This is a genomic window from Pseudomonas sp. LBUM1646 (assembly GCF_059716165.1).
Genome location: NZ_CP166810.1, coordinates 1658181 through 1715676 on the forward strand (window position 1 = coordinate 1658181; position 57496 = coordinate 1715676).

Sequence of the window (57496 nt, forward strand, 5' to 3'; positions counted from 1 at the left end):
CAGGCGCCCGACAAGAGCGGTGCCTTTGACATCGACCCTTTCGTGTTCCACACCGGCGACGTGGTCAGCGCCAGTGCGTCGGCGCCGGGCATCGAAACGGTCGAAATCAACCCGAACATCTCCCAACGCATGGGCGGCAAGGTCGCGCTGGTCTGCAGCGTCTACTCCGCAGTGGATAACGGCGCCGTTTCGGTGGCTTCGCTGAAACCGAAAATGCGCATGGAATACGGTGACCAGGTCGTCGAATGCGCCTTTGAGTTCAAGGACGGTTTTTTCAGCAGTGCGATCTACACCTACGTGATTGGCCTGATCGAGATCGATCTGGATCACATTGAACTGAGCCCGTCCGGCAAGACCTCCAAGAGCACCAGCGAAGCGACCCCCTGGCTGTCGCGCAAGGGTGACAAACTGGAGATCACCATGGATGGCCCCGCCGTGTTTAAAGGCCATCCGCCGGAAAACAGCGGCAACAAACGTTACGTCTAAGTCCCTGTGACGGGCGCGTGGCACTCGTTGAGTTGCCACGCGCCAACGTGACGCCGTGCCGGGCCTTTTCGGCAAGTCATTGCAATCTGTGTCCAGCGCTGGTTATAGTCGGCGCTCGGTGGTCTTGCGACGCACCGTTCTTCCCTTCAAAAAAGATCAGCTCATGCCTGCTTCCCTCATCAACGCGGTAGTCGATTCAGCGGTCAACGCTGACGTCGTGCCGTGCGGGATTCAGCAGCCTGCGCAGATCAGTCATTACCCCCCTCCTGTCAGTAGCACGCCGGTGTGCGCCGTCGTATCACCGCCAGGCGTTGGCATTTCGGGCTGATCAGCTGTTCCTGCTGTTTCCCGTTGCCCGTCTGAAAAAAACTACTGAACTTCAGCTTCGGCTGAGTTGGCTTTTTGCCTGATGACAGGTGGTATTCATGTTTGTCCTTTCGAAAAAAACCGCGCTCGCGGCGGCGTCCACGAGCCTGTTCGTCCTGCTGTGGAGCAGCGGGGCGATCTTCTCCAAATGGGGCCTGGCCCACGCGTCACCGTTTGCCTTTCTGTTGATTCGCTTCACCATCGCCCTGTGCGGGTTGCTGTTGTTGATGCCGCTGCTCAAGCTGAAATTGCCCAAGGGCGGCAAGCCGATGTTGTATGCGATGGCCACGGGCGTGGTGTTGCTGGGGGCTTATCAGATTTTCTATCTGCTGGCCCTGGACCTGAAGGTCACGCCCGGCGTCATGGCGACAATCATGGGCGTGCAGCCGATCCTCACCGTGGTGATCATGGAGCGTCAGCGCTCCGCCAGCCGCCTGTTTGGCCTGGCACTAGGGTTGGCCGGGTTGATCATGGTGGTTTACCAAGGCATCGGTCTGGCCGGGATGTCGCTGGCCGGGATGCTCTTTGGTCTGTTGGCGCTGGCGAGCATGACCTTTGGCTCGATCATGCAAAAACGCATCACCGACAATCCCCTCGGCACGCTGCCGGTGCAGTACTTGGCCGGGCTGTTGCTGTGCGGGATCTTCGTGCCGTTCCAGCCGTTTCATTTCGAGCACAGCACCGGGTTTATCGTGCCGGTGTTGTGGATGGGATTGGTGGTGTCGGTGCTGGCGACGTTGCTGCTGTATCGGCTGATCGCCCGGGGCAATCTGGTGAACGTCACCAGCCTGTTTTACCTGGTGCCGGCGGTGACGGCGGTGATGGATTACCTGATCTTCGGTAATCGGCTGGCGCTGTTGAGCGTGCTGGGGATGCTGCTGATTATTGTCGGGTTGGTGTTTGTGTTTCGTCAGACCCGTTAACGCAGCCTGGTGGTCCTACCGCGAACGTGTGCGCTGTCGCAGCAGCGCACAACTTTCCAAGACGTTTCCTACGACGTACCCTGTTGCCGCGTTTCGGCATCGACCTCTATAGTTTGGGCTCGCGGAAAACACCGCGACTGACCTTGGCCGGTCGGTAGGAACGCAACAGTGTCCATAACTCCCTTTCAAACGTTTATGTGTGAAAGGGAGTTTTTATGGCGGCTGTGCGTGGGACACCTTCGGGTGTACCGGTTCCTACCCGGTCGGCCAACCTGCGTACAGCTGCCACCTCTATCGTTTGGCCGCGAAGGGTGGAAGCTCCAACTAATATTTTGTAGGAACTCCACTAATGCACGACCAAATCATGCCGCGTTACCTTCCCATCGACACCTACGACGCCGACAACCCGGTGCTCTACATCAACACCCACCGAGAACTCAGCGACATCGCCGCCTGCGCGATGCACCGCTTCAGCGTGATCCGTGACCTGACCGACACCCTGACCAGCCTCAACCTCACCGGCATTTCCGATTGCGACCTGACCCGCGTCACCCGCGCGGTCCACCTGCTGGCACGCGAAGGGTGCGCCATGCTCAACGTGGTCCAGGCCCGGGCGCGGCAGCGCGAGGATGGGTACAAAGCGGCGGTGTAGCGACCCACCGCTGAACAACCCTGTAGGAGCTGCCGAAGGCTGCTCCTACAGGGGCAGGCTCTAGCGTGAAGCCACTTCCACCGGCTTCACCACCGCCGGTTTCAACACCAGCCACAACGCCGCCGCAATCAACACGCCGCCATAGATGTGCGCCATCGACAACGGCTCATCCAGCAGCAACGCGCCCCACAACACGCCGAACGGCGGGATCATGAAGGTCACGGTCATCGATTTCACCGGGCCGATCGAGCTGAGCAGGCGGAAGTAAACGATGTACGCAAACGCCGTGCAGACCAGGCCCAACCCCAGCAGCGACAACCAGACATTCCAGCCGCCCCAGCTTGCCGGTGGGTTGCTGATCACGCTGTAGCCGAACAGCGGCAACAGGAACAACGTTGCGCCGAGCATGCTGCCCAACGCCGATAAACGACTGTCGAGGCCACCGGCCTGATCCAGCCAGCGACGGGCCAGGAACCCTGCAAAACCGTAGCAAGTGGTGGCGAGCAGGCAGGCGAGGGCGCCCATCAGCAATTGCATATCGAACGCCACCGGACCGGCGCGGGTCAGCACACCGACGCCAAACAGCCCAAGGAACACCCCGCCAAGCTTGGCCGCCGTGAGTTTTTCATGGAAGAACAGACCGCCGATCAGCACACCCATCAACGGTGTGGTGGCATTGAAAATCGCCGAGTAACCGGCCGGCAGCACTTGCGCGGCCACCGAATACAGCGTCGCCGGGATCCCGGAGTTGATCACCCCGAGCAGCATCACGGTCTTGAGTTTGCCTTTGAAATCCCAGCTGATGCGCATCAGCCCGAGGATCACCAGCAAGCCGACCGCCGCAATCGACACCCGGAAAAACGCCGTGGGAATCGTGCCAATCACCGGAGCGATGATGCGCATAAACAGGAAACTCGCGCCCCAGATCGCCGCCAGCGACAGTAAACGGACAATATCGACAGGGCTCACGGTGCACTCCTTCCTTGATGGGGACGGAAGTGTTGCCGAGCGCCTGATCGATGGCAACCGAAAACCGCGCAATTAATTTCGGCTGAAAATTACGCTTCTCCTGTACCCGGTTCACTGGCTAAGCTCAGGGCTCCGAAATTCCCGCAGAGGTCTCACCATGCCGCAGCATTGGCCAGCCGCCGATATCGCCCGAAGGATCCTCGATGGCTTTGACGATTACCGCGAGCATTTCCGGCAGATCACCGACGGGGCCCGGGCGCGTTTCGAGCGGGCCCAGTGGCAGGAGACTCAATCGGCGTCGGCGGCGCGGATCAATCTGTATGAAGACAAAGTCGGCGAAACCGTCGAGCGGCTGCGCGATACCTTCGATAGCGAAACGCTGATGGACGTCAGCTGCTGGCCGCTGGTCAAAAGCGCCTACATCACCCTGATCGACCTGCGGTTCGACGATGAACTGTCCGAGACTTGGTACAACTCGATCTTCTGCGGGCTGTTCAGCCATGACCTGATCAGCGACGGCTGCATGTTCATCCACACCACCCGACCGAGCCTGCGCCGGGCCCGGGCGGCGCAAACGCGCACTTACAAGCCTCAAGGGCATTTGTCGGAAATGTTGGCGAGCATCTTTGCCGACTACCGCTTCAGCGAGGATTACGCCGACTTGGCCGGCGACTTGCGCCGCCTCGAAGCGCAATTGCGTGAAAACCTGCCGGACTGGGTCTGCAAGGACCCGGAATTGAGCGTCGAACTGTTCTCCTCGGTGCTTTACCGCAACAAAGGCGCGTACCTGGTGGGGCGCATCTACACCCAGGACGAGCAGTGGCCGCTGGTGATTCCGCTGCTGCACCGCGAAGGGCGCGGGATTCAGATCGATGCGCTGATTACCGATGAAGCCGATGTGTCGATCATCTTCTCGTTCACCCGCTCGTACTTCATGGTCGATGTGCCGGTGCCGGCGGAATTTATCGGTTTCCTCAAGCGCATCCTGCCGGGCAAGCACATTGCCGAGCTGTACACCTCGATCGGCTTCTACAAGCACGGCAAATCGGAGTTCTACCGGGCGCTGATCAACCACCTGGCCAACACCGACGACCAATTCATCATGGCCCCCGGCGTGCGCGGCATGGTGATGAGCGTGTTCACCCTGCCGGGTTTCAACACCGTATTCAAAATCATCAAGGACCGCTTCGCGCCGTCGAAAAACGTCGACCGTGCCACGGTGATCGAGAAGTATCGGCTGGTGAAAAGCGTCGATCGGGTCGGGCGCATGGCCGATACCCAGGAGTTCGCCGACTTCCGTTTCCCGCTGAGCAAGTTCGAACCGGCGTGCCTGGAAGAACTGCTCGATGTAGCGGCGTCCACGGTGTCAGTCGAAGGCGACACCGTACTGATCCGCCACTGCTGGACCGAACGACGGATGACGCCGCTCAACCTGTACCTGGAACACGCCAACGAGGCGCAGGTGCGCGAGGCGCTGGAAGATTACGGCCTGGCGATCAAGCAACTGGCGGCGGCGAACATCTTTCCCGGTGACATGTTGCTGAAGAACTTTGGCGTTACCCGGCACGGGCGCGTGGTGTTTTATGACTATGACGAAATTTGCTTCCTGACCGAGGCCAACTTCCGCCACATCCCGCAACCGCGTACGCCGGAAGATGAGATGGCGTCCGAGCCGTGGTATTCGATCGGGCCGCTGGATGTGTTTCCGGAGGAGTTTCCGCCGTTTCTGTTTGCTGATTCGGGGCAGCGCAAGTTGTTCGATGAACTGCATGGCGAGTTGTACAACGCCGATTACTGGAAAAGCCTGCAGGAGGCGATTCGGGCGGGGAAAGTGATTGATGTGTTCCCGTATCGGCGTAAAGGCCTGGATAACCAATAACCGTTCTGCACGACCCGTAGCAGCTGTCGAGCACCGCGAGGCAGCGTTCGGCTGCGAAGCAGTCGTAAACCCTGTGAATGCGGTCCACGTGTAGCGCTGAGGTGCCTGATTTCACGACTGCTTCGCAGCCGAACGCTGCCTCGCGCTGCTCGACAGCTGCTACAGGGCTGAACGCGGCGGTTACAAGGGATCTCGTTCGTCCTTTAAATCTGCGACAATCCGCACCCTGCGCCACTAGACGACTTATTGCGTACCTGATGACTGACGAATCGCCTTCCATCGACAAACTGCTGAAAAACCTCGATCACGCCATGCTCGCCGACCGCCACCGGCTGCGGCGGCAGTTGCTTGAGCTGCGCAAGAAGCCTGACGAGGCCAAGCTGGCCCAGTGGGTGACGCGCATGCAGGCGTCCTGTGATCAGGTGTTGGCGCGGCGCGCCAGCCTGCCGGTGATTCGTTACGACGACAGTTTGCCGATCGCCGCCAAGCGCGACGAAATCAAAGCCGCGCTGCTCAAGCATCAGGTGCTGATCATTGCCGGCGAAACCGGCTCGGGTAAAACCACCCAGTTGCCGAAAATCTGCCTGGAAATCGGTCGCGGCCAACATGGCCTGATCGGCCACACCCAGCCGCGCCGAATCGCTGCGCGCAGCGTTGCGAGCCGGGTCGCCGAAGAATTGGCCACGCCACTGGGCGCGCTGGTCGGCTATCAGGTGCGGTTCGAGGACCAGAGCGATTCCAACACCCTGATCAAACTGATGACCGACGGCATCCTGCTGGCGGAAACCCAGAACGACCGCTACCTCGAACGCTACGACACGATCATCGTCGACGAAGCCCACGAACGCAGCCTCAACATCGATTTCCTGCTCGGTTACCTGAAAACCCTGCTGCCGCGCCGCCCGGACCTGAAAGTCATCATCACCTCGGCGACCATCGACCTGGAGCGCTTCTCCAAGCATTTCGATGACGCACCGATTGTCGAAGTCTCGGGCCGGACCTTCCCGGTGGACACCTGGTATCGCCCGCTGACCCTGGAGCAGGACGAAGAGGGCAACCGCGTCGAGGACGACTTGACCGTGGATCAGGCGATCCTCGCCACCCTCGACGAAATCGCCGCGTTCGAACGCAGCGAGCGCAAGAGCCCCGGCGATGTGCTGGTGTTCCTGCCCGGCGAGCGCGAGATTCGCGACGCGGCGGACATGCTGCGCAAGGCCCAACTCAAGCACACAGAGATCCTGCCGCTGTACGCGCGCTTGTCGCCGGCCGAACAACAGCGGATTTTCCAGTCGCACCCAGGCCGCCGCGTGGTGCTGGCGACCAACGTCGCTGAGACTTCGCTGACGGTGCCGGGCATTCGCTACGTGATCGACAGCGGCACCGCGCGCATCAGCCGCTACAGCTACCGCGCCAAGGTCCAGCGCTTGCCCATCGAAGCGATTTCCCAGGCCAGCGCCAACCAGCGTAAAGGTCGTTGCGGGCGGGTCGAGCCGGGCATTTGTATTCGCCTCTATGGCGAAGAAGATTTCATCGGCCGGCCGGAGTTTACCGACCCGGAAATTCTGCGCACCAACCTCGCCGCCGTTATTTTGCAGATGCTGCACCTGCGCCTCGGCGAGATCACCGATTTCCCGTTTATCGAGCCGCCGGATGGCAAGGCGATCAGCGACGGTTTCAATCTGCTGCAAGAGTTGTCGGCAGTGGACCGCAACAGCCAACTGACCCCGCTCGGTCGCCAGTTGGCGCGGCTGCCGGTGGACCCGCGCATGGGTCGCATGCTGCTGGAAGCGGCGAAACTCGGCAGCTTGCAGGAAGTACTGATCGTCGCCAGCGCCATGTCGATCCAGGACCCGCGCGAACGTCCGCCGGAACGCCAACAAGCGGCGGATCAGGCCCACGCACAGTGGAAAGACGTGGATTCGGACTTCGCCGGGCTGGTCAATCTATGGCGTGGTTTTGAAGAACAGCGCCAGGCGTTGACCGCCAGTCCGCTGCGTAACTGGTGCCGCAAGAATTTCCTCAACTACTTGCGCCTGCGCGAGTGGCGCGACTCCCACCGCCAGTTGAGCCTGATTTGCCGCGACATGCAGTTGAGCCTCAATAAAGAACCGGCGGACTACCCGAAACTGCACAAAGCCGTGCTCTCGGGGCTGCTCAGCCAGATCGGTCAGAAAACCGATGAAGGCGATTACCTCGGCGCCCGTCAGCGGCGTTTCTGGATTCACCCGTCGTCGGGCCTGGGCAAGAAGCGTCCGCAATGGCTGATGGCCGCCGAGCTGGTGGAAACCACCAAGCTCTATGCGCGCATGGTGGCCAAGATTGACGCCGACTGGATCGAACCGTTGGCCGGGCACTTGATCAAGAAAAACCACTTCGAACCCCATTGGGAGAAGAAGCGCGGTCAGGTTGTGGCGTTCGAGCAGATCACTTTGTTCGGGTTGATCGTGGTCGGGCGCCGGCCGGTGCATTACGGGCCGATTGATCCGGTGGTGTCACGCGAGTTTTTCATTCGCGAAGGCCTGGTGCGTGGTGAAATTCAGTCCAAGGCCAAGTGCCTGACGGCCAATGCGCAGTTGCTGGAACAGCTCGACGAACTGGAGGCCAAGGCCCGTCGTCGCGATATTTTGGCCGATGAAGAAACCCTGTTCGCCTTCTACGACGCGCGACTGCCGGCGGAGATTCACCAGACTGCGACGTTCGACAGTTGGTACAAGGTCAACAGCCAGAAAGACCCGCAGCTGCTTATCATGCGCGAAGAAGACGTGCTGGCCCGCGAGGCCAGTGAAGTCACCGCGCTGCATTACCCGGACATCTTGCACATTGGTGATCTGGAGTTGGCGCTCAGTTATCACTTCGAACCCAATCACCCGCGTGACGGCGTGACCCTGCGCGTGCCGGCGCCGCTGTTGCCGATGCTGCCACCGGAACGCCTCGAATGGCTGGTGCCGGGCGTGATCGAGGCCAAGTGCATTGCGCTGGTCCGTAACCTGCCCAAAGCCCTGCGCAAGAACTTCGTGCCGGTGCCGGACTTTGTCAAAGCCGCGTTGCAGCGCATGACCTTTGCCGAGGGCTCGCTGCCTCAGGCACTGGGTCGCGAACTGTTGCGCATGACCGGTGCGCGGGTCAGCGATGAAGCGTGGACGGAGGCTTCGCAACAGGTCGACAGCCACCTGCGGATGAACCTGGAAATCGTCGACGGCCAGGGCAAGTTCCTTGGCGAAGGGCGTGATCTGGCGGAGTTGACCGCTCGATTTGCCGAAGCGAGCCAAGCCGCGTTGGCCGTGCCGCAAACCGCGAAAAACCAGCTACCGGTAGAACCGAAAGTCTTTGCTGCCGTGGCCGAGAAAACCCAGCAGAAGATCGCCGGGCTGTCGATGACGGTGTATCCGGCGTTGGTGGAAGAGAGCGGTACGGTCAAGGAAGGGCGTTTTTCGACCCCGGCTGAGGCCGAGTTCCAGCATCGTCGTGCCTTGCAGCGTTTGTTGATGCAGCAAATGGCCGAGCCGGCGAAATTCCTGCGCGGCAAGTTGCCGGGGCTGACCGAATTGGGCCTGATGTACCGCGAACTGGGGCGCATTGATGCCTTGGTCGAAGACATCCTGCTGGCCAGTCTCGACAGCTGCATTCTCGACGGCGAAGACCCGTTGCCCCGCGATGGCGCCGGGTTGGCCTCGCTGGCCGAGCGCAAGCGCGGCGGCTGGACCGAGCACGCCGAGCGCCTGGCGAAGCTGACGCTGGAGATTCTCAAGCTTTGGCACGGTCTGCAAAAACGCTTCAAGGGCAAGATCGACCTGGCGCAAGCCGTGGCGTTGAATGACATCAAGCAGCAGCTCAGTCATCTGGTGTATCCGGGCTTTGTCCGGGAAACCCCGATGCAGTGGCTCAAGGAGCTGCCGCGTTATCTGAAAGCGGTCGAGCAGCGTTTCGAGAAAATCGGTGCGCAAGTGCAGCGGGATCGGGTCTGGGCCGGCGAATTGTCTGGCCTGTGGACGCAATACCAGACCCGCGCCAACAAACACGCCCAGGAAGGCAAGCGCGATCCGCAGCTGGAACTGTATCGCTGGTGGCTGGAGGAATACCGGGTTTCGCTGTTCGCCCAGCAATTGGGGACCAAGGTGCCGATCTCCGATAAACGCCTGAACAAGCAATGGACCCAGGTCGAGCCATAACCTCTCGCTGATCGTTCCCATGCTCTGCGTGGGAATGCCTCTGGGGACGCTCCGCGTCCAGTAACGCAGAGCGTCACGGGCTGCATTCCCACGCAGGAGCGTGGGAACGATCATCAAAACCTTAACCTGTCGCTGATCGTTCCCATGCTCTGCGTGGGAATGCCTCTGGGGACGCTCCGCGTCCAGTGACGCAGAGCGTCACGGGCTACATTCCCACGCAGGAGCGTCACTAGTGTCCGGTAAACATGTTTCAAAGCTGAAGGTTGCCCTGGGCAGCCTTTAGTTTTTCTTGTTCCTGCCTTCGTCGGTCTTTGAATTCTTGGGTAGCGGGCCGTTCATGCAGGACATGTGCAATCCGCACCGTCAGCTCAAACAACGAGCCGGGAAACCCTGAGCGACGGTGAAAAAGGTGCAGTAACAAGTAGCTGATCAAAGCACTGTAAATCTGCAGGCGAACGGCATTTTCGGAGAAAGCATAGAACCGCTTGAGTTTCAGATGTTGCTTGATCCACTTGAAAAACAACTCGATCTTCCAGCGATTCTTGTACAAACCCGCGATTTCTTCAGCTGTTCTGGCAAAGTCGTTGGTCACCAGGATTAACGGTGTCACGTGCCCTTCGCGTTCAATCACGACACGTCTTACTGGTTCGTCTCGATAGTCATTCACACGTTTGCCACCCAGACGTTTTTTGCCGAACTGAACGACCTCATCACTCATGACCGGGCTTTGTTCGGCAACGGTTGAGTGCTCGTGCAGCACCTCGTAGTTGGCATTTTTCTTAAACCGAGTGACGAAATAAGCACCTTTGCTCTGCAACTGGTACCACCAGTTGTAATCGCAGTAACCTTTGTCAAAGACATAAGTCATGCCGGCCTGAATCGGCATATTCAGCGCATCGCTCATGTCGTTGACGTTGGCGGGGGTAATGTTCACGTACACCGGGGCCAACTGAGCCAGATCCAACCCTACGTGTACCTTGAGGCCTTGTGTGATGCGGGTTTTAGTTGCGGCAGTCCAGTCATCAAAGTGAGGTCCACGCAAGGTAATCGAAGTGGAATCAATCAGACTAACCATGGCGCCGACTTCCTTGCGCTGTTGACGGCCGACACCGCGCAACAGGTTCTCACAGAGGTCTTGGAACGGCCGGTAATCACGCTTGTTCAACGCATCTGACAGGGTCGAGCGGGCAATGGGGCCGGCTTGGAGATGGTAGCTATGCGCAGCCAGCGTTTCGGAGAAAGTCGCCAATGACCGCAGGCTTAAGGCTTGGGTTACATGGCCGCTGACCAGTGTTACCAGCAATTGCCAGGATGTGCAGCGTTTGACGTAGCGATCCGCCTGGTACTTTTCGGTGGATTGCTGGAAGGACGGGCGAGGGATCGCACTGAGCAGTTGGGCTAAACGGGTGCTGGAGAACATGAGTCAAAATCGAGTCTGAAAAATCCGATTATGACTGAAGTCCGCCAACAGCAAGGGGGAGCAAGCTCCCCCTTCAGTTTTTACCGGACACTAGTGACGCAGGAGCGTGGGAACGATCATCAAAACCTTAACCTGTCGCTGATCGTTCCCATGCTCTGCGTGGGAATGCCTCTGGGGACGCTCCGCGTCCAGTAACGCAGAGCGTCACGGGCTGCATTCCCACGCAGGAGCGTGGGAACGATCATCAAGCCCGCTCACACAGGTACGTCGTTGCTCTCGCAAAAGGGGCCAAACCCCAGCGTTTATGGCAAACTTCGCGCCTATAAACGCCGGCCCCGCGATTTTGAGCCTTCACAGGCCCGGGCGGATCGGAATAAAGCGATGCCAGGTTTGATTCCCCAGACGGGAAAAGACCCTTTGTGTGTTGGTACGTCGGTGCCAACGCTTTCTGCCTGAACAGATTAGAGAAACGACCATGCATAACGTCGTCATCAGCGGCACCGGCCTGTACACCCCGGCCAACAGCATCTCCAACGAAGAGCTGGTGCAGTCTTTCAACGCTTACGTCGCGCAATTCAACGCCGACAACGCCGACGCCATCGCGCGCGGCGAGATCGAAGCGTTGACCGAGTCCAGCGCGGCGTTTATTGAAAAAGCCTCCGGCATCAAAAGTCGCTTTGTCATGGACAAGGACGGCATCCTCGACCCGCAACGCATGGCGCCACGCCTGCCGGAGCGTTCCAACGACGAATGGTCGGTGCTGTGCCAGATGGCCATCGGCGCTGCCGAACAAGCCTTGCAGCGCGCCGGCAAGACCGCCGCAGACATCGACGGCGTGATCGTCGCTTGCTCCAACTTGCAACGCGCCTACCCGGCCATTGCCATCGAAGTCCAGGAAGCCCTGGGTATTCAAGGCTTCGGTTTCGACATGAACGTCGCCTGCTCTTCGGCGACCTTCGGTATCCAGGCCGCCACCAACAGCGTGCAACTGGGCCAGGCCCGGGCGATCCTGATGGTCAACCCGGAAGTCTGCACCGGTCACCTGAACTTCCGCGACCGCGACAGCCACTTCATCTTCGGCGATGCCGCCACTGCGGTGATCATCGAACGGGCCGACCTGGCGACTTCCCCGTACCAGTTCGACATTGTCAGCACCAAACTGCTGACCAAGTTCTCCAACAACATCCGCAACAACTTCGGCTTCCTCAACCGCGCGGCGGAAGAGGGCATTGGTGCCAAGGACAAACTGTTCGTGCAGGAAGGCCGCAAGGTGTTCCGCGACGTGTGTCCGATGGTCGCCGAGCTGATCGCCACGCACCTGGACGAAAACAAGCTCAACATCGGCGATGTGAAGCGCTTCTGGCTGCACCAGGCCAACCTCAGCATGAATCACTTGATCGTCAAGAAACTGCTGGGCCGCGAAGCTACTGAAGAAGAAGCACCGGTGATTCTTGATACCTACGCGAATACCAGCTCCGCCGGTTCGGTGATTGCGTTTCACAAAAATCAGGATGATCTGGCAAGCGGTTCGCTGGCGGTGCTCAGCTCGTTTGGCGCCGGGTATTCGATTGGTAGCGTGATTCTGCGCAAGCGCTGAGTTCGTCTTAAAAGATCGCAGCCTGCGGCAGCTCCTACGGGATCGGGTTTCAACTCAATATTGAGGTTGGACTTGATCGGCGTAGGAGCTGCTGCAGGCTGCGATCTTTTTTGCCCAAAAAAAAACTCGCGTTGGCGTATCGGACGGATGATGGGGACCGATACACCAATGCGAGTTTGTAAAAGCAGCCCGGGCTTCCTTGCCCGAGTCGTGTTGCGGTGAATCAGAACTTGGCTTCGGCATCCAGTTGCAGGGTGTTGATGTCCGAGTCGGTCTTCCTGATGCTGGCGTTGGTGTAGTCGGAGTTGGCCATGAAGTACGTCGCGCCAATGGCGAAGTTCTTGTCGATTTCATAGCTGGCTTTCAACTTGCTGCCGCGCGAACCGGTGAAGCCGTTGGCGAAGTCAGAGTCGGTGAAGGCGCCGACCACGGCGTTACGCTGCACGTCGCGGTAGTTGTAATCCACGGCGATCCCGTAGAACTTCGACTTCACACCCGCCAGCCAACCCGTGTCCTGGCCATTGCTGGCTTCGGTGTTGTTGACGTACTGGCCGTACAGCGACAGCGGTACCGGCAGGCCGCCAATATCGATCTGGCCAAAGCCTTCGTACAGTTTAAATTCTTCGTTCGCACTGTTGCCGTTGACGGCCAATGCGCATGGCGCGGTGACGGTGCCGGTGGTCGGGCAGGCGCTGTCCTTGTCGTTGTCGTAGCTGTAGATCGTGCCGCCCACGGTCATTTTCAGGTTGTCGGTGATGGCGAAACGCGCACCCAACTGGCCGGTGTACAGACGCAGGTCGTGCTTGAACTGCACGCCTTCGCCGTCGACGTTGTCCTTGAGGGTGTAATGGCCGGCGCTACCGAACAGCTCGGTGCTGCCGCTCAACGGCATTTTGTAAGTGACGGCCAGACCTTCAGGGTTAATGTCGCTATCCCAGATGATGTCGCCCATGCTCACCCATGGCTGGGCCATCTTGCCGCCGATCAGGTGCAGGTTCTTGATCGCGTCCGGGTGGTAGTCGACGTAGCCCTGGTCCAGCCAGATCTGCTTCTTGTCGAAGTAGTTGTTCAGGTCCTGGTTGGTGGAGCGCGCATCGTCGCTGCTGCCGGTGGCGATACGGATGCCGGTGTCGACTTGCGGGTTGATTTCGCTGTAGGCGCCCAAGCGGGCACGGATGCGCTGGCGATCCTGGTCTTTGCTGTTCGGCACGCCGTCGTTGTGCACGGTTTCTTCACGGAAACGCACGTCGCCCTTGAATTGAGTCTTGGCGGCCCACGCCAGTTTCTGGTCGAAGGTGCTCAGTTCATTGGTTTTCTTCGCGGTCGCGGCGATCTGCTCGTTGGTTTCTTGCTGAGCCTGTTGCGCGATTTGCTGGGTCTTCTGATCCTTCGCCAGTTCGGCCTGCAATTCGGCGTATTGCGCCTGGGAAATCGAGCCGTTTGCCTTGAGCATGTCGAGCAGTTTGGCGTCGACTGCGGCGCTGGCCGGAACGCTCATGGCCAGCATCAGGCCGCCACACAAGGCCGCCGCAGTTTTCGTGGAAGCAAGACGCATATCAATCTCCGAAGATGAAAGGGATGACTGAGCCATCCAGGACACAACCGACCGATGACGGACGGAAAACAGTGACCGGGTAGAACCCGGCGCTCTAAAAACAGGCGCCAGTATCGCGATGGTTTATGACAGTGCAGTGGCAAAGTGATGGCGTCTCGATGACGATACAAATCTTTCATGAACCTTCGTTCTAGAGCGCTGTCGCCGGATGACGGGGTGTGGAATGTGCGGCGATAAGCGATACTCGCCGGGCTGTCACGCGAAGAACTGTGAGAATGCCGATGCCGCTGCAACGTCTGGAAAGTCTGTCCGAAATCGCCCCGCAAACGTGGGACGCGCTGGTACCTGAAAATCAGCCGTTCCTGCGTCACGCCTTCCTCAGCACGTTGGAAGACAGCGGCAGCGTCGGTCCGCATTCCGGTTGGCAGCCCGAGCATTTGCTGCACATTGAAGGCGATCGTTTGATCGCGGCATTGCCCAGTTACCGCAAGTGGCATTCCTACGGCGAATACGTGTTCGATCACGCCTGGGCCGATGCTTGCGCCCGTTCTGGCATCGACTATTACCCCAAGTTGTTGACCGCTGTGCCGTTCAGCCCGGTCAGCGGGCCGCGATTGTTGGCGGTCAATGTCGAGGACGGATTTGAGCTGCTGAAAAGCCTGCCGGGTTATCTGGAGATCGAAGAACTTTCCAGCGCCCACATCAATTTTACCGACCCGTTCACCGACGCGGCGTTGGCCGAGCAACCGGGCTGGTTGCAGCGCATCGGTTGTCAATATCACTGGCAAAACCGCGATTACCGGGACTTCCAGGACTTCCTCGACGCCCTCAGTTCGCGCAAGCGCAAGCAGATGCGCAAAGAACGCGAGCAAGTGGCGGGGCAGGGCATCGAGTTCGAATGGCTTGAGGGCGCGCAACTGACCGAGGCACAGTGGGATTTCGTCTACGCGTGCTACGCCAATACCTACGCGGTACGTCGGCAAACGCCGTACCTGACGCGGGAATTCTTCAGCCTGCTGGCAGAGCGCATGCCGGAATCGATTCGCGTGGTGCTGGCCAAACAAGGCTCACGGCCGGTGGCCATGGCGTTCAGTCTGGTGGGCGGGGACAGTTTCTACGGTCGTTATTGGGGTTGCCTGGCGGAGTACGATCGCCTGCATTTCGAGACTTGCTTCTATCAAGGCATGGATTACGCGATCGCCAACGGCATCCAGCGTTTTGACGCCGGGGCACAGGGCGAGCACAAGTTGATTCGCGGGTTCGAGCCGGTGATCACCCATTCCTGGCATTACTTGCGACATCCGGGGTTGAAAGCGGCGGTTAAAGATTTTTTGCAGCAGGAGCGTGTTGGGGTGTTGGCGTATGCGGAAGAGGCGAGGACTGCATTGCCTTATCGACAGGCTTGATGATTCATTAATATTGCATTCGTTCGTTTCAGGTGCTGTTGGGGGTCAACGAAAAATATACCGGCCTCTATTGTTAGAGGCGCGGTGTTTTAGAAAATTTAATACATGCTAATGTCTTTAACTTGTTTAGGTGAGTTTGGATGTTTTATGGCTTGTGTAAAAGTTGTTTGCTGGAGGTGGTTGCGAGGTTGTTCCATCGAATGCATGTTTTTTGTACGTCACTCCAGTAGGTGCCGGGCCCACACCTCATAGCCATATGCCGAGGCATGGAGGGTTTAGCGAAGGGGCCATTATTCTCTGCTTGGGCTGCGCCCTGAAACAGCCCAATGTTCAGCAATACGCAAAGAGCCAAAATCTTTTTGATCATGAGTATGTCCTGTTATTTGTCTGAAATATTGAACCGGCGGTTCAAGGGGCGGGATATTAACAATGACTTTAAATAAGGGCTAAGAGATGTTTGCTTCTGTTTATGTGGTTTTTTTTCAAGTTGTGTTTGTTAATTGAGTATTGATGAATGAAGTAGCGCGTACTTGATAGTTCTGGTCGATTCACCTGAAACATGTCGAGAAAGCGAAGATTGCCACGGTTGGAAACATGACAATCCTCGCCCAAACCTCAGGTGCCTTCCTTACCCAACCAACGATAAGTCACGCCGCCAACCACCGCCCCCAGCAACGGCGCGACCCAGAACATCCACAACTGCGCGATGGCCCAGCCGCCGACTATCAACGCCGGGCCGGTGCTGCGCGCCGGGTTGACCGAGGTGTTGGTGACGGGAATCGAGATCAGGTGGATCAGCGTCAAGGACAGGCCGATGGCGATCGGTGCCAGCCCGGCCGGGGCGCGTTTGTCGGTAGCCCCGAGGATGATCAGCACAAACATTGCCGTCATCACCAGTTCACAGACAAAGCCTGCGGCCATCGAGTATTTGCCGGGGGAATGCTCGCCGTAGCCGTTGGAGGCCAGGCCCGCCGACAAATCGAAGCCTTCCTTGCCGCTGGCAATGTAGTAGAGCAAGGCCGCCGCGATAATCCCGCCGATCACCTGGGCGATGATGTAGGCCGGCAACTCCCTGGCAGGAAATCGACCGCCAACAAACAGCCCGACCGATACGGCGGGGTTGAGATGACATCCAGAAATATGGCCAATGGCGAACGCCATGGTCAGCACGGTAAGACCAAACGCCAGGGCCACCCCCAGCACCCCGATACCCAACGGCGAAGACGCGGCCAGCACCGCACTGCCGCACCCACCCAACACCAGCCAGAACGTACCTAACAACTCAGTGACTGAACGTTTGAACAGAGACATGAGAGCGTCCTTGATAGGCGACCTATCGAGACTGTATCGCGTGATGCTTCCTGCAGATTTACGACAGGTTCATCTCCAGAACCTTGGCTGAGTACAGCAGGGTTCTGGCGGAAATCCAGCAGCCACGAAAAAACCGCCAGAGCCCATGGTTAAAGGGCTGTGGCGGCTTATTTGTTGAATCAGTGACGTTTTTTATAGCAGCTGCCGAAGGCTGCGTTCGGCTGCGAAGCAGTCGCAAATCAGGCAGCGCAGTGTTTCAGACCGACCGATGACGACTGCTGCGCAGCCGAACGCAGGCTTCGCCAGCTGCTACAAGGGTTCCCACGGCCTAGTCGATCCCGACAAACCCACCCGTCTGGTGCGCCCACAACCGCGCATACAACCCGCCATGGGCCAGCAGTTCGGCGTGGGTACCGGTCTCGGCGATCTTGCCATTTTCCAGCACCACCAACCGGTCCATGCGGGCGATGGTCGAGAGCCGGTGGGCGATGGCGATCACGGTTTTGCCTTGCATGAGGGTTTCCAGGTTTTCCTGGATCGCCGCTTCGACTTCCGAGTCCAGCGCCGAGGTGGCCTCGTCCATGATCAGGATCGGCGCGTCCTTGAGCAGCACTCGGGCGATGGCGATCCGCTGACGCTGGCCGCCGGAGAGTTTCACCCCGCGCTCACCGACGTGCGCATCGAAACCGGTGCGACCTTCGGCGTCCGAGAGCAACGGGATGAACTCGTCGGCCCGGGCCTTGTGCACCGCTTCCCAGAGTTCGGCGTCGGTGGCGTCGGGTCTGCCATAAAGCAGGTTGTCGCGAATCGAGCGGTGCAGGAGCGAGGTGTCCTGGGTGATCATGCCAATGCGCTCGCGCAGGCTTTCCTGACCGACCTCGGCGATGTTCTGGCCGTCGATGAGGATGCGTCCGCCCTCGACGTCGTAGAGGCGCAGCAGCAGGTTGACCAGGGTCGATTTACCGGCGCCGGACGGGCCGATCAAGCCGATTTTCTCGCCGGGTTTGATGTTCAGGTTAAGGCCGCCGATGATGCCTTTCTTCTTGCCGTAGTGGAAATCCACGTGCTCGAAACGCACCTCGCCACGGGCCACGGCCAGCGGTTTGGCCTGGTCGCGGTCGGTGACGCTGACCGGTTGCGCGATGGTCCGCAAACCGTCCTGGACCATGCCGATGTTTTCGAAGATGCCGGTCACCACCCACATGATCCAGCCGGACATGTTGACGATGCGGATCACCAAACCCGTGGCCAGGGCAATCGCGCCCACCGAGATCAGCGACTGCGACCACAGCCACAGCGCCAGGCCGGTGGTGGTGACGATCAGCAAGCCGTTCATGCTGGTGATCGCCACGTCCATGCTGGTGACCACACGGCCAGCCATTTGCGCTTTCTCAGTTTGTTCCTTGATGGCTTCCTTGGCGTACTGCTGTTCGTAATTGGTGTGGGCGAACAGCTTCAACGTGGTGATGTTGGTGTAGCCATCGACGATCCGCCCCATGAGTTTGGAGCGCGCATCGGAGGACTGCACCGAGCGGTCTTTGACCCGTGGCACGAAGTAATAAAGCGCGCCGATGAAACCGGCGATCCAGGTGGTCAACGGGATCATCAGGCGCCAGTCGGCTTCGGCAAACAGCACCAGCGCGCTGATCGCGTAGATCAACACATGCCACAGCGCGTCCACGGCTTGTACGGCGGAGTCGCGCAGGGCGTTGCCGGTTTGCATGATGCGCTGGGCGATGCGCCCGGCGAAGTCGTTCTGGAAGAAATTCAGGCTCTGCTTGAGCACGTAGCGGTGGTTCTGCCACAGGATCAGGCTGGTCATGCCGGGGGTCAGGGTCTGGTGCACCAGCAGGTCATGCAGGCCGAAGAAAATCGGGCGCAGCACCAGGGTGACCACCACCATCCAGGTCAGTTCGAGGGCGTGGTCCTGGAAGAAATTCGGGTTCGGCGCGCCTTGCGCCAGGTCGATGATGCGGCTCAGGTAATTGAACAGCGCGACTTCGATCAGCGAGGCGAACAGCCCGACGACCAGCAGGGCGGCGAAACTCGGCCAGACCTGCTTCAGATAATAGGTATAGAAAGGGAGAACCCGATCCGGCGGAGCCGCCGTCGGTGCATCGCGGAAGATGTCGATCAGTTTTTCAAAACGGCGATAAAGCATTGGTTCTCCGCCCGCGCTGGGGCTCTCCTTTGAACAGTGTGAGCGGCACCGCAGGGCGGCAACCGCTCAAGACATCCTGTGAAGCTTAGTCGATGACTTTGGCCGACTTGATGAACACAGGATCGGCGGGTACGTCTTTCATGCCGCCGCGAGTAGTGGTTGGCGTGTTGACGATGATGTCCACCACGTCCATGCCTTTGACGACTTTGCCGAAGACTGCATAGCCATCGCCGCTGTCGAGGAAGTCGTTGTCTTTTACGTTGACGAAGAACTGGCTGGTGGCCGAATCCGGAGCGGATGTACGAGCCATGGACAGCGTGCCACGCACGTTATGCAGGCCACTTGTCTTGAACTCGTTCTTGATCGGCGCCTTGGTGTCTTTCTGCTGCATTTGTTGAGTAAAGCCGCCGCCCTGGACCATGAAGCCCGGGATCACGCGGTGAAAAATCGTGTTGTTGTAGAAGCCACTGTTGACGTAATCAAGGAAGTTTTTGGTACTGATCGGCGCCTTGACCGGGTCCAGTTCGATTTCGATCTGGCCATTGGTGGTGTCCAGCAGCACATGCGGCGCCTTGGCGGGCGTGGCGGCCATCAGGTTGGCGGCAAACAGTACGGAGCCGGCGACGAGGGCGATTTTTTTCAGCATGGGTCAGTGATCCTGAGTAGTGGTGTCGACTGCGGTGAGAAACTCGAGCAGGGTTTGGTTAAAGCGTTCGGGTTGATCCAGCGGGGTGGCGTGGCGCGAATCGGCGATCACCACCAGCCGCGCATCGGGCAGCAGTTTTACATAGGTTTCTTTCAGTGCGACCGGCGTGTAGTCACGGTCGGCGCTGACAATGAGGGTTGGACAGGCGACCCTGGAAAGTCGTTCCTGAACCCCCCAGCCAACGATGGCATCGAAGCTGGCGAGATAAGCATGTTTGTCGTTTTTTGCCCAGCGCTCGGTCATCTTTTGTCGCAAGTCTGCCTGCTCCGGTTTTGGGAACAGCTTGGCGCCCAGGGCCTTGCCGATGGCGCCGAGGCTGAGCGCGCGCATCAGGCTCCAGCGCTTGAACCACTGCCAGTAGTCGTCGCGGCTGCGCAACTTGACCTCGGGCGAACTGTTGACGATGCACAGGCTTTTAAGCAATTGCGGCTGGTCGGTGGCCAGTTGGAAACCGATCATGCCGCCCATGGACAGGCCCACGTAATGGGCCGGGCCGAGGTTCAGGTGTTCCATCAGCGCGATCAGGTCGGCGCTGAACCCGGCAATGCTGTAACGCTCGCGGGGCTTGTCCGAACGACCGTGGCCGCGCACGTCCGGGACGATCACCCGGTAATGGGCGGATAGCGCCGGGATCTGCATTTCCCAGTCCAGGGTGCTGGAACCCAGCCCGTGGACCAGCAGCAACGGAGCGCCGTGGCCATATTCCTCATAGTGCAGGTTGCAACCTTCATGTTCGAAATAGGCCATGCAAAAACTCCGTGTCAGGCTTGTTCAGGGGCGGCGAACGGTGCATCCAGCGGCGCGGTGTCGAAGGTGCGCAGCAGTTCGATGAGGATTTGCGTCGCCGGGCCCATGGGTTTGTCCTTGTTCGAGTACAGATAGAAACTCGGGTTACGGCTGCCACCCTGGTCCAACGGTAGCAGCTTGAGCGTACCTTCCTTCAATTCCCGTTCGATCATGTGCCGGGGCAGCCAGGCAAAACCCAGGCCGCTGCTGACAAAAGTCGCTGCAGTGGCCAGGCTGCCGACGGTCCAGCGCTGTTCGGCGCCGAGCCAGCCAACGTCCCGTGGCTGCTGGCGGCCGGAGTCGCGGATCACCACTTGCATCTGGGTTTCCAGGTCCTGGAAGTTGATTTCGCGGTTTAGGCGATGCAGCGGGTGTTCGGGGTGGGCGACGGCGACAAATTCGACGTCGCTCAATTCCGCACCCAGGTAACCGGGAATGCTCAGGCCGGTGATGGCCAGGTCGGCCACGCCTTCGAGCAGGACTTCTTCCACGCCCGACAATACTTCTTCGCGCAGCCGCACCCGGCAGCCACGGCTTTGCGGCATGAACGCGGTCAAGGCGCGTACGAGGCGGGCGCTCGGGTAAGCGGCATCGACCACCAGCCGCACTTCCGCTTCCCAGCCTTGCTCCATGTGGTGGGCCAGGTCTTCCAGTTGGCTGGCCTGTTTCACCAGTTGCCGCGAGCGGCGCAGCAACACGCCGCCGGCCTCGGTCAGCACGGCTTTGCGGCCGTCAATGCGCAGCAGTGGCACGCCGAGCTGGTCCTGCATGCGGGCCACGGTGTAGCTGACCGACGATTGCGAGCGGTGCAGCGCTTCGGCGGCCTGGGCGAAACCGCCGTGGTCGACCACGGCTTGCAACGTTCGCCATTGATCAAGGGTCACGCGGGGCGCTTTCATGATGAGCTCCTCTTGTCCTAAGCTGGCAGTCCTTATTGGAGACTGCCGAATGAAAAAATTCTGTTGTGTGGTGTTGGCGCTGATGCCGTTGACTGCGTTTGCCTATCCGATCGATGTTCAAAAACAGCTCAATGGCATGAGCATCGACTACAACGCCTACGACACGGACAACGACATCGCCTCTATCCAGGTCAACAACTACGGCAGTACGGATGCGGTGTGTAAGGTGGTGTTCAACAATGGCCCGGAAGCACCGCGCACCCGCACGATCGACGTGCCGGCCGGCAAACACAAAAATGCCACCGCCAAGTTCACCCGCACCATTATCAAGATGCGTATCAACCTGAGCTGCTCACCTAAATGAGATGAAACCCTGTAGGCGCGAGGCTTGCCCGCGAAGGCGGTGTCCCCGTCGACATCAACGTTGAATGACACGGCCCCTTCGCGAGCAAGCCCGCTTTCAAAGAGTACGCTCAGCTTATAAACGAATTTATCGATGCTTTATAGCAGTTATTTGCGCTTTTTCATCGATATAACTCTGTTTAACCTCCACTCCATCGACCTACAGCATTCTCAGATGGAGGCTACATCCCATGTCCCGCGTTCTGATCATCGAAAGCAGCGCCCGTCAGCAAGACTCGGTTTCCCGTCAGCTGACCCAGACCTTCATCAGCCAATGGAAAGCCGCGCACCCAGCGGACCAGATCACCGTCCGTGACCTGGCCGTCAACCCGGTGCCGCACCTGGACATCAACTTGCTCGGCGGCTGGATGAAACCTGCCGAACAACGCAACGACATCGAACAGGCTTCTCTCGACCGCTCCAACCAATTGACTGACGAACTGCTGGCTGCCGACGTGCTGGTCATGGCGGCGCCGATGTACAACTTCGCGATCCCGAGCACCCTTAAAGCCTGGCTCGACCATGTGCTGCGTGCTGGCGTGACTTTCAAGTACACCGACACTGGCCCACAAGGTCTGCTCAGCGGTAAACGTGCCTACGTGCTGACCGCTCGCGGCGGGATCTATGCCGGTGGCCCGGCGGATCACCAGGAACCGTACCTGCGTCAGGTCATGGCCTTCATCGGCATCCACGACGTGACCTTCATTCACGCCGAAGGCATGAACCTGGGCGGCGACTTCCAGGAGAAGGGCCTGAACCAGGCCAACGCCAAGCTTTCCCAAGTGGCTTGAGGCTTTAATCGCCAGATAATCCCTTGATGTTCAAGTGACCTGGCGCAACCCCTTCAAGGCTTTACGCGCATCGAACCTCCCTTTGCACTTGTTGCTCCTGAGTGCTGTAGCCCGATTGAACGCTTTAGCGAGATCGGGCTTTTTTTTGCCCGGGATTTGGTGAGTCGACACAAAACCACTGTGGCCTGATGATTCGCAGTGAAGAGTAAAACCCGCTATCGTCGCCGCCATTCGAAACGAGGCGAGCATGGGCTATCTACTTTTTGTCACGCTGATCCAGGCGTTTTCCTTCAGTTTGATCGGCGAGTACCTGGCCGGGCATGTCGATAGCTACTTCGCAGTGCTGGTGCGGGTGCTGCTGGCGGGGCTGGTGTTTATTCCGCTGACACGCTGGCGTTCGGTCGAGCCGGCGTTCATGCGCGGCATGTTGCTGATCGGCGCGTTGCAGTTCGGCGTGACCTATGTCTGCCTGTACCTGAGCTTTCGGGTGCTGACGGTGCCGGAAGTGTTGCTGTTCACCATCCTCACACCGCTGCACGTGACGCTGATCGAAGATGCGCTGAACCGACGCTTCAATCCCTGGGCCCTGGTCGCGGCACTGGTGGCGGTGGCAGGCGCTGCGGTGATTCGCTACGACCGGATCAACCCGGACTTTTTTATGGGTTTCCTGCTGCTGCAACTGGCCAACTTCACCTACGCCGCCGGGCAAGTGCTTTATAAACACCTGGTGGCCCGTCACCCGAGTGACCTGCCGCATTATCGGCGTTTCGGCTACTTCTACCTCGGCGCATTGGCGGTGGCGTTGCCGGCGTTCCTGCTGTTCGGCAAACAGAATTTCCTGCCCGAAGCACCGCTGCAATGGGGTGTGCTGGTATTCCTCGGCCTGGTCTCGACCGCGCTGGGGTTGTACTGGTGGAACAAGGGCGCCTGCCTGGTGAACGGCGGGACGCTGGCGGTGATGAACAACCTGCATGTGCCGGTGGGGTTGCTGATCAATCTGCTGATCTGGAACCAGCATGAGGAACTGGGGCGGTTGTTCCTTGGCGGATCGGTGATCTTGATGGCGGTATGGATCAGTCGGTTCGGCATACGTCGGGCGGCATTGGCGTCGTGATGCAAGTGCGCAAGAAGTTGCGCACTCATTTTCAAAAAACAGCTCGAAAAACCGCTGCAAGCCACGCCGTTAAAGGCTTACAGCCAAGTGCGCAAGAAGTTGCGCAGTACTGCGCAACTTCTTGCGCACTTTGACGGCTTTTCCTACGGTAAAAATCGAATAATTCCCCGCCTACGGGCTGCAAACCCTTGAAGCGTAATGGCCACATGATGGCTGGCACGACTTTTGATACCTCCTTCGCCAACTGGGCAGGCAATCACGCCGTCCGGTCCTGTCTTTTGAGCAAGGAGAGCATCCCATGGCAACACCTGCCTACATGTCCGTCACTGGCGAAAAACAAGGCCTGATCACTGCTGGCGCATTCACCGCTGACTCCGTTGGCAACACCTACCAGGAAGGTCACGAAGACCAGGTCATGGTTCAGGCGTTCAGCCACGACGTGATCATCCCGCGTGACCCGCAGTCCGGCCAACCAACCGGTCAGCGCGTTCACAAGCCAGTTGTAATCACCAAGGTCTACGACAAGGCTTCGCCACTGCTGCAAGCGGCGCTGACTTCCGGCGAGCGCATGAGCGAAATCGTTATCCAGTGGTACCGCACTTCGGCCCAAGGGACCCAAGAGCACTACTACACCACCAAACTGGAAGACGCGATCATCGTCGCCATCAACAACAAAATGCACAACTGCCAGGACCCGTCGAACTCGCACTTCACGCACCTGGAAGAAGTGCAGTTCACCTACCGCAAAATCACCTGGACCCACGAAGTCTCCGGTACTTCGGGTTCCGATGACTGGCGTCTGCCGGTCGCCTGATTCAGGTCGACTGTTGTACCGCCTCGGCCCCAGCGGCTGAGGCGGTTTGTTGTCCCTAAAGATTTTTTTGCAGTCGTCGATTGTGGACGCCTGCCGCAACATCGCATGAGGAACACGGAATGTTCGCACCGGCCAATCAGACTCACTTTGCCCTGACTATCGACGGGGCCGACAACTATTTTCAGGTGCTGTCGTTCACCGGCCGGGAAGCGCTCAACCAACCGTTCGAATTCGAACTGGAACTGGTCAGCGAAAAAGCCTCGCTGAACCTCGAAAGCCTCTTGCACAAACTGGCGTTTTTGCAGCTGACGCAAAACGGCACCGGCATTCACGGGCTGGTCTACAGCATTGCCCAGGGCGAGGCCGGCAAGCGCCTGACCCGCTACAAGATCTCGCTGCGCCCGCAGCTGGCGTACCTGGCGCATCGGGTCAATCAGCGCATCTTCCAGCAGATGACCGTGCCGCAGATCATTAGCCAGGTGCTGGAAGAGCACGGCATCCTCGCCAGCGAACACAAGTTCCAGCTCAGCGCGGTGTACCCGGAGCGGGTGTACTGCGTGCAGTACGACGAATCGGACCTGCAGTTCGTCCAGCGCCTGTGCGAGGAGGAGGGCATTCACTACCACTTCCAGCACAGCGCCAGCGGCCACTTGCTGATGTTCGGCGATGACCAAACGGTGTTCCCGAAACTCGCTCCCGTGGCCTATCAGCAAGACACCGGACTGGTCGCCGATCTACCGGTGATCAAGCGTTTCGGCCTGCGCGTGATCACCCGCACCAGCCGCACCACCCGCCGTGATTACGACTTCACCAAACCGAAAATCGAGCTGGAAAGCGCCGCCAAAAGCGCCGCCAAACCGGACCTCGAAGACTACGATTACCCCGGCCGTTTCGTGGATCGCGAACGCGGTAAACACCTGGCCAATCGCGCCCTCGAAAGACACCGCAGCGACTATCGCCTCGCCGAAGGCAGCAGCGATCAACCGCTGCTGGTGACCGGGCATTTCCTCGCCCTGACCGAGCACGCCAACCCTGCGTGGAACGACCTGTGGCTGCTCACCGAAATCTTCCACGAAGGCAAACAGCCGCAAGTGCTGGAAGAGGTGATCAGCAGCGACGTCACCGACTTGAAAGACGATTTCCACCAGGGTTATCGCAACCGTTTTTCCGCGACTCCGTGGAACGTACCGTACCGCCCGCCGTTCGATCACCCGAAACCGAAAGTCCTCGGCACCCAGAGCGCGGTGGTCACCGGCCCTGAAGGCGAAGAGATTTTCTGCGACCAGTACGGCCGGGTGAAGGTCCAGTTCTTCTGGGACCGCGAAGGCCAGCACGACGACAAAACCAGCTGCTGGATGCGCGTGGCCTCGAACTGGGCGGCGCAGACCTTTGGCTCGATCAACCTGCCACGGGTCGGCATGGAAGTCCTGATCACTTTCCTCGAAGGCGATCCTGACCAGCCGCTGATCACCGGGTGCCTGTACCACGGCGCCAACCTGCCGCCGTACAAACTGCCGGACTTCAAAACCCTGGCCACGGTCAAAAGCAAGGAATACAAGGGCAGCCGCACCAACGAACTGCGCATCGACGACACCACCAGCGAGATCAGCATCGCCCTGCGCAGCGACCATGGCGCCAGCGCGATCAACCTCGGCTACCTGACCCATCCACGACCGTCCGGCGGACAGCCGCGTGGCGAAGGCTTTGAGCTGCGCACCGACCGCCATGGCGCGGTGCGCGCGGCCGCCGGGTTGCTGATCACCACCGAACCCCGGCCCAACGAATCCAAACACCACAAGGACCTGCCGGAAACCGCCGAACGCCTGGCCACGGCCAGCGAGCAGCAAGACGGTTTTGCGATCCAGGCCAAGGAACTGCAAGCCCAGGATCCCGGCGATCAGGACGACGTGGCCAAAGCGCTGCACGCCCAGCACCAAGGCATTCTCGGTAGCGGCCCGGCGAACATGAGCGCCAACGAATTCCCCGAGTTCACTGAGCCGCATCTGGTCTTGGCGAGCCCGGCCGGCATCGCCCTAAGCACCCCGCGTTCCAGCCACATCGCCACCGGCGAACATTTGGCCCTGAGCAGCACCGGCCACACCAGCCTGTCGATCGGTAAACGCCTGCTCGCCAGTGCCAGTCAGGGCATGCGCCTGTTCGTGCAAAACCTCGGCTGGCGGCTGGTCGCGGCGTCCGGCGACATCGATGTGCGCGCCTTGAAGGACAGCATCAACCTGCTGGCCAAACTCAACATCACCGCCAACGCCGACCGCATCACCATCACTGCGAAAACCGAACTGGTGATCCAGGGCGGCGGCAGCGCGACGACCTACAACGCGGGCGGCATCACCCACGCGACCACCGGGCCATACACCGCACACGCGGCGAATTTCGCCTACACCGGGGCGAAAAGCCTGGCGGGTGTATTCCCCGAACCGCCGAAACCGGGCAAGGGCAATCTCGAGTTGTTCAACCAGTACGCCGGGTTGCAGGGGATCAAGGGCGGTGACTTTGAAGTGATCGACGCCTTGGGCAAGAGCCTCAAAGGCACGCTCGATGCCAAGGGGTTTGCCACGGTTTCCGGGGCAGCACCGGGGCCGGCGCGAGTGGTGTTTGGCAAGGACCCGGCGGACACCTGGAGCGATGGCAGCTACATCGGCAAACCGGAATGGCCGCTGCAACCGCCGAGCGCCGAGGACATTCCCGGCCCGGTGCAGTCGATGGTTGCGCAGGTCTTGCCGAGCAAGAACTGGGACGTGCTGGAGCAAGGCAAAAACCTGGCCCAGACCGGCATGAGCGCCGTGCAATCCGCCCAAGGCGCGATGCAGACCGCACAGCAAATCAAGGGTGCAGTGCAGGGCGGGGTTGCGGGTTTGCCGAAACTCGCCAGTGCCGCGATGCCAAGTGCCTCAAGCCTCCTCGGTGCCGCCCGCAAAAGCGGCAAGTTGCCGAGCCTGCCGGCCGTCACACCTCCCAAGACCTCCTTTAAAACCCCGGGCCTTCTGGCCGGTGAGATGCTGTCATGACCACTGAAATCGTAAAACGTGAACCGCAGGTTGCCATTGTTCCGCTGAGCGCTATCGACGTTCAGGACGTCGCCAGCAGCGCGGCAGTCTTCGACGCCTGGCTGCAATCCGCCAGCGGCGGCGTGGTCACCCTCGACCGGATCAAGAACGTCGCCGGGGCCTTGCCGGTGGTGGGCAACATCATGGCGCTGGTCGATGCGCTGGGTGACATCGTCACCCTGTCGAATGCACAGAAACGCGACCTGCTCGCCTGGGCCAGTCTGGGCATTAACCTGATCGGCGTACTGCCGTTACCGCCGGCCATGGCCGCTGCACGCATGACCCTGCGCCCGACCCTGTTTCTGGTGCGTCAGGAAATGAAGGCCACCACCAAAGCGCTGCTCAGTGCATCCGTGATCGAAATCCTGATCGGGCACTTGAACGCGTCCATCGTCGGCACCCTCGATGACTTCGTGGAGCAAGCTAAAGGCAAGCTGCCCGGCATCCTAGCGGACGCTGGCAAGCTTGGCGAAGATGTCATCAACGAAATCGCCAAAGGCCTCGAAAAAGTGGCCAACGGCAAGCTCGATGCCAAGGGTGATGCTCAGGCCGCCAGCCAAAAAATCAGCGCTGCGGGCGACCAACTGCTAAACGATCCCCTCGCGGCGATCGACAATATTTTCGGGGCCGCTGCCAGCGCGTATAAGGCCGCAGGCAAGGGCCTGGCCAATAGCGCGGCCGATCACCTGCTGCCCGATGACATCAAAGAACGAGTGGCCACTGAGACCAAGAAGCTGCGGGCGATGGGGCCTGAACTGCGCACCCAGTTGAGCAAGCTCGATGATGAGTCGGTGCAGAACTCCATCGGCTGGTTGCTGGTGATCCTGTCCGGCGCCGTCACCGTTTGGCGTAAGCGCAATGCTCATGGTCAGAGCGCCGGGGTCAAACCTGACAAGACCAGTCAGGCCAAGCGCACGGAGTCCGAAGGTGGTTTGGGGGCCAACAGTCATCAGGCTCCAGCAGCGAATGCCGCTAATGGTAAGAAAAACGCCACCTGTACCGGCACCTGCAACAGCATCAGTTTTGCCTTGGGTTCGGAAAGCCTCAGCCACACCGATTTCAGCCTGCCGGGGCCGTTCCCGGTCGAATGGTCACGCACCTACAATTCGCGTCTGAGCGCTTATGACCAGAGCGAACTCGGTGCACGCTGGATCACCGAGTTCACCACGCGTTTCGACTGCGTTAACGATGGCCTGAAGTTTCACGACGCTGACGGTCGCAGCCACAATTACCCGCTGCCCAAAGTCGGCCTGTTCCACTACGACGCCATCGAAAACATCACCCTGGTACGCGCCAGCGAAGACCAGCTCCTGCTGTGCCGTGGTTTCGAGCGCAAGGAAACCTACGTCCGCCATGGCCAGCGCTTTGTGCTGACCAATATTTCGCTGCGCAACGGCGCCGGGATCATGCTGCATTACGAGCATCGTCACGGCGAACTTTCGGTGCTGTCGGACCTGATCACCTACCTAGAAAACGACATCTGCAAAGTTCATCTGCACCTCGGCACGCTGATCGATGATCAAGGCCGACTGATCGGCCTCTGGCAAGTCGTTGACGGTGCTCCGCTGCGCCAACTCTGTGCTTACCAGTACGATGCGTATGGCGACCTGATTCAGGCCCAGGACGAGAACGGAGCCGCTTGGTCCTATCAGTACCAACATCACCTGATCACCCGTTACGCCGACCGCACTGGTCGCGGCATGAATCTGGAGTGGCAAGGTGTTGGCGCCGACGCCAAGGCCATCCGCGAATGGGCCGACGACGGCAGTTTCGACACCCGTCTGGAATGGGACGAAAACATCCGCCTGACCTACGTCACCGATGCCCATGGCAACGAGACCTGGCACTACTACGACATCCTTGGCTACACCTACCGTATTCGCCATCCGGATGAGCGCTCGGAATGGTTTTTCCGCGATGACGCCAAGAATGTGATTCGTCATGTCCGTACGGATGGCAGCACGGATCGCTACACCTACGACGAGCGTGGCAATCGCCTTCAACACATCCGCGCCGACCACACCGTGATGCATTACGCCTACGACGATCAGGACTTGCTGATCAAGATCAGCGATGCCGAGGGCGGCCAGTGGCAACGGGCCTACGATGATCAGGGCAACCTGGTCGAAACGGTCGATCCGCTGGGCAACAAAACCGAATACGCCTACAACAAATCCGGCCAACCCACCGCGATCAAGGACGCCAACGGCAACGAAAAAGCCCTGGCCTACAACGACGCCGGGCAGATGGTGGAATATGTCGATTGCTCGGGCAAAACCAGTGCTTGGGAATACAACGAACTCGGGCAGATGATCTGCTTCACCGCCCCGGCTGGGCAGAGTACCGAATACGAATACAAGGCTGGTCAACTGGTATTGATCAAACACCCGGACAAGACCGAAGAGCGCTTCGAGCGCGATGCCGAAGGTCGGTTGTTGGCGCATGTTGATGGTCTTGATCGCTGCACCACGTGGAGCTACAGCGCCGCCGGTTTAATTTCCGAGCGGGTCGATGCCGCCGAGCAAACCTTGCGCTACCGCTGGGACCGTCTTGGCCGGTTGCTGGCCCTGGAAAACGAAAACGAACAACGCGCGCACTTCCACTACGACCCGATCGGTCGCCTGTTGGAAGAAACCGGCTTCGACGGTCGTACCACGCGTTATCAGTACGACGCCGAGACCGGGCGCCTGGCCCACACCGTCAACGGCGAACGCGTGATCTCGGTCAACTTCGACCCCATGGGCCGTTTGACTGAACGTCGCGCCAACCTGGGTGACAAGTCGCAAAGCGAGATCTTCGCCTACGACGGCAACGGTAATCTGGTCATGGCCAGTAATGCTGATAGCCGTCTGCAATGGTTCCACGACCCGGCCGGCAACCTGCTGCGTGAACACCAGCATTACCTCGGCTTGGAACAACCCACGGTCGCGATCTGGCAGCACGAGTACGACGTGCTCAACCAGCGTGTTGCCACCGTGCGCCCGGACGGCCACCGCGTCAGCTGGCTGACCTACGGCAGCGGCCACCTGTTGGGCCTGCGTCTCGACGAACACGAACTGATCGGCTACGAACGCGACGACCTGCACCGCGAAGTCGCCCGCCATCAAGGCAATCACCTGCTGCAAACCCAAAAATGGGACCCGGCCGGCCGCTTGCAGGAACAACTGCTGGGGCGCAGCGACGACCCATCCACGCTGCTCAAGCGCGAGTACAAATACGACGCCGCCGGCCAACTGACCGACATCAACGACAGCCGCCGCGGCCCGCTCGCCTATCGCTACGACCCGGTCGGCCGCCTGCTCAGCGCTACCACCCGCCAAGGCGTGGAAACCTTCGCCTTCGACCCGGCCAGCAACCTGCTCGACGCCAAAACCGCCGAAATCCGCCGTCCACTGGACCAGACCCCGCCACGCAGCAAACTGGTCGACAACCTGCTGCGCGAATACGCCGGCACCCACTACGACTACGACGAACGCGGCAACCAGATCCAGCGCTGGCACAACGGCACCCGCAGCGACCTGCAATGGGACCTGTTCGATCGACTGGTGCGCTTCGAAGACCCACGCCTGGCCGTCGATTTCGCCTACGACGCGTTAGGACGGCGCCTGCATAAAAACTCCAGCGCCCACTACAAACAGCGCCCCGAAGCCGGCTCACAATGGAACCGCAGCGAACACGCGCGCAAACAACGGGAATACGGCTGCGGCTTCACCCTCTACGGCTGGGACGGCGACAACCTCGCGTGGGAAAGTAGTCCGGCGCAGACCGACGGCGCCCCCGGCCGCACTGTCCACTACATCTTCGAACCCGGCACCTTCGTCCCGGTCGCCCAAGCCGTGCGCCACGCACCGATCAATCTGCTCGGCCAACCGGATTACAGCGGCGAGTACAGCCTCGACGAAGATCCGCTGTGGAATCACAAGGCAACCGCCTCAGCGTTTGATGCGTTGGCGTGGTACCAGTGCGATCACTTGGGTACGCCGCAGGAATTGACTGACCCGCAGGGCAACATGGCTTGGACCGCGCAGTACAAGGCGTGGGGACAGGTCACGGAGCAGCGTTCGGAATGGGCGCGGCAGCACGGGGTGGTGAACCCGATACGGTTCCAGGGTCAGTACCACGATCATGAGACGGGCCTGCATTACAACCGGTATCGGTACTATGATCCGGGGGTTGGGCGGTTTGTTAGTCAGGACCCGATTAGTTTTGCCGGGGGGACGAATTTCTATCAATACGCGTCCAATCCTGTCATATGGATTGACCCGCTTGGGCTCGCTGCTGATGGGCAGTTAGGTACGTATGGTAGCCTCAATGGCGGTAGCAATGTCGGTGATCAGTTGGAGGTACATGAACTCGTCAGGCATGAGTCTCTCGTTCAAATGGGGTGTGCTAATAAAAGGCGCCGCAACAAGGCCAACCCATCTATTGCTATAGACCCGACAAGACATGACGCTATTCACTCGAACGAAAACGCTTTGGCGCGAACTCATCTAGGCTTGGGGGTTAATGAATTTGATTTTGACCCAGCAACGGGTAAACCGTCTAAGCGGCAAATGGACGTTTGGCAAGGGGCCATTCGTCAGTCGGGAATATCAGCTTCACAGGCCCGACGGCTTAGAAAGCGCTCGGGTCAATATGTAAATTCACTTAACTGCTGCTGCGATCAATAACTGAGTGGAGAGATGCGGATGTTTAACGAACTGATTTTTAGCCATGAACCGCCTACAATTCATGATGCCTATGCGGGCGGTGGTGTCTATCTTCCAAATCATATGGCTTGGCCTTGCTCGGCTGACGGAACCCCTCTCACACATCTAGCTTCTTTTCCTGGAAGTTGGTTTTCAGATGAGTTGATGGATAAATCGTATTGGGTTTCTGTGTTTGTACCTTACGTATCGGGTGAAGTTGGTCACTATCGAAAGCTCCGCGCAAGTAATGGAGGGTCTGAAGCGGTTGTTTTAGGATATATTCGTGCAAGTGACGAACGAAATGAAGCCTCTGATAAGATTTTAGATTGCGGAAAAATCCTGCTTTCGGAAAATTCCGACTCAGATGATGATGAGAATTTAGCGTCTAAGTTGGATGGCGTAGATGCTTGGTTGCAGGCGCCTATTTCGTCAAATATAGGGCGTAGAAGAGTCTCTATTTATGGTGGTGATCTTGATGTTGCGCTACCTCGTAACAAAGGCATACTTTCGGATGGTATGGGCTACCTTTTTTTGAGTGAGAACTTTTCAGAGAAGGCGATCGCCGAAAATGGCAGGTTCTTTCTGCAGTTAGGTTAGAGCAAGATACTTGAGCGCTCAGAGTACAAAGGGTTCAAATTCGAGTTGGGTTGAAGCTTCTAATGCACGCATGAGAGTGAGCAGCAGTTTGAAATATGCTATTCGTTTGGGCGATTGCGCTAGTACTGAAGAAATGGCCGTCGTGTGTTGAGCGTGGATGCTGTGGAACCACTTATGGAAGACAAGCAATCACCTGTACTGATTCAGGTATATATGGCTGACGACGATGGAGCTGTTCGTGAGGAGTTGCTCGCTCGTCAGATTGATCAGGACACTTACGAGTTGCTCTCCTCGCCTGGCCTGGCGCAAAATCTGGCGAGGGGGGACATTATTTCAATCAAGAATAAAAATGCACCGGCGGAGCTTTTGAAGCGGGGCGGTAATTTCTGTATTCAAATCTACGCCGATTACATTCCTCCGGAAGATATAACTGCGCTTGAAAACGACGTCATTCGTGAGTTTGATGGAACGTTAGATGGCGTATTTGAAGGCAATTTATCGCTAGCCGTCCCAGCAAAAAATGGAATGGAGAGAATCAATGAGTTTTTCTATAGGTTTCGCGAAAAAACCGGGATTCAATGGTATTACGCGAACGTCTATAAAAATCTCGATGACGACGATGATGAGACGCTTTTGTACTGGTGGTTGGACCGCTGATGACACACGTAGTGTCCAGCGGGCTACCAATCTCATGGCGATCACTTCTGATTAAGGATAAGCATAGTGAAAGACATCATTCGCTTGGGCGACTCCACCAGTCACGGAGGGGTGGTACTTGAGGCGTTCTCCCAGACCGACCTGAACGGCAAACCAATTGCCGGTGTCGGCCACAAAGTCAGTTGCCCACTGTGCAAAGGGGTTTTTCCGATTGCCGAGGGCAGCAGCACCTACACCGTCGGTGGCATTGCGGTGGCGCTGGACGGCATGAAAACCGCATGCGGTGCTGCGCTGATTGCCAGTGGTCCAAAGGGGGCTGTTCATGCAGTTCGTGGAGGAGGTTTTTCTCTTGGGGAGCGGCCAATGTGAAAAATAAAATAGATCTGTCCCCCTATATCCTCGGTTGAGAACAAGCACTATCGGTGCCTGGGACCAGACAGGTCAGACTTAGATAAACAGGAGTAGCTATGGAATATTACGTGCTTTCTCAAAAGGAAGAGTCTGGCTGTCCAGTTGGCTTCTTACGTGCGGATCTATACGATAAGTTTTATCCAAATACAAAGGGTGTTGAATTCGGCTTTTTTCCTTGGTATGCGGAGAAAATTAATTACAAGGTTCATGCCCCCTACCCAGAAGGTATGGTGCTGATATCGAAAGACAAGTTTTATGATTTCGATATTCGCAGTATTTCGCGTTTTTATATAGTCAGTGATGAGTTTTTGTCTATTTGCAAAGTTCTAGATGTTGAGGTCACTGATAATGTGTCGATTCAGGTGGTGTCGACAAATGGGGAGTGCATATCCTCCAGGCAGTATAATGCAGTTCTTTTTAAAGAGCTGGATGCTCGGTCGGATACAGACCTGGCTTCGACATTTATTGAGGAGGATGGATTGATTTTCAGATTTAAGAAGTTGATCCTGCCTGAGTCCTTTAAGTATGATCTGTTTAAGTTTAAAGGATTGATTTCTGGAAGTAATACGTTGATTTGTTCTAGCGCTTTTAAAGCGCGTGCGACAGGACTTAAAGGAGTAGAGTTTACTCCTTTGGAGAATGTGATTTGGTCGGCTGTCAAACCGATTTGAGGAGCGCGCAATATGTACAGTGGGTGCGGCAAGCTAAGAAAAACTCGAGCAGTCAGTGTCGCAGAGTTACGAAATTTAGTTTCGCTCGCAGGCGGTTTGGATTTATGAGCCATTATGTGCTTTCGCAATCGGAGGAGATCGGCTGTCCGGTAGGGATTTTGCACGCCGACCTATTTGACAAGTTTTATCCGAGCACAAAGGGTGTGGAGTTTGGCTTTTTTCCTTGGTATGCAGAACAAGGAAGGCCGGAGCCGCGCACACCATTTCCTGAAGGAATGGTTTTGATATCCAAGGATAAATTTTACGATTTCGATATTCATAGTGTCGGGCGTTTTTTCTATGTGGTCAGTGATGAGTTTCTGAAAGCCTGTCGTAGTGTCAATGTCAATATTGTGGACGGTGTAAAAATCCAAGTGCTTTCCGAGGCAGGCGAGCGAATTTCCGAAAAAAATTACAATGCTGTGTTTTTTGAAGAATTGGATATCCGGCAAAATTGCGATCCGGCATCTACATTTGTTGAAGAAAATGGCAGGCCCATTAGGTTCAAGAAATTGATTCTTTCAGATGGCTGGAAACTTGATGTGTTCAAATATAAACGGCTTATTTCCGGTAGTGACAGCCTGATCTGCTCTCAATCATTCAAGGACTTGGCGGCTAACTTCAAGGGTATTGAGTTTACGCCGTTGGAAGACGTGCTTTGGTCCGGAGTTAGACGAATCTGAGGCTACCCAGGTTTGGAAATTGATTTTCAAGGACTGATTGGATACAGGCGAAAAGTCGTTCAGGAGGTTGCCGTGAGCATAGGTGATTCGGTTTGCCCAAGTGCTATGCAGAAAATCATCGGTGAAAGGTACGGGCTACCCATGCTTGCTCCCGAGGATAAGGTTGCGCTTGCAATGACGACGCTCGGCCAATCGCCTATTTATGGCAGCAGAGTCGAGATGCCTGAGGGCGGTGACGTGAGTTGGTTTATTCATAGCGGCGAATACTCGCCCGCGGAGAGATTTTATCAGCCGATTCACGCCAACCATCTGGAGGAAGTTCTGCCGCAGGTGGTGAATTATCTGTGGCTGCCAACAGGTTCGAAATTCATCATTGATACCGAAGGCTATGAAGAAGTCTGGATGGCTGAGTAATGACAAAAGGGCGCGGCCCCTTGATTTCACAGATACCTGTTCGATTCAGTTTTGATGTTGAACCAACTGCCCAGTCAAAGGAGTGACAACATGAAAGACGCCATTCGCTTGGGCGATTCCACCACTCACGGTGGCAAAGTCCTTGAAGCATTCTCCCAGACCGATCTCAACGGCAAACCCATTGCCGGGGTGGGTCACAAAGTCAGTTGCCCACTGTGCAAAGGGATTTTTCCGATTGCCGAGGGCAGCAGCACCTACACCGTGGGCGGTATTGCGGTGGCGCTGGACGGGATGAAAACCGCGTGCGGTGCCGCGCTGATTGCCAGCGGGCCAAAGGGCGCGGTGATTAGTTGAGGATCGAACAGGGGATGCGGTGCTACATGACGTGTTTTTCCGGCTCGGGAATGTGGCTCGCGCCCAACACCGCCGGCAGTAGCCCGGATCGTAGATCCCCGCCACTCGGCTGTTGATACAGGCTCAAGCCGAACTCCGGCAGCACCGCGAGCAGATAGTCAAAAATATCCCCCTGGATCCGCTCGTAATCGGCCCACGCGGTGGTGCGGGTGAAGCAGTAGATTTCCAGCGGGATGCCTTGGGCGGTGGTCTGCATCTGGCGGACCATGCAGGTCATGTTCGGCTGGATCTCCGGGTGGCTTTTCAGGTACGCCAGCGCATAGGCGCGGAAAGTGCCGATGTTGGTCATGCGCCGGCGGTTGGCCGACATCGCCGCGACGTTGCCCTGGGCTTCGTTCCAGGCCTTGAGTTCCGCTTGTTTGCGGCCGATGTAGTCGGTCAGCAGGTGCACCTGGGACAGTTTCAATTCTTCATCATCGCGGATGAAGCGCACGCCGCTGGCATCGATGAACAGGCTGCGCTTGATCCGGCGTCCACCGGACTGTTGCATGCCGCGCCAGTTCTTGAACGACTCGGACATCAGGCGCCAGGTCGGAATCGATACGATGGTCTTGTCGAAATTCTGCACCTTGACCGTGTGCAACGTAATGTCCACCACGTCACCGTCGGCGCCGACTTGCGGCATTTCGATCCAGTCGCCAACCCGCAACATGTCATTGCTGGTCAACTGCACGCTGGCGACGAACGACAGCAGGGTGTCCTTGTAGACCAACAGAATCACCGCCGACATCGCACCCAGACCCGACAGCAGCAACAGCGGCGAACGGTCGATCAACGTGGCGACGATGATGATTGCACCGAGTACGTACAAGACCATTTTTGTCAGTTGCACGTAGCCTTTGATCGAGCGGGTGCGGGCGTGTTCGGTGCGGGCGTAGATGTCCAGCAGGGCGCTGAGCAGGGCACTTGCCGCCAGCAGCAGGAACAGGATGGTGAACGACAGCGCGACGTTGCCGAGGAAGATCCGACTGGTTTTGCTCAGTTCCGGTACCAGGTACAGACCGAACTGAATCACCAGCGACGGCGTCATTTGCGCCAGCCTATGGAAGACCTTGTTGTGCCGTAAATCGTTGACCCAATGCAGCGCTGGCTGGCGGCCGAGCATTTTGGTGGCGTGCAGAATGAGGTAGCGCGCCACTCGTCCGAGGACCAGCGCCACCACCAGTAGCAGGATCAGCGCCAGGCTGGAATGCAGGAGCGGGTGCTGGTCGAGGGCGCCCCAAAGGTCTTGGGCATTGAGCCAGAGCTGTTTGATATCCATGGGCGAAAACGATTCTTCTGTAGGTTGCGTCGGGGCGATTAGAGCATTTAAGACGCTGTGGATGACGTTTGGGGACAAATCAGGCAACAAAAAAGCTACTGTTTACTGTCGTTTGCATAAAGAAACTCGGCCTTAGCGCTCGAAACCGTTACCCTATGCAGCTGTTTTTTTGTATTTCTTCGAGGTAGCACCCGTGTTTTCCCAATTCGCCCTGCACGAACGCCTGCTCAAAGCCGTGGCCGAGCTTAAATTTGTCGAGCCAACGCCTGTGCAAGCAGCGGCTATTCCGCTGGCGCTCCAAGGGCGTGACCTGCGGGTGACAGCGCAAACCGGCAGCGGCAAAACCGCTGCTTTTGTTTTGCCGATCCTCAACCGTCTGATCGGCCCGGCGAAAGTCCGTGTCAGCATCAAGACCCTGATCCTGCTGCCGACCCGCGAGTTGGCCCAGCAGACGATCAAGGAAGTCGAGCGCTTCGCCCAATACACGTTCATCAAGTCCGGCCTGATCACCGGCGGTGAAGACTTCAAGGTCCAGGCCGCCATGCTGCGCAAGGTGCCGGACATCCTGATCGGTACGCCGGGCCGGATGATCGAGCAACTGAACGCCGGCAACCTCGACTTGAAAGAAGTTGAAGTGCTGGTGCTCGACGAAGCCGACCGCATGCTCGACATGGGCTTTGCCGAAGACGTGCAGCGTCTGGTGGCAGAGTGCACCAACCGTCAGCAAACCATGTTGTTCTCCGCCACCACCGGCGGTTCAGGTCTGCGCGACATGGTCGCCAAGGTCCTGAACAACCCTGAGCACTTGCAGCTCAACAACGTCAGCGACCTGAACGCGACCACTCGCCAGCAGATCATCACCGCTGACCACAACCAGCACAAAGAACAGATCGTGAACTGGCTGCTGGCCAACGAGACCTACCAGAAGGCCATCGTGTTCACCAACACCCGGGCCATGGCCGACCGTATCTACGGCCGCTTGGTGGCGCAGGAATACAAAGCGTTCGTGCTGCACGGTGACAAGGACCAGAAGGATCGAAAACTGGCGATCGACCGTCTGAAGCAGGGTGGCGTGAAAATCCTCGTGGCCACCGACGTTGCCGCTCGCGGCCTCGACGTGGAAGGCCTGGACCTGGTGATCAACTTCGACATGCCACGCAGCGGCGACGAATACGTTCACCGCATCGGTCGTACCGGGCGTGCCGGTAACGATGGCCTGGCCATTTCGCTGATCTGCCACGGCGACTGGAACCTGATGTCGAGCGTCGAGCGCTACCTCAAGCAGAGCTTCGAGCGCCGCACCATCAAGGAAGTCAAAGGCACCTACGGCGGACCGAAAAAGGTCAAGGCTTCGGGCAAAGCCGTTGGTGTGAAGAAGAAAAAAGTCGACGCCAAAGGCGAGAAGAAGAAAACCGGCGCCAAGGCCCCGACCAAGCGCAAGATCGCTAACCGTCCGAAGACCGACGCTCTGTCGCTGGTCAGCAAGGACGGCATGGCGCCGCTCAAGCGCCGCAAGCCGGAAGCACCAGCCGCTGAGTAAAGCGCTGGAGCGTTCCAATAAAAAACCCGGACAGTGTCCGGGTTTTTTTATGTCCAGCGTTTGTCAGCTCCCCAACAGACCACTGGTGTCCGCATCAAAGCGTTGTTTGGCCTGATCCGCCACCGGTTTGAGCAAAGCAAGCAGTGCAGCCTCGCTGTACAGCTGAGTGACCGCCAGTTCCTTGGGTGTCGGCTCAATCGGGATCAGCACGTCTTCACTGTCGGCATGCAGCCAGATCGCGACCAGGTGAATGGCCGAGACAAACAGCACCCGCAGTTCCACGGTTTTACCCTTCAGTTGCGGCGACTGTTCCGCCAATTTCAACGCGCCGACCGTGGCGGCCGCGATGGCTCCGTGGTTCAGCGAGGCGAACTCGACATGACCGCGGACATCGGCCAATTGCGCATCGGCAATCGTCACGCCATCGGAAAACACCAGGTAATGCCAATCGCCGACCTTGGCATCTTTCAGACCTTTGCCTTGGCTCAAGTCCTCCAGGCTGAGCGAGTAACCACGGTAGGCTTCACTGAGGCTGATCTTGCTGGCCGTGGCGCTGGCGAACTGCCGATTGACGCCGAAGCCTTGGGTTTGCAGCGCGGCTTGAAGTGCCGGACGCAATGTTTGCACGCCGTTGGAAGGCGCCTTTGGATAAGTCAGTTGCATGATGTCGCCCTCCTAGTTTTTCACGGTGAAGTAAGTGTTGGTCCAGTTGCCGCCGCCGTTGTACGAACCGGGGAACGAGTTCAGCGCGCGGGTCGAGTAACCGTAGATGGAATCCGCGATCAACACGTAGTTGCCGTTGGTGCCATAGATCGTCAGGAAGTGCGCACCACCGCCGTACCAGGCACAGCGCAAACCAATCGGTCGGCCCATGTTGATCTGATTCTGGATGGCCGACATCTGCAACGAGCCTTGATTCATGCCGTTGAAACTGCGGGTGATCCTCAAGGCTGAATCCAGGTAGCCATACACATTGCACGGACCCGGTTGATTACAGCAGTTACGGTCCAGCGCCGCGGTGGCCACGCCGCACTGAGTCCAGGACCCGGTGCCGTAATAGTTGCCGACCGAGGCGGAAACCGCCGCCCAGCACCAGTTAGTCTGGGTTTGTGGCTGCATCGTGAAGTTGAGGCTGGCAGCGGCCAGTGCAGTGGCTTGTGCGGCCGATTCGATCTCGACCAGGTGCGGGTTGAGCAGGTGACCGGTCAGGCACCTTGGCAATGTTTCGCCGGTGAATTGCGTTGCTTCAGTGGTTAACATTTTTCAATCCTCCATGAGTGAAAACTAGCGTCCAGCTAGTGGGGGTGTAGCGGTGTTGCTGAGCGATCGGCGTGTGCGGTTTGCCATGTTTGATGGCCGATCCGATCCGGACTCGAGGTAACCTTAGGTATGAATATGCGTTTGTGCAAATAATTAAATGCACTAATGCAAATTCCAGATCAAAAGATTGCAGCCTTCGGCGGTACCTACGGGGATCGCGTACGACCGACGTTTATCGGACGAACACAAATCCCGGAGCTGCCGAAGGCTGCGATCTTTTGATCTTGGTTTTAACCCTCGGCTTTCTTGTCCGCCGCATTCAGCTCCTTCAACCGCTGATCAATCAACTGGCACTTGTCCGGCAGATCCGCGCTAGCCGTCCCCAGATCCATCTTCTGCAACTCATCGTTGATCTCCTTGGCCTTCTTCGGATTTTGCTGGGTGAGCTTGGTCACTTCCTTGGCCAGTTGTTCGCGCTTGGCGGTGGCTTCCTCGGGTGTGCAGGCCCAAGCGGGCAGGGCGCAGGCGAGGGTGGCGGCGAGGGTTAGTTTCAGCAGGGTTTTCATTGGGCAGGCCTCAGTTCCGGTTAAGGCGGGTTACCCGGTTGAGGGTTGTTTCGTGAGAAAAGTTCAGCGCAGGTGCGAGAGCTGGGAGAGCTGGGAGAGCTGGGAGAGATTGGTGATGGGCTATTTACGGCTACCCACCACAAGGCCACTATATTGATGTCAGAATGGTCTGCCTGAGTCTGGGCAAAAACTGTTCAGGTGTTTTGTAAGGATACGTATGGAGCTGAAATTTTATTACGCTGACGTGGAGTTCACCCCGTTGCACAGCAAGCTTTTCATGCCGTAGCCGACGTTTTATATAAATATAATTAGTACTGGTGGTTTAAATGGCTAGTGATAGGTTGGATTGGGGAAGTCGTGGAAAGACCGTTGAAGGCTTAATTGAGGAGCTTAATTCATTTGAGGATAAGAGTATTAAGGTTGAGATTTCTTTTGACAGTGGAATTACAAGTGTGCCAATAAGTGTTGTGGGTAAAATAAATGGGAAGTGTTTGTTGGTTAATATTGATCCGGAAGGGTGATTTTTACATCTGTTAAAAAGAGGTGGGTTTATTTTATTTGATAAAACAAATCTGTCCAGTTCGTTGCCTTTATTTTGAATAGGAGAGAAAAGTGGGCGAATTTACTTGTTTGGAAGGGTAATAGAAATGAGTAATGAAGTTTTAACACCTGAACTCGCATATCTTTCAATGTATGAATTTCTTGTGGCGTTGTATCAGCGAACAAAGTTGGATGATTTGGGTTCACTGTTGGGCAGTATGAGTTATCTTGCAGATGGCGAGACTGCCGACCCCGCAGTTTGGAAGGATTGGATGCGCTGCGTGAGTAAAGTCTTGGCCGGGCAAGGCGATGCTCAACTGATATTGGAATGATTTGTTGTCGGGGCATTTCATAAAATAAATCCGATCCCTTTTTTACAACAGATAAAAGAATACGAAAAAATAGGTGTTAAGTTTGTAAGTAGTATTGAGCAGCTTTTTTCTTACGGCGCAAGTAAAGGAGGTTTGTAGTTATGGCAGATTCTGCAATGATTATTTCTTCAGCGCTATTGACGGCAGAAGAGTTTCAGGCGTTTATATGTAGCAGCGGAGGGTCAGTTAAATTTGGCGAATTCCCTCGAGGAACGATAAGTAAAGGCGAGTCAGATATATGGTTGGCAATGTTGCCAAAAGATGTTTATGAGAGTTTTTATGATGCTGAGGATATTCTTGAATGGGAGGGTATTTTAGGTGCAACTCCACTGACACTCATTGAAATGAGATTGGACCATACACAGAGGTCTAGATTAATGTATCTGAACGGTTTCTTGAGTTTTGGTAAGCGCTGGAATTGTATTTTGCAAGATGTCGATGATTCAATTTTGTCCTGTGGTTTGGTTTGGGATAAGTATGGAGATATATTACGTTAACCTTTGGGAGCTATGGTGCGGACTTACTTGTTTGGCCGAACAAAGAAAAGGGGACGGATTTATTTACTTGGCCATGCAGCGAAAAATAAATCCGTCCTCTTTTGGTCTTTTTGGTCGGTAAAAGATAAATAATTTTGTCTCTTTTTATTGATTTAAAAACGCGGGTTTGACAGGGCTCACCGCATCATCAACCCTCCATCCACCGCATACTGGCTGCCAGTCACATAAGCCGCATCATCTGAAAGCAGAAACAGTGCCACTGCCGCCGCTTCGCTCGCCGTTCCCATCCGCTTCAATGCCAATCGACTTACTACATCTTCTTCAAATACTCGGCGAATGGGCTCGGGCATAAAACTCCGAAATGAGCTTTCTATAGGCCCCGGCACTAACACATTGACCCTGATTCCATGCTCACCCAGCGCCGCCGCAAAACAGCGCGCCATGGATATCAATGCGCCTTTGCTGGCCGCGTAGACGCTCGCCATGGGCGCCGCTTCATAAGCAGAAGTTGATGACGTGAGGACAACCGAGGCGCCCGGTTTAAGCAGATTTGTCAGGCTGGCGATTTGCAGCATCGGCCCTCGGGCGTTGGCGTTCATCATGCGGTCGAAAAACTCGGCGCGGGTGTCCTCGATCCCTGCGACTCGCGCATAGCCGGCGTTCAGCCACAGTCCATCGAGTCCACCCAACGCTGCGACCCTGTTGACCAGCTCTTCAGCTGCCGTCGGTTGTGAAGCGTCGTTCTGGAACACCAGGGCCTCGGCAGGTAACTTCCGTCGGGCATCATCCAGATGCGCCTGGCTGAGCCCGGTCACCGCCACCGACCCACCTTCTTCTACGATACGGACAGCCCCCGCCAGCCCGATGCCGCTGGTGCCCCCGGTGATCAGAATGCGTTTTCCGGTAAACCTGCCCATCCGTCGTCTCCTTGCTGTTTTGAACACAGATCCAGTATTACGGCAGGGGATTGCTTTGATAATGCGTTAGTATCGGGACGACTTATTAAGGAACCCATACATAATGCGAGGCAGTGAATACGCCCAGCTTCGGGCCTTTGTCGCAGTGGTCGAGCACGGTAGTTTCGTGCGTGCGGCCGCTCATTTGGGAATGTCGGCGTCAGCCCTGAGCCAGACCATCCGCCAACTGGAAGAGCGTCTGGACGTGCGCCTGCTCAACCGCACCACCCGCAGTGTGTCGCCCAGCGATGCCGGGGCTCGGCTGTTGTTGCGTTTGCAACCGGCGCTCAATGAGGTGGACGCGGCTCTGGCTGGGGTCACGCAAACGCCGGGTACGCCCAGCGGCCGACTGCGCATCAATGCGCCACGGATCGCGGCCATTCATTACCTGGCGCCGCTGATTGGTCCGTTCCTCAATACGTATCCCGGCGTGAGCCTCGACATCGTTACCGACGAGCGTCTGGTGGACATGGTGGCTGGCGGTTTTGATGTGGGCATCCGGCTTGGCGAAAGCCTCGATCAGGACATGATCGCCGTTGAGCTGAGCGGGCACCTGGAAATGATGGTCGTGGCCTCACCGGCGTACATCGAGCAATTTGGCACGCCACACACGCCTCACGATTTAAGCGAGCATCAGTGCCTGTCCTATCGCTGGCCCACCGATGGCAGCCTTTATCGCTGGGAGTTCGAGCGAGCTGGCGAACGCCTCGCGATTTCGGTCAATGGTCCGCTGGTGGTCACCGAGCCGGAGATGCTCACCCGCGTGACGCTTGAAGGGGCGGGGATTGCGTACCTGTTCGAGCATCAGGTTCGCGAGCACATTACTTCTGGAAGGCTGGTTCATTTGCTGCCGGAGTGGACGCCGGCCTTTCCGGGTTTTTACCTTTACTACCCGAGCCAGCGGCAGATGGCGCCGGCGTTGCGGGCATTTCTGGATTTTGTGAAGAAGCCGTTGCGGCCGGATTCCTGATTCGATTGTGGAAGCGAGCTTGCTCGCGATGGCGGTGTATCAGTCGCCATCGATGTCTGAGGTTAGTCAGTCATCGCAAGCAAGCTCACTCCCACAGGAGGGCGCTATCCCCCATGGCAGCAGCTGGACGAAGCCTTGTCTTCGTATTTGTCGTGATGCTTCACCCATTCCATGATTTCTTCTTCATTACGGCCCTTAGGCGTCAGGTCGAGGTAGTTGTAGGCGCCGACCAGCATGTCCAGACCCCGTTCGTAGGTGGAGTAGGTGTGGAAGATGTCACCGGCTTCGTTGCGATAAAACACGCTGAGACCGGGTAGTTCTTCTTCGGTCCAGTCGGATTTTTCGTAGTTGTAGGTAGCCGTTCCAGCTGCGACGTCTTCGGCTCGGGCTGAAACGCCAAAGTCGTAGTTGAAATCGCAACCTTCCGACGACACCCAATCAAATTTCCAGCCCATGCGCCGCTTGAAAGCCTGGAACTCGGCGAGCGGTGCGTGGGAAACCGCCACCACCGCCACGTCATGGTGAGCCAGGTGCAGGTTGGCGCCGTCGATGTGGTCAGAGAGGAACGAGCAGCCGGAGCAGCCCTCGTCCCAGCCTTTGGCGAACATGAAGTGATAGACGACGAGTTGGCTGCGGCCGCCGAACAAGTCGGCCAGTTTCAATTCGCCATTCGGGCCTTGGAAGCGGTAGTCCTTGTCGATCTTCACCCAAGGCAGGGCGCGGCGCTCGACGCTGAGTTTGTCGCGTTCTTTGGTGAAGGCTTTTTCGTGGGCCAGGTGTTGCTTGCGGGCGGCGAGCCATTCTTCTCGCGATACGACGGGATGATTCTGAATGTTCATTGGGTTTTCTCCTGCAGGATGCTGGGAGTTGGCTTACACAACCTAGTCGTTCGGCCTGTGGGAATTTCGACATACCACCGGTCAGCGCCGTTCAAAACCCCGGCTGAACGGCTACCCAACCTGCCGGTCACAACCTATGAAGGCCATCACACACTCTGGCTTGGAGGTTGAACAGGATGACGACTTATAACTGGGATTTGATTGAACGCTTGCTGCACGAAGTGCAGCACGGTGAAGGCAGCTACACGCCTCGGGCCTATGCCGAGCAATACGCGGCGGAGAAAGCATCGGAAGGCGAGCAGACTGAAAACCTGGATCACCTCAAAGCGGTGGCCGGTGAGTACGAAAAACTGCTGTTGGAACGCGGCTATATCGAGCCCCGGCCGGAAGAGCAGGGTGGTAGTGGCTCGAATTACATTTTGACGCCGCGGGGCTCGAGTCTGTTGAGCTTGATCGACAGCAGCATTCCGGGGAATGACCATCCGCGGCAAGTGCTGGATGAACAGGCGGATGCGCTGGATGAAGTGACGTTTGATGAGGTGGCGTCGAAGGCGCAGATTGCCTGATTTTCTGTTAACAGCAAAAGATCGCAGCCTTTGGCAGCTCCTACAGGTGTACACAGAACTCTGTAGGAGCTGCCGAAGGCTGCGATCTTTTGATCTTGCTTTTTAACCCTGCTTCACCGCCTTCAAACATTTCAAATCACTGAAATCCTTCCTCACCCCATCAATCTTCTTCAACAACCGCTGCCGTTGAGCCGGCGTGCTCTCGGCCATCAAATCCAGCAGCAACTCCCGGGCCTGGTCCTCGGTATTGGCATAAGCCTGGCGGTAAGCCGGTGTCCATAAACTCTCGCGGTTGACCAGAAGCGTCTCGATCCGCTGTGGGAATTCTGGACTTTGGCGCTGCGCGACTGCCGCGCTGAACTGCTTCTGCCAATGCACGCGGTTAGCGATCCATTGTTGGTTTTGATCGCCCAGGGCGTTCGACCAGGCCATCACCCGTTGTTGCTGGGTGGGGCTGAGCGGGCCTAGCCAGTCATTCAGGCGTTTGTCCATGCGCGCGCCACGGTCCTTGATTTGCTGGTCGAGAGACGGCTTGAGGTAATCCTCCTGACGTTTGCGTTGGTCCTTGGCGAAGGCCTCGTTCATTTCCGCCACTTGCTGGTCATCCAACCCCTGCAACAACTCGATGGCCGACGGGGTGATTTCCCGGGCGGTCTGGGCGATGGCCTGTTTGGCTTCCTGGGTGCGGGCCTTTAGCGCATCGTCGGTGACCTGATTGGTTTCGACCATGGCTTGCAAGCGGTCCAGCCAATCCAGATAACCCGGCAGCTGCGTGGTGCAGTGCCAGCTCAGGTGTTCCTTGAGGCGCTCGTTGAACCAGCCTTTTTGCTCGCCGTTCATGTCCAGGTAGTCGCTGAGCGTCCACGGGATGATCACGTCGAGATTGCGGTAAGCCAGCCCCACGCGGCTGCACGCGCCGAGGGCCAGAGTGACGGTGATGAGGATGGCAATGCGTTTAAACCAGCGCGACATGGGCGAGTCCTTGCGAAGGCCTGGCTTCTTCAATGTGATTGTCTATGTGAACGCAAGATAAGCCCGGCAGTTCAAGCCAATCAATAGAAGGCGCGTTCGGCCTTCAGGGTGACCAGCCCGTCGCATTGGCTGTTGTGCCCGGAGTAAGCGGAGCAGTCGCTGCCGCTGAGGTTGGAGTCGCTGTAGATCAGGTCCAGGTCGACGCCCATGAACGCTCGGGACAGCTGCAGCGACCAGTCGGTAAAACTGCCGACCATGCCACCGTCAACGGAGACCGGCGAGTTGAGCTGGTGGGTGGTGTATTTCATGCTGATCCCGATCCCGAACGGCTGATTGCCGCCCAGGTCAGCGAACACGGTGCTGTTCTGTTTGTCCGGGTCGTTGCTGAAGGCGGCACCGAAACGGCTACCGAGAAAGGTCAAGCCACCGAACAGCTCCCGGCTGTCGAGGGTGTCCACTTTCGGATAGCTGTAATGGATCATGCCGACTTCGTAGCCGAGGGTACTGTCGAAAGGCTGTTTAAAGCCCATGTAGGAATCGATTTCCAGGTTACTGCCTGGGCTCAGCCCAGCGCTCGGTGACCACTGGCCAACGTAGAAGCCGCTGTCATGGCTCAAGTCGAGGCCGCCGTGGAACGAGCCGGTGCTGGCAGGCTTGACGAGCCCCTGGGCCATGCTGCGGCTGGAGGTGGTACCGAGTTTGAGGTCGAAGTCGCCCAATTCGCGCTGGAAGATTTGCGCATGGGCGATCGAGCACGACAGAAGTAGGCTGCCGAGCAACAAATAGGAGGGTTTGAGCATGCGTCACTCCATGAACAGCGAGGAGCAGGAATCGAAAACCTACTGAAACGCTTGATCTAGACGTGTGCAAGCATACCGGCGAATGCTCGGCATCGAAGTCCGTTCGTCGATTTATGAAATATTGATGGGTTTTGCGGGGTTTTGCGGGGGGGTTCCAGTCCAAGCGCTTCGAAGCTCAAAGCGCTTACGGACCAGTTAAAGCAGGGTGTTACTTCTTGCCGAGCGTGATTTGCTTCGACGGGCCGAATGTCTGGCCGCTGACGCCTTTGGCAATTTGCTGGATCTCGCCGCCGGACTTGAGGAACGCAGCAATCTGGTTGTTGATTGATTCGCTGGTTTCAACGGCTGGAGCTGGCTTTGCTTTGCTGTTGGATGCTTTTACACGCATGGCGGCCATTAACCTGTAGAAAATTAACTTGGCCAGGCATCGTACAGGAAATACTTGACAATTGCTTGGCAAATATCCCCCTGAAATAACCGAGGCCATCACTCGATTATTCCCAAGTCATTGTTTGAAATACCCGGCTAAGCTGCTGTTTTAAATAAGAAGATACGCCAGGAAAAAGCCCGTTGTGCTCGGCGGAAGCTGGCCAGGGGCTCCGGATCCGTCTGACGAGCGGCCGGGCGCCTGCTGCGAAAACCCAGGAAAATTAAGGCCTTCGAAGGATTTTCTCGCGCCACCGGGCTGGCTGGCGAACGCGGCCGGCAAAACCGGGTAGAATGCCGCCCACGCAATGAGGGTATTGGAAATGGCTTTAGTCGGGCGCTACAACAGTTTGCAAGTGGTTAAACACACTAACTTCGGTTTATATCTGGACGGTGGCGCGGACGGTGAAATCCTTCTGCCCAATCGTTATATCCCTAAAGATATTCCCAGCGAAGATGAAGATTGGCTCAACGTTTTTGTTTATCTGGACAGCGATGACAAACTCATCGCAACTACCGAAACACCGAAAGTTCAGGTCGGTGAATTCGCCAGTTTGAAAGTCGTTGAAGTCAACAGCATCGGCGTGTTCCTGGATTGGGGTCTGCCGAAGGATCTGTTGCTGCCGTACTCCGAAGAAAAACGCCAGATGACCGCCGGTGAGTATGTGGTGGTGCACGTCTACCTCGACAAGCACACCCGCCGCATAACCGCGACGGCGCGCCTGGACCGCTACCTGGACAAGACACCGGCTAACTACACACCGGGCCAGGAAGTTGACCTGCTGGTAGCGGAAGCGACCGACATGGGTTTCAAGGCGATCATCAACAACAAGCATTGGGGCTTGATCCACAAGAACGAAATCTTCAAGTTCATGCGCGCCGGTAAGGAAGAGAAGGGCTTTATCAAGGAAGTCCGCACCGACGGCAAGATCAGCCTGAGCCTGCAACCGGTCGGCGAAGAAGCCGCCACCAGCCTGAACTCGAAGATCCTTGCCAAGTTGCGCGACAACAACGGCACCCTGCCGATCAGCGACAAAAGCGATCCGACCCTGATCAGCAGCATGTTCGGCGTCAGCAAAGGCAACTTCAAGAAAGCCATCGGCGCGTTGTACAAGAACGGCCAGATCGTCATTCATGCTGATCGCATTGAACTAAGCTGACCGCTCGCCGGCCCCATGTAGATCGATTACATGGGGTTGGAGTGCGATGAAAAAGGCTTGCTTTGCTTACGTCGGCACCTTGCTGGCGTTTCTCCTGCTCGACGGCCTCTGGCTCGGCGTGCTGATGGCGCCGACCTACCGCGCGCTGCTCGGACCGCTGATGCTCGCCCAACCGCTGCTGGCCCCGGCAGCGCTGTTCTATCTCCTTTATGTCTTCGGTTGTGTGGTGTTCGTGGTGTTGCCGGCGCTGAGCTGGCAACGGGCCGCGCGCTTGGGCGCGTTGTTGGGGTTGGTGGCTTATGGGACTTACGACTTGAGCAACTGGGCGACGTTGAATGGGTGGTCGGCGCGGTTGGCGGTGATGGATATGGCGTGGGGTACTTTTGCGACGTGTGTGGCCTGCTCTGTTGGTTATTTTGTGGCGAACAGGATGGCGGGGAGCAAGCGATAATTTTCGATGTTTGGACGAATGCTTTCGCGAGCAGGCTCGCTTCCACAATAGATCTTCATTTGTCCTGAATTCCTTTTTCAACACAAATCCACTGTGGGAACGAGCCTGCTCGCGATTGACTGCGCAGCAGTCACCCATCCATGTTGTATACAGAAAATCCTGCACTGTTTGCAGGCGCGACTGCCCTGTTCATGGGCAATATCCCTTTTGGTATGACTGCATTGCTGGGCTCTGATCGGGGCTGAAAGCTGGATTTGTCACGCCTTTAAACTGCATGGCACGCATTCTGCGTAGCAACTCGTATACAAACGATGCCGGCTCCCGTACGCAGTGTGATGGGCCGGTACTGACGAGGAGCCCCGCGATGACCGAGCAATTGCCCAACGGCTACAGCCCACGCCTGTATAACCAGGACCTGGGGCCGCTGCCGCAGAAATGGAATTGGTACAACATCTTCGCCTTCTGGATGAGCGATGTGCACAGCGTCGGCGGTTATGTGTTCGCGGCCAGCCTGTTCGCCCTCGGGCTCGCTAGTTGGCAGGTGTTGATCGCGTTGCTCGGCGGGATCTGCATCGTGCAATTGATCGCTAACCTGGTCGCCAAGCCGAGCCAGCAAGCGGCGGTGCCGTACCCGGTGATCTGCCGACTCGCCTTCGGGGTGTTCGGGGCGAATATTCCTGCAGTCATTCGTGGCCTTATCGCCGTCGCCTGGTACGGGATTCAGACGTACCTGGCGTCCAGTGCCTTGATCATCGTCGTGCTTCGGTTTTTTCCTGCGATGGCGGCGTATGCCGAACCGCATTTTGCCGGTTTGTCCTACCTCGGCTGGTTCGGTTTCCTCAGCCTGTGGTTCGTTCAGGCGCTGGTATTCTGGACCGGCATGGAATCGATCCGACGCTTTATCGATTGGGCCGGCCCCGTGGTGTATTGCGTGATGTTCATGCTCGCGGGCTGGATCGTCTGGCAGGCGGGCTGGAGCAACATCAGCTTCACCCTCGCGGAAAAATCTCTGTCTGGTTGGGAAGCTTTCGGACAGGTGATCGTCGCAACGGCGTTGGTGGTGTCGTACTTTTCCGGCCCGACCCTGAACTTCGGCGATTTCAGTCGCTACTGCCGCAGCATGAAGGATGTGCGCCGTGGCAATTTCTGGGGCTTACCGGTTAATTTTCTGGCGTTCTCGATGGTGACGGTAGTGATCGTCTCCGGCACCTTGCCGGTGTTCGGGGAAATGCTCCACGACCCGATCGCCACGGTAGCGCGCATCGACAACAGCGTGGCGGTGCTGCTCGGTGCATTTGCCTTCGTGACCGCCACCATCGGTATCAACATCGTTGCCAACTTCGTGTCCCCGGCGTTCGACTTCGCCAACGTCGCCCCGAGTAAAATCAGCTGGCGTGCCGGCGGCATGATCGCTGCCGTGGCGTCGATCTTCATCACCCCGTGGAACCTGTTCAACAATCCCGACGTGATCCATTACACCCTCGACGTACTCGCGGCGTTTATCGGGCCGTTGTTCGGGATTCTGTTAGTGGATTACTACCTGATCAAAAAACAGCAGATCGATGTGGATGCGCTGTTTAATGACGGGCCGAGCGGGAGGTATTACTACAGCGGCGGGGTCAACTGGACGGCGGTCAAGGCGCTAATTCCTGCAACGTTGTTGGGCGTGGCAATTACCTTCACCCCGGTCCTGCAACCGATGGCCAACTTTGCCTGGTTTACCGGCTGCTTCCTGGGTGGCGCGATTTACTTTGTGTTGGCGTGGCGTGAACAAACCCAGCAAACAGGTGCAGTGGTCACCGCCGGATGACGCAACCGGGAATTTAAAGGTCTCTGGCAGGCGGCATTTTCTGGCCATCTGGTTAATAATCGACAGCATGATTTTTCGCCCCTGACCTTGAGTCGGGGGCTTTGTTTTTGACTGTCGAGTCACTGCCATGGATTGTGTTGTCGAGGTGTTCCGGTGAGCGTCACCCGGCGTAGCGCCGATGGGTTTGCCCTGCAAGTGATGCTCGGGCTGTGCCTGATCTGGGGCGTGCAGCAAGTGATGATCAAGTGGGCGGCGCCCGACATCGCGCCGGTCATGCAGGCCGCCGGGCGTTCGGGTATTTCTGCGTTGCTTGTAGGACTGATCATCTGCTGGAAGGGTGGTTGGGATCAGGTCAGCCACACCTGGCGCGGCGGACTACTGGCCGGTGCGCTGTTTGGCCTGGAATTCTTTTTCATTTCCGAAGGCTTGCAACTGACCACCGCGGCGCACATGTCGGTATTTCTCTACACCGCGCCAATCTTCACTGCATTGGGCGTTCATTGGCTCTTGCCCAGCGAGCGTTTAAGACCGGTGCAATGGCTGGGGATTTTCCTCGCGTTTGTCGGGATCGCCATTGCGTTTGCGGGTGGCGTTTCGTGGGACAACCTCGATCACCGCATGCTGATGGGGGATGCCTTGGGCGTACTGGCTGGCGCCTCGTGGGGGGCGACGACCGTGGTGGTGCGTGCCTCGCGTCTGTCGGAAGCTCCGGTGACCCTGACCCTGTTCTATCAACTGATCGTTGGTTTTGTCGGCCTGCTGCTGATCGCGGTCCTCAGCGGCCAGGTTACCCACGTCAGCCTGACCACCGTGGCGGTGGCCAGCGTGCTGTTCCAGGGTTTGGTGGTGTCGTTCTTCAGTTACCTGACCTGGTTCTGGCTGTTGCGCCGCTATCTGGCAGCGAACCTGGCGGTGTTCTCGTTCATGACGCCGCTGTTCGGCGTCACCTTTGGCGTGGTGCTGCTGGGTGAGGACCTGAGCCTCAACTTCGTGATCGGCGCGGTGCTGGTGCTGCTCGGCATCACCTTTGTCAGCGCTGAGCAGTGGGTGCGCCGTCGTTTGCGCAAAGCCCTCGGTCAGCAGTGAGTGGGCTCAGCAGCAAACCGCCGGCGATCAGCAAACCACTGCCGGCGACTATCAGCGCAGGTTGCAAACCACCGCTGAAATGGCTGCTTAACGCGGCCAGCAATGGTCCGGCAAGTTGACCGACCGCGAAGCAAGCGGTCAGCAGCCCGGCGTTGCGCTGGGTGGCGTGGGGCGCCAGTTCCCGGGAGCGTTGCATCACCAATTGCATGCAGGCCAGGAACGGCGTGCCACAGAGGATCACGCCCAGCGCCAGGCCCGGGCCGCTGCCCAGCAAGCAGGCGAAGACCCCGGCGGCTTGCAGCCATAGTGTCGCCATCAGCCAATGGCAGGTGGCGTTCGGGTTGTGTCGACGCAAACTCACCAATACCACGCCGATAGCAGCTGCCAGGCCGAAGCAGGGCCAAAACAAATCTGCCATCCATTGACCGTGGAACTGCGCGTTGGCCATTTGCGAAAGGAACGTGGCCGGGATGATGTAGCCCAATCCATACAAGGCGTAGATCACGCCTAAACGGCCGATGCCTTGGTTACCTGATGCACTGGCAGTCGGTGTTGTTACTGCGGCAGTCGATTGTGGCAGGAACGGCAGGATGGCCAGCAGCATCACCAGCGCGACGGCGGCATACACCAGCCACAAAGTCGCGGAAGTTTGCCCCAGCAGGTGCGAGCCCAAAGCCAGTAACCCCGTCAGAAAAATCCCCAGCCCCGGTCCGGCAAATACCAGCGCACCGAGCCGTGGACGACCCGCGGCGGCTGCCAGTGGCTGGCTCAGCGCAGTGATCATCACCAACACCCAGGCGCTGGCCACGCCGGTGCCGAAACGCAGCAGCAGATGGGACCAGAAGCCGTTGGCCCAGAACGATGCGAGGGTCAGCAGCACGCACAGCCACAATCCACCGAGTAAACGCAGGCGAACGTGGTGATGGCGGCGGGCAAACATCGCGTCCACCGCACCAACGAAGTAGCCGAGGTAGTTGGCCGCCGCAATCAGACCGGCGGCAGTCAGGTCGATCTGACCTTCGCTGAGCAGGTGCGGCAGTTGCGGCGTCAGGGCAAAACGCCCAATGCCCATGGCCATCATCAGGGCAATGAAACTGGCGGTTAGGCGAATCAGCGGGGACATGGTCTGAACTCCGACAGAGGATCAATGACCGTCAGGCTAAGACTGATTGACTTTCTTTAAAAATGAATAATAGTGAGTAACTTGTTCTGATTTGGAGAAGGTTGTGGAATTCAGCCAATTGCGGATTTTCCAGGCCGTCGCGCAGGAAGGTTCCATCACTCGCGCGGCCGAACGCCTGCACCGGGTGCCGTCGAACCTGTCGACCCGGCTTAAACAGCTGGAAGAGCAACTCGGCGTCGAACTGTTCCTGCGTGAACGTCAGCGTTTGCAGTTATCGCCTGCGGGAAAAGTCCTGCTGGACTACACCGCCAAGTTGTTTGCCCTGCATGACGAAGCCAGTGCGGCAGTGCAGGGCGGGCAACCGGCCGGGGACTTCGTGCTTGGTACCATGTACAGCACGGCGGCTATCCACCTTCCGGGCCTGTTGGCGCGCTATCACCGCACGTACCCGGCGGTGAACCTGCAAGTGCAGTCCGGTCCCAGCGGTGAATTGCTTGAAGGCCTGCTCACCGGGCGCCTCGATGCCGCGTTGGTGGACGGTCCGCTGCAACTGGCGGGGCTCGATGGCGTGCCGCTGTGCGACGAACGGTTGGTGCTGATCAGCGAGGCCGATCACCCGCCGATCCTCAGCGCGATGGATGTGCAGGGGCGCTCGGTGTTCACGTTTCGTCAGGGGTGTTCCTACCGAATGCGCCTGGAAGCCTGGTTCGCCCATTACCACGCGGCGATGGGCCGGGCGATGGAGATCGAGTCTTATCCGGGGATGCTGGCCTGCGTGATCGCCGGCTCAGGTGTGGCGCTGATGTCGGAGTCGATGCTCGCCAGCCTGCCGGGCCGCGAAAGCGTGACGGTGCACCCGTTGGCCGAGCCGTTTGCCAGCGCCACCACGTGGCTGATGTGGCGCAAAGGCATGTTCGGGGCGAATTTGAACGCGTGGTTGGAGCAGCAACAATTGGTCTATCCGACGGCGCCGAGTCAGGCCCGGGCGCTGGCTTGAACTATCGGTCAGCTATTTTGATCCATTCAGTAACAGATCATTGCGATCTTGGGCGAGCATTGCGTAGGACTTCGGACTATTATCAGTGCGAAGTGGCTACAGAATTCCGGCCACTCGGCACTACCCTGAAGGGGGCACCATGAAAGAGAAAATCCAAAACTGGCTGCACGACCTGGGTGTCGCACTCGGTTTGATCGAACCGCCTCTGCAACCTGTGCCTATTCGCACTGACGACGAACAGCGTCGACGCCAGCCGCGTCGCCGGTAACGAAGTGGCCGTAGCCGCCGCCGAGCAGTGCGTGTAGCAGCTGTCGAGCACCGCGAGGCAGCGTTCGGCTGCGAAGCAGTCGTAAACCCTGCGTGCATAATTTTCCTGACACACCGAGCCGGTTGGTTTCACGACGACTTCGTCGCCGAACGCAGCCTCGCAGGCTCGGCAGCTGCTACAAGGGCTGCGCTAATTCAATGCCGCCCAATCTTCACTAAAAACCGACTCAAGTCATTCGCCGTCCTGGCGTTCTTGAGCATCCGGTCTTCCTCCGCCGTAAACGCCGTCAACCCCAGCTCATCTTCCAGATGAAAGATCAGTTCCTCGATATCCTCTTTGTCCAATCCCAACTGCGCCAGGCTGGTGTTGTCGTCGAAGTCATCCCGTCCTTCCAGCAGGCGGCTGATAAAGCGGTGCACGGCAGCACGAACGGCGGCTCTGGTCATGGTCGTTCTTCGAGGGCGTTATTGTTGTTGTCCCAGGGCTGAGTACAGCAGGCTTCAGCCGTGGGAGCGCTGCCACTCGTCAATCATCCCGCGTAAGTGCTCCCCGGAAAAACTGCCGAAATGCCCGCCGTGCACGGTGCGGATCGGCAGCGCGCGCAAGCGTTGCAAGCTGCGGGCGTAGTCGTCGAGGTTGGAGTGGTAGGCGTCTTCGATCAGCGGCCCGTCGTAAATGATGTCGCCGCTGAAGAGGGTTTCGGTTGCCGCCTCATAAAGGCTGATACCGCCCGGCGAATGCCCCGGCGTGTGCAGCACTTGCAGGACGCGATCACCCAGATCCAGCACGTCACCTTCTTCGATCAAACCTGTGGCTGGTGCGGCTTTGACCCGGTATTCGGCGTAGCACAATGGGCAGTCGGGGTGAGCCTCGAACATGTCGTCGCCGACAAAGGCTTTGCTCAAATCGTTGTCGCCGTCCGGTGCGGCGAGGATGTCCGCCTCAGCCGGATGCACCAGCCGTTCGGGGAATTCGTGATGACCGGCGATGTGGTCGAAATGGCAATGACTGGCCACGGCTACCAGCGGCCGTTCGGTGATCCACGGCAGTTGCTCGCGCAGGCTCACCAGCCCGGAACCGCTGTCCAGCAGCAGATCCTTGTCGCGGCCCTGAATGTGCCAGAGGTTGCAGCGATAGAAGGGGCGGATGTAAGTCTCGTGAATCAGGCGAATGCCGTCACTGAGCTGTTTGACTTCAAACCACTGATCGCGAGAAACAATCTTCATCAAAGGTTTTCTCCAGACGAAAAAAAACGGGTGTGGCAACCGACGCCACACCCGTCGAAGAAAGCATCAAGTCGTTATGTTCAGCTTAGGCGGCGCTGGCCACCACTGCAGGGCGAGGGGACAGCAAGCTGACCACCACGAAACTCACCAGACCTACGCCGAGGCTGTAGTAGATCGGGGTGTTGGCATCCAGACCGTCTTTGAACATGAACAGCAACGCTGTGGCGAAGCCCATGCCCATGCTGGCGATAGCGCCGGCGGTGTTTGCGCGTTTCCAGAAAATCGCACCGATCAGCGGGATCAGCATGCCGCCCACCAGCAGGTTGTACGCCAGTGTCAGGGCGCTGATCACGTCATTCACGACCAGTGCGATGCCGAGCACCACCAGGCCGGTCAGCAGGGTGAACAGACGGTTCATGCCCAGGGTCGACTGTTTACCGCCACGCAGTTTCGGCAGCAGGTCTTCGGTCAGGGTGGTGGCAGCGGCGAGCAGGCCGGCGCTGGCAGTGGACATCATCGCAGCCAGCGCCGCCGCGATCACCAGGCCACGGATACCGTCCGGCAGGGACAGCTTAACGATAGCGGCGAAGGCGTTGTTGACGTTGTCCAGGTCCGGGATCAGCACGTGAGCGGCCATGCCGATCAGGGCGCAGGCCAGTCCATAAAGGATGCAGTAGAAGCCTGCGAATGTGCCGGCGACCTGAGCCACTTTGGCGCTCTTGACGGTGAACACCCGTTGCCAGATGTCCTGGCCAATCAGGATGCCGAAGAAGTAGATCATGAAGTAGGTGATGATCGTGTCCCAGCCGATGGTGGTGAAGCTGAAGGCGCTCGCCGGCAGTTTCAGCACCAACTGATCCCAACCGCCAACGCGGTACAGGCAGATTGGCAACAGGATGAACATCAGGCCTACGGTCTTGATCACGAACTGGACGATGTCTGTCAGGGTCAGCGACCACATGCCGCCGATGGCCGAGTAGATCACCACCACGCCACCGCCGAGCAACACCGAAATCCAGAATGGCAGCCCGAACAGCACTTGCAGCACGGTGCCAATGGCCAGGATCGAGACCACGCCGATCATCAGCGCATACGCCAGCATGATTACCGCGCTCGCGGAGCGGGCCATCGGGTTGTAGCGTTTTTCCAGCACCTGGGTAACGGTGTAGATCTTCAGTTTCAGCAGCGGTTTGGCGAGGAACAGGTTCAGCGCGACGATCCCGCAACCCAGTGCGGCGCACAGCCAGAAACCGGAGATGCCATGGACGTAGCCCAAACGCACAGTGCCGACGGTGGATGCGCCGCCCAGCACGGTGGCGGCCATGGTGCCCATGTACAGGCTCGGGCCGAGGTTGCGGCCGGCGACCAAAAAGTCTTCGTTGGTCTTGGCTTTGCGCATGCCGTAATAGCCGAGTATCAGCATCGCGGCGGCGTAGATGAGTACGACGAATAAATCCAATGCCATGATGGCGTGTCTCCGATTGTCTTTTTTATGGTGAGGCGAACATCAATTCCCTTGTGGGAGCGGGCTTGCTCGCGAGAGCGGTTTGTCAGTCACATTGATGTTGAATGTGCCGCCGTCTTCGCGAGCAAGCCCGCTCCCACAGGGGTAATGCGTTGAGTCAGGCGGCTTGGCGCATCGCCGGTTTACCGAGCGAATCCGTGCCTTTGCTACGAGCATCCTGCGGGCCAAACACTTCCCGCGGTTCCGGGAACAGGCTCAGCAACGCGAAGTACACCAGCGACGCCAGGCCCAAGGTCACAGG

At 57.9% G+C, this 57496-nt stretch carries 54 protein-coding genes (2 of these 54 only partly in view); 32 read left to right on the forward strand and 22 right to left on the reverse strand.

Annotation, left to right across the window (positions count from 1 at the left end; genetic code table 11):
• The 3 genes from ACA071_RS07390 to ACA071_RS07400 form a co-directional block, all read left to right on the forward strand.
• Positions 1 to 486, forward strand: the end of a protein-coding gene (locus tag ACA071_RS07390) for a TerD family protein (protein WP_497643764.1). It extends 762 nt beyond the left edge of the window; the window shows 486 of its 1248 coding nt (coding positions 763–1248); its start codon lies beyond the left edge, outside the window; its stop codon occupies positions 484 to 486.
• Between the two features lie 425 nt (positions 487 to 911).
• Complete coding sequence (locus tag ACA071_RS07395; protein ID WP_497643765.1) at positions 912 to 1775, forward strand: DMT family transporter; 864 nt, start codon at positions 912 to 914, stop codon at positions 1773 to 1775.
• A 349-nt stretch (positions 1776 to 2124) separates the two neighbouring features.
• Positions 2125 to 2427: a hypothetical protein gene (locus ACA071_RS07400; protein WP_497643766.1), complete on the forward strand. Its 303-nt coding sequence runs from the start codon at positions 2125 to 2127 to the stop codon at positions 2425 to 2427.
• A gap of 60 nt (positions 2428 to 2487) precedes the next feature.
• On the opposite strand, the gene ACA071_RS07405 is transcribed toward ACA071_RS07400, so the two are convergent.
• Positions 2488 to 3396, reverse strand: coding sequence for a DMT family transporter (locus ACA071_RS07405; protein ID WP_497643767.1), 909 nt, complete (start codon positions 3394 to 3396; stop codon positions 2488 to 2490).
• A 157-nt stretch (positions 3397 to 3553) separates the two neighbouring features.
• Between ACA071_RS07405 and aceK the strand changes: the two genes are divergently transcribed.
• Together aceK and hrpA are read left to right on the forward strand one after the other, a co-directional pair.
• A complete protein-coding gene (gene aceK, locus ACA071_RS07410; protein ID WP_497643768.1) occupies positions 3554 to 5275 on the forward strand; it encodes a bifunctional isocitrate dehydrogenase kinase/phosphatase in 1722 nt (573 codons plus the stop codon).
• Between the two features lie 257 nt (positions 5276 to 5532).
• Entirely contained in the window at positions 5533 to 9444 is a 3912-nt protein-coding gene (gene hrpA / locus ACA071_RS07415; protein ID WP_497643769.1) for an ATP-dependent RNA helicase HrpA, read from the forward strand.
• Between the two features lie 250 nt (positions 9445 to 9694).
• Here hrpA and ACA071_RS07420 read toward each other — a convergent pair whose 3' ends face one another.
• Entirely contained in the window at positions 9695 to 10864 is a 1170-nt protein-coding gene (locus ACA071_RS07420) for an IS4 family transposase (RefSeq protein WP_497641581.1), read from the reverse strand.
• Positions 10865 to 11339: 475 nt separating this feature from the next.
• Here ACA071_RS07420 and ACA071_RS07425 point away from each other — a divergent pair, with 475 nt between their 5' ends.
• Positions 11340 to 12461 carry a beta-ketoacyl-ACP synthase III gene (locus ACA071_RS07425; RefSeq protein ID WP_497643770.1) on the forward strand — a complete coding sequence of 374 codons (1122 nt, stop codon included), beginning with the start codon at positions 11340 to 11342 and terminating at the stop codon, positions 12459 to 12461.
• Positions 12462 to 12684: 223 nt separating this feature from the next.
• Here the strand turns inward: ACA071_RS07425 and ACA071_RS07430 are convergent, their stop codons facing one another.
• Positions 12685 to 14016: a putative porin gene (locus ACA071_RS07430; RefSeq protein WP_497643771.1), complete on the reverse strand. Its 1332-nt coding sequence runs from the start codon at positions 14014 to 14016 to the stop codon at positions 12685 to 12687.
• Positions 14017 to 14297: 281 nt separating this feature from the next.
• Here ACA071_RS07430 and ACA071_RS07435 point away from each other — a divergent pair, with 281 nt between their 5' ends.
• Positions 14298 to 15422 carry a GNAT family N-acetyltransferase gene (locus ACA071_RS07435; RefSeq protein ID WP_497645280.1) on the forward strand — a complete coding sequence of 375 codons (1125 nt, stop codon included), beginning with the start codon at positions 14298 to 14300 and terminating at the stop codon, positions 15420 to 15422.
• A gap of 615 nt (positions 15423 to 16037) precedes the next feature.
• On the opposite strand, the gene aqpZ is transcribed toward ACA071_RS07435, so the two are convergent.
• The 5 genes from aqpZ to ACA071_RS07460 all read right to left on the reverse strand — a co-directional run bounded on the left by aqpZ (position 16038) and on the right by ACA071_RS07460 (position 21285).
• Positions 16038 to 16733, reverse strand: coding sequence for an aquaporin Z (aqpZ, locus tag ACA071_RS07440; protein ID WP_497643772.1), 696 nt, complete (start codon positions 16731 to 16733; stop codon positions 16038 to 16040).
• 328 nt (positions 16734 to 17061) lie between these two features.
• On the reverse strand, positions 17062 to 18894 hold the full coding sequence (locus ACA071_RS07445; RefSeq protein WP_497643773.1) for an ABC transporter ATP-binding protein: 1833 nt from the start codon (positions 18892 to 18894) through the stop codon (positions 17062 to 17064).
• Positions 18895 to 18979: 85 nt separating this feature from the next.
• Positions 18980 to 19540, reverse strand: a complete 561-nt coding sequence (locus ACA071_RS07450) for a peptidylprolyl isomerase (RefSeq protein WP_497643774.1) — start codon at positions 19538 to 19540, stop codon at positions 18980 to 18982.
• Between the two features lie 3 nt (positions 19541 to 19543).
• Positions 19544 to 20347, reverse strand: a complete 804-nt coding sequence (locus ACA071_RS07455; RefSeq protein WP_497643775.1) for an alpha/beta fold hydrolase — start codon at positions 20345 to 20347, stop codon at positions 19544 to 19546.
• A 14-nt stretch (positions 20348 to 20361) separates the two neighbouring features.
• Positions 20362 to 21285 (reverse strand): PA3225 family LysR-type transcriptional regulator, encoded by a 924-nt coding sequence (locus tag ACA071_RS07460; RefSeq protein WP_427627303.1) that lies wholly within the window; start codon positions 21283 to 21285, stop codon positions 20362 to 20364.
• A 49-nt stretch (positions 21286 to 21334) separates the two neighbouring features.
• Between ACA071_RS07460 and ACA071_RS07465 the strand changes: the two genes are divergently transcribed.
• The 13 genes from ACA071_RS07465 (at position 21335) to ACA071_RS07525 (ending at position 35985) form a co-directional block, all read left to right on the forward strand.
• Complete coding sequence (locus ACA071_RS07465; protein WP_497643776.1) at positions 21335 to 21649, forward strand: 3-phosphoglycerate kinase; 315 nt, start codon at positions 21335 to 21337, stop codon at positions 21647 to 21649.
• Positions 21650 to 21878: 229 nt separating this feature from the next.
• The gene (locus ACA071_RS07470) at positions 21879 to 22478 is read left to right on the forward strand and encodes an FMN-dependent NADH-azoreductase (RefSeq protein ID WP_123507765.1); all 600 of its coding nucleotides are present in this window, start codon (positions 21879 to 21881) and stop codon (positions 22476 to 22478) included.
• Between the two features lie 247 nt (positions 22479 to 22725).
• The gene (locus tag ACA071_RS07475) at positions 22726 to 23592 is read left to right on the forward strand and encodes a carboxylate/amino acid/amine transporter (protein WP_497643777.1); all 867 of its coding nucleotides are present in this window, start codon (positions 22726 to 22728) and stop codon (positions 23590 to 23592) included.
• Positions 23593 to 23890: 298 nt separating this feature from the next.
• Entirely contained in the window at positions 23891 to 24406 is a 516-nt protein-coding gene (locus tag ACA071_RS07480; protein ID WP_033058787.1) for an Hcp family type VI secretion system effector, read from the forward strand.
• 119 nt (positions 24407 to 24525) lie between these two features.
• Positions 24526 to 27432: a type VI secretion system Vgr family protein gene (locus ACA071_RS07485; RefSeq protein ID WP_497643778.1), complete on the forward strand. Its 2907-nt coding sequence runs from the start codon at positions 24526 to 24528 to the stop codon at positions 27430 to 27432.
• On the forward strand, positions 27429 to 32141 hold the full coding sequence (locus tag ACA071_RS07490) for an RHS repeat-associated core domain-containing protein (protein ID WP_497643779.1): 4713 nt from the start codon (positions 27429 to 27431) through the stop codon (positions 32139 to 32141). Before ACA071_RS07485 ends, ACA071_RS07490 begins: the two co-directional genes overlap by 4 nt.
• An 18-nt stretch (positions 32142 to 32159) precedes the next feature.
• Positions 32160 to 32756, forward strand: a complete 597-nt coding sequence (locus ACA071_RS07495) for a hypothetical protein (RefSeq protein ID WP_497643780.1) — start codon at positions 32160 to 32162, stop codon at positions 32754 to 32756.
• 174 nt (positions 32757 to 32930) lie between these two features.
• Entirely contained in the window at positions 32931 to 33413 is a 483-nt protein-coding gene (locus ACA071_RS07500; RefSeq protein ID WP_497643781.1) for a DUF4265 domain-containing protein, read from the forward strand.
• Between the two features lie 66 nt (positions 33414 to 33479).
• On the forward strand, positions 33480 to 33782 hold the full coding sequence (locus tag ACA071_RS07505) for a PAAR domain-containing protein (RefSeq protein WP_497643782.1): 303 nt from the start codon (positions 33480 to 33482) through the stop codon (positions 33780 to 33782).
• A 98-nt stretch (positions 33783 to 33880) separates the two neighbouring features.
• Positions 33881 to 34495, forward strand: a complete 615-nt coding sequence (locus ACA071_RS07510) for an Imm43 family immunity protein (RefSeq protein ID WP_497643783.1) — start codon at positions 33881 to 33883, stop codon at positions 34493 to 34495.
• A gap of 104 nt (positions 34496 to 34599) precedes the next feature.
• Positions 34600 to 35217, forward strand: a complete 618-nt coding sequence (locus ACA071_RS07515; protein WP_497643784.1) for an Imm43 family immunity protein — start codon at positions 34600 to 34602, stop codon at positions 35215 to 35217.
• Between the two features lie 72 nt (positions 35218 to 35289).
• Entirely contained in the window at positions 35290 to 35631 is a 342-nt protein-coding gene (locus tag ACA071_RS07520) for an immunity protein Imm33 domain-containing protein (protein WP_497643785.1), read from the forward strand.
• Between the two features lie 90 nt (positions 35632 to 35721).
• Positions 35722 to 35985 (forward strand): PAAR domain-containing protein, encoded by a 264-nt coding sequence (locus ACA071_RS07525; RefSeq protein ID WP_497643786.1) that lies wholly within the window; start codon positions 35722 to 35724, stop codon positions 35983 to 35985.
• A 22-nt stretch (positions 35986 to 36007) separates the two neighbouring features.
• Here the strand turns inward: ACA071_RS07525 and ACA071_RS07530 are convergent, their stop codons facing one another.
• On the reverse strand, positions 36008 to 37306 hold the full coding sequence (locus tag ACA071_RS07530; RefSeq protein WP_475271493.1) for a mechanosensitive ion channel family protein: 1299 nt from the start codon (positions 37304 to 37306) through the stop codon (positions 36008 to 36010).
• A gap of 193 nt (positions 37307 to 37499) precedes the next feature.
• On the opposite strand from ACA071_RS07530, the gene ACA071_RS07535 reads away from it, so the two are divergent.
• Complete coding sequence (locus ACA071_RS07535) at positions 37500 to 38846, forward strand: DEAD/DEAH box helicase (RefSeq protein WP_497643787.1); 1347 nt, start codon at positions 37500 to 37502, stop codon at positions 38844 to 38846.
• 63 nt (positions 38847 to 38909) lie between these two features.
• Here ACA071_RS07535 and ACA071_RS07540 read toward each other — a convergent pair whose 3' ends face one another.
• The 3 genes from ACA071_RS07540 to ACA071_RS07550 all read right to left on the reverse strand — a co-directional run bounded on the left by ACA071_RS07540 (position 38910) and on the right by ACA071_RS07550 (position 40672).
• A complete protein-coding gene (locus ACA071_RS07540) occupies positions 38910 to 39509 on the reverse strand; it encodes a hypothetical protein (protein WP_497643788.1) in 600 nt (199 codons plus the stop codon).
• 12 nt (positions 39510 to 39521) lie between these two features.
• Complete coding sequence (locus ACA071_RS07545) at positions 39522 to 40106, reverse strand: papain-like cysteine protease family protein (RefSeq protein WP_497643789.1); 585 nt, start codon at positions 40104 to 40106, stop codon at positions 39522 to 39524.
• A gap of 290 nt (positions 40107 to 40396) precedes the next feature.
• On the reverse strand, positions 40397 to 40672 hold the full coding sequence (locus ACA071_RS07550; RefSeq protein ID WP_497643790.1) for a hypothetical protein: 276 nt from the start codon (positions 40670 to 40672) through the stop codon (positions 40397 to 40399).
• Between the two features lie 326 nt (positions 40673 to 40998).
• Here ACA071_RS07550 and ACA071_RS07555 point away from each other — a divergent pair, with 326 nt between their 5' ends.
• From ACA071_RS07555 to ACA071_RS07565, 3 genes are all read left to right on the forward strand, one after another.
• Positions 40999 to 41193 (forward strand): hypothetical protein, encoded by a 195-nt coding sequence (locus ACA071_RS07555; RefSeq protein WP_497643791.1) that lies wholly within the window; start codon positions 40999 to 41001, stop codon positions 41191 to 41193.
• A gap of 126 nt (positions 41194 to 41319) precedes the next feature.
• Positions 41320 to 41544, forward strand: a complete 225-nt coding sequence (locus ACA071_RS07560) for a hypothetical protein (protein ID WP_497643792.1) — start codon at positions 41320 to 41322, stop codon at positions 41542 to 41544.
• A gap of 140 nt (positions 41545 to 41684) precedes the next feature.
• The gene (locus tag ACA071_RS07565; protein ID WP_497643793.1) at positions 41685 to 42080 is read left to right on the forward strand and encodes a hypothetical protein; all 396 of its coding nucleotides are present in this window, start codon (positions 41685 to 41687) and stop codon (positions 42078 to 42080) included.
• A gap of 176 nt (positions 42081 to 42256) precedes the next feature.
• Here ACA071_RS07565 and ACA071_RS07570 read toward each other — a convergent pair whose 3' ends face one another.
• Positions 42257 to 42997, reverse strand: a complete 741-nt coding sequence (locus ACA071_RS07570; RefSeq protein ID WP_497643794.1) for an SDR family oxidoreductase — start codon at positions 42995 to 42997, stop codon at positions 42257 to 42259.
• 103 nt (positions 42998 to 43100) lie between these two features.
• Between ACA071_RS07570 and ACA071_RS07575 the strand changes: the two genes are divergently transcribed.
• Positions 43101 to 44006, forward strand: coding sequence for a LysR family transcriptional regulator (locus ACA071_RS07575; RefSeq protein WP_497643795.1), 906 nt, complete (start codon positions 43101 to 43103; stop codon positions 44004 to 44006).
• A gap of 104 nt (positions 44007 to 44110) precedes the next feature.
• On the opposite strand, the gene ACA071_RS07580 is transcribed toward ACA071_RS07575, so the two are convergent.
• Positions 44111 to 44845 (reverse strand): DUF899 domain-containing protein, encoded by a 735-nt coding sequence (locus ACA071_RS07580; protein WP_497643796.1) that lies wholly within the window; start codon positions 44843 to 44845, stop codon positions 44111 to 44113.
• 176 nt (positions 44846 to 45021) lie between these two features.
• Here ACA071_RS07580 and ACA071_RS07585 point away from each other — a divergent pair, with 176 nt between their 5' ends.
• Positions 45022 to 45411: a transcriptional regulator gene (locus ACA071_RS07585; RefSeq protein ID WP_169371102.1), complete on the forward strand. Its 390-nt coding sequence runs from the start codon at positions 45022 to 45024 to the stop codon at positions 45409 to 45411.
• 102 nt (positions 45412 to 45513) lie between these two features.
• On the opposite strand, the gene ACA071_RS07590 is transcribed toward ACA071_RS07585, so the two are convergent.
• From ACA071_RS07590 to ACA071_RS07600, 3 genes are all read right to left on the reverse strand, one after another.
• The gene (locus ACA071_RS07590) at positions 45514 to 46383 is read right to left on the reverse strand and encodes a DUF6279 family lipoprotein (protein ID WP_497643797.1); all 870 of its coding nucleotides are present in this window, start codon (positions 46381 to 46383) and stop codon (positions 45514 to 45516) included.
• Between the two features lie 80 nt (positions 46384 to 46463).
• Positions 46464 to 47183: a TorF family putative porin gene (locus tag ACA071_RS07595; RefSeq protein WP_497643798.1), complete on the reverse strand. Its 720-nt coding sequence runs from the start codon at positions 47181 to 47183 to the stop codon at positions 46464 to 46466.
• Positions 47184 to 47391: 208 nt separating this feature from the next.
• Entirely contained in the window at positions 47392 to 47580 is a 189-nt protein-coding gene (locus ACA071_RS07600; protein WP_017337097.1) for a PFL_1563 family small protein, read from the reverse strand.
• 352 nt (positions 47581 to 47932) lie between these two features.
• Here ACA071_RS07600 and ACA071_RS07605 point away from each other — a divergent pair, with 352 nt between their 5' ends.
• The 4 genes from ACA071_RS07605 (at position 47933) to ACA071_RS07620 (ending at position 52116) form a co-directional block, all read left to right on the forward strand.
• Complete coding sequence (locus tag ACA071_RS07605; protein ID WP_054049140.1) at positions 47933 to 48769, forward strand: CvfB family protein; 837 nt, start codon at positions 47933 to 47935, stop codon at positions 48767 to 48769.
• Positions 48770 to 48815: 46 nt separating this feature from the next.
• A complete protein-coding gene (locus tag ACA071_RS07610; RefSeq protein WP_497643799.1) occupies positions 48816 to 49220 on the forward strand; it encodes a DUF2177 family protein in 405 nt (134 codons plus the stop codon).
• A gap of 364 nt (positions 49221 to 49584) precedes the next feature.
• Positions 49585 to 51030 (forward strand): NCS1 family nucleobase:cation symporter-1, encoded by a 1446-nt coding sequence (locus ACA071_RS07615; protein WP_497643800.1) that lies wholly within the window; start codon positions 49585 to 49587, stop codon positions 51028 to 51030.
• Positions 51031 to 51183: 153 nt separating this feature from the next.
• Positions 51184 to 52116: a DMT family transporter gene (locus ACA071_RS07620; RefSeq protein ID WP_497643801.1), complete on the forward strand. Its 933-nt coding sequence runs from the start codon at positions 51184 to 51186 to the stop codon at positions 52114 to 52116.
• On the opposite strand, the gene ACA071_RS07625 is transcribed toward ACA071_RS07620, so the two are convergent.
• Complete coding sequence (locus tag ACA071_RS07625; RefSeq protein ID WP_497643802.1) at positions 52061 to 53239, reverse strand: MFS transporter; 1179 nt, start codon at positions 53237 to 53239, stop codon at positions 52061 to 52063. The genes ACA071_RS07620 and ACA071_RS07625 overlap by 56 nt on opposite strands.
• 103 nt (positions 53240 to 53342) lie before the next feature.
• On the opposite strand from ACA071_RS07625, the gene ptrR reads away from it, so the two are divergent.
• Positions 53343 to 54236, forward strand: coding sequence for a putrescine utilization regulator PtrR (gene ptrR, locus ACA071_RS07630; protein WP_497643803.1), 894 nt, complete (start codon positions 53343 to 53345; stop codon positions 54234 to 54236).
• 139 nt (positions 54237 to 54375) lie between these two features.
• Positions 54376 to 54504, forward strand: a complete 129-nt coding sequence (locus ACA071_RS07635) for a PA1414 family protein (protein ID WP_003184145.1) — start codon at positions 54376 to 54378, stop codon at positions 54502 to 54504.
• A gap of 194 nt (positions 54505 to 54698) precedes the next feature.
• Here the strand turns inward: ACA071_RS07635 and ACA071_RS07640 are convergent, their stop codons facing one another.
• The 4 genes from ACA071_RS07640 to ACA071_RS07655 all read right to left on the reverse strand — a co-directional run.
• On the reverse strand, positions 54699 to 54950 hold the full coding sequence (locus ACA071_RS07640; RefSeq protein WP_497643804.1) for an acyl carrier protein: 252 nt from the start codon (positions 54948 to 54950) through the stop codon (positions 54699 to 54701).
• A gap of 54 nt (positions 54951 to 55004) precedes the next feature.
• On the reverse strand, positions 55005 to 55730 hold the full coding sequence (locus ACA071_RS07645; protein ID WP_497643805.1) for an MBL fold metallo-hydrolase: 726 nt from the start codon (positions 55728 to 55730) through the stop codon (positions 55005 to 55007).
• An 85-nt stretch (positions 55731 to 55815) separates the two neighbouring features.
• A complete protein-coding gene (locus ACA071_RS07650) occupies positions 55816 to 57195 on the reverse strand; it encodes a sodium:solute symporter family protein (RefSeq protein WP_497643806.1) in 1380 nt (459 codons plus the stop codon).
• 157 nt (positions 57196 to 57352) lie between these two features.
• Positions 57353 to 57496, reverse strand: partial view of a purine-cytosine permease family protein gene (locus tag ACA071_RS07655; protein WP_497643807.1) — the end only. 1368 nt of this gene lie beyond the right edge of the window; only the last 144 of its 1512 coding nucleotides appear in the window; the start codon falls outside the window, past its right edge; the stop codon is at positions 57353 to 57355.

Coding starts and splice junctions, on each gene's coding strand:
- ACA071_RS07395 (WP_497643765.1), top strand. CDS start 912: ATGTTTGTCCTTTCGAAAAAAACCGCGCTCGCGGCGGCGTCCACGAGC.
- ACA071_RS07400 (WP_497643766.1), top strand. CDS start 2,125: ATGCACGACCAAATCATGCCGCGTTACCTTCCCATCGACACCTACGAC.
- aceK (WP_497643768.1), top strand. CDS start 3,554: ATGCCGCAGCATTGGCCAGCCGCCGATATCGCCCGAAGGATCCTCGAT.
- hrpA (WP_497643769.1), top strand. CDS start 5,533: ATGACTGACGAATCGCCTTCCATCGACAAACTGCTGAAAAACCTCGAT.
- ACA071_RS07420 (WP_497641581.1), bottom strand. CDS start 10,864: ATGTTCTCCAGCACCCGTTTAGCCCAACTGCTCAGTGCGATCCCTCGC.
- ACA071_RS07425 (WP_497643770.1), top strand. CDS start 11,340: ATGCATAACGTCGTCATCAGCGGCACCGGCCTGTACACCCCGGCCAAC.
- ACA071_RS07430 (WP_497643771.1), bottom strand. CDS start 14,016: ATGCGTCTTGCTTCCACGAAAACTGCGGCGGCCTTGTGTGGCGGCCTG.
- ACA071_RS07435 (WP_497645280.1), top strand. CDS start 14,298: ATGCCGCTGCAACGTCTGGAAAGTCTGTCCGAAATCGCCCCGCAAACG.
- aqpZ (WP_497643772.1), bottom strand. CDS start 16,733: ATGTCTCTGTTCAAACGTTCAGTCACTGAGTTGTTAGGTACGTTCTGG.
- ACA071_RS07445 (WP_497643773.1), bottom strand. CDS start 18,894: ATGCTTTATCGCCGTTTTGAAAAACTGATCGACATCTTCCGCGATGCA.
- ACA071_RS07450 (WP_497643774.1), bottom strand. CDS start 19,540: ATGCTGAAAAAAATCGCCCTCGTCGCCGGCTCCGTACTGTTTGCCGCC.
- ACA071_RS07455 (WP_497643775.1), bottom strand. CDS start 20,347: ATGGCCTATTTCGAACATGAAGGTTGCAACCTGCACTATGAGGAATAT.
- ACA071_RS07460 (WP_427627303.1), bottom strand. CDS start 21,285: ATGAAAGCGCCCCGCGTGACCCTTGATCAATGGCGAACGTTGCAAGCC.
- ACA071_RS07465 (WP_497643776.1), top strand. CDS start 21,335: ATGAAAAAATTCTGTTGTGTGGTGTTGGCGCTGATGCCGTTGACTGCG.
- ACA071_RS07470 (WP_123507765.1), top strand. CDS start 21,879: ATGTCCCGCGTTCTGATCATCGAAAGCAGCGCCCGTCAGCAAGACTCG.
- ACA071_RS07475 (WP_497643777.1), top strand. CDS start 22,726: ATGGGCTATCTACTTTTTGTCACGCTGATCCAGGCGTTTTCCTTCAGT.
- ACA071_RS07480 (WP_033058787.1), top strand. CDS start 23,891: ATGGCAACACCTGCCTACATGTCCGTCACTGGCGAAAAACAAGGCCTG.
- ACA071_RS07485 (WP_497643778.1), top strand. CDS start 24,526: ATGTTCGCACCGGCCAATCAGACTCACTTTGCCCTGACTATCGACGGG.
- ACA071_RS07490 (WP_497643779.1), top strand. CDS start 27,429: ATGACCACTGAAATCGTAAAACGTGAACCGCAGGTTGCCATTGTTCCG.
- ACA071_RS07495 (WP_497643780.1), top strand. CDS start 32,160: ATGTTTAACGAACTGATTTTTAGCCATGAACCGCCTACAATTCATGAT.
- ACA071_RS07500 (WP_497643781.1), top strand. CDS start 32,931: ATGGAAGACAAGCAATCACCTGTACTGATTCAGGTATATATGGCTGAC.
- ACA071_RS07510 (WP_497643783.1), top strand. CDS start 33,881: ATGGAATATTACGTGCTTTCTCAAAAGGAAGAGTCTGGCTGTCCAGTT.
- ACA071_RS07515 (WP_497643784.1), top strand. CDS start 34,600: ATGAGCCATTATGTGCTTTCGCAATCGGAGGAGATCGGCTGTCCGGTA.
- ACA071_RS07525 (WP_497643786.1), top strand. CDS start 35,722: ATGAAAGACGCCATTCGCTTGGGCGATTCCACCACTCACGGTGGCAAA.
- ACA071_RS07530 (WP_475271493.1), bottom strand. CDS start 37,306: ATGGATATCAAACAGCTCTGGCTCAATGCCCAAGACCTTTGGGGCGCC.
- ACA071_RS07540 (WP_497643788.1), bottom strand. CDS start 39,509: ATGCAACTGACTTATCCAAAGGCGCCTTCCAACGGCGTGCAAACATTG.
- ACA071_RS07545 (WP_497643789.1), bottom strand. CDS start 40,106: ATGTTAACCACTGAAGCAACGCAATTCACCGGCGAAACATTGCCAAGG.
- ACA071_RS07550 (WP_497643790.1), bottom strand. CDS start 40,672: ATGAAAACCCTGCTGAAACTAACCCTCGCCGCCACCCTCGCCTGCGCC.
- ACA071_RS07555 (WP_497643791.1), top strand. CDS start 40,999: ATGGCTAGTGATAGGTTGGATTGGGGAAGTCGTGGAAAGACCGTTGAA.
- ACA071_RS07560 (WP_497643792.1), top strand. CDS start 41,320: ATGAGTAATGAAGTTTTAACACCTGAACTCGCATATCTTTCAATGTAT.
- ACA071_RS07565 (WP_497643793.1), top strand. CDS start 41,685: ATGGCAGATTCTGCAATGATTATTTCTTCAGCGCTATTGACGGCAGAA.
- ACA071_RS07570 (WP_497643794.1), bottom strand. CDS start 42,997: ATGGGCAGGTTTACCGGAAAACGCATTCTGATCACCGGGGGCACCAGC.
- ACA071_RS07575 (WP_497643795.1), top strand. CDS start 43,101: ATGCGAGGCAGTGAATACGCCCAGCTTCGGGCCTTTGTCGCAGTGGTC.
- ACA071_RS07580 (WP_497643796.1), bottom strand. CDS start 44,845: ATGAACATTCAGAATCATCCCGTCGTATCGCGAGAAGAATGGCTCGCC.
- ACA071_RS07585 (WP_169371102.1), top strand. CDS start 45,022: ATGACGACTTATAACTGGGATTTGATTGAACGCTTGCTGCACGAAGTG.
- ACA071_RS07590 (WP_497643797.1), bottom strand. CDS start 46,383: ATGTCGCGCTGGTTTAAACGCATTGCCATCCTCATCACCGTCACTCTG.
- ACA071_RS07595 (WP_497643798.1), bottom strand. CDS start 47,183: ATGCTCAAACCCTCCTATTTGTTGCTCGGCAGCCTACTTCTGTCGTGC.
- ACA071_RS07600 (WP_017337097.1), bottom strand. CDS start 47,580: ATGGCCGCCATGCGTGTAAAAGCATCCAACAGCAAAGCAAAGCCAGCT.
- ACA071_RS07605 (WP_054049140.1), top strand. CDS start 47,933: ATGGCTTTAGTCGGGCGCTACAACAGTTTGCAAGTGGTTAAACACACT.
- ACA071_RS07610 (WP_497643799.1), top strand. CDS start 48,816: ATGAAAAAGGCTTGCTTTGCTTACGTCGGCACCTTGCTGGCGTTTCTC.
- ACA071_RS07615 (WP_497643800.1), top strand. CDS start 49,585: ATGACCGAGCAATTGCCCAACGGCTACAGCCCACGCCTGTATAACCAG.
- ACA071_RS07625 (WP_497643802.1), bottom strand. CDS start 53,239: ATGTCCCCGCTGATTCGCCTAACCGCCAGTTTCATTGCCCTGATGATG.
- ACA071_RS07635 (WP_003184145.1), top strand. CDS start 54,376: ATGAAAGAGAAAATCCAAAACTGGCTGCACGACCTGGGTGTCGCACTC.
- ACA071_RS07640 (WP_497643804.1), bottom strand. CDS start 54,950: ATGACCAGAGCCGCCGTTCGTGCTGCCGTGCACCGCTTTATCAGCCGC.
- ACA071_RS07645 (WP_497643805.1), bottom strand. CDS start 55,730: ATGAAGATTGTTTCTCGCGATCAGTGGTTTGAAGTCAAACAGCTCAGT.
- ACA071_RS07650 (WP_497643806.1), bottom strand. CDS start 57,195: ATGGCATTGGATTTATTCGTCGTACTCATCTACGCCGCCGCGATGCTG.